Source organism: Brevibacillus halotolerans, assembly GCF_026891775.1.
GTDB lineage: Bacteria > Bacillota > Bacilli > Brevibacillales > Brevibacillaceae > Brevibacillus_B > Brevibacillus_B halotolerans.
Window position 1 is genome coordinate 1 of the sequence record NZ_JAPTNK010000013.1, and the last position, 57,671, is coordinate 57,671.

General features: G+C 41.3%; 54 protein-coding genes, 8 tRNA genes, 1 rRNA gene, 1 other RNA gene and 1 other annotated feature (1 of these 65 running past the window's edge). Of the genes, 47 read left to right on the forward strand and 17 right to left on the reverse strand.

Translation table 11 applies throughout. From position 1 onward, the window contains the following. The 9 genes from O0550_RS16020 to mnmL all read left to right on the forward strand — a co-directional run. Nucleotides 1-119 (forward strand): 23S ribosomal RNA (locus O0550_RS16020); the annotation flags it as partial. A 138-nt stretch (nucleotides 120-257) separates the two neighbouring features. Next, nucleotides 258-348, forward strand: a tRNA-Ser gene (locus tag O0550_RS16025). 21 nt (nucleotides 349-369) lie between these two features. Further along, a tRNA-Met gene (locus tag O0550_RS16030) sits at nucleotides 370-446 on the forward strand. A 1-nt stretch (nucleotide 447) separates the two neighbouring features. Further along, a tRNA-Trp gene (locus O0550_RS16035) sits at nucleotides 448-521 on the forward strand. Nucleotides 522-539: 18 nt separating this feature from the next. Beyond that, nucleotides 540-612 (forward strand) — tRNA-His (locus O0550_RS16040). A gap of 17 nt (nucleotides 613-629) precedes the next feature. Continuing rightward, nucleotides 630-704, forward strand: a tRNA-Cys gene (locus O0550_RS16045). Nucleotides 705-710: 6 nt separating this feature from the next. Next, nucleotides 711-787, forward strand: a tRNA-Arg gene (locus O0550_RS16050). Nucleotides 788-1,470: 683 nt separating this feature from the next. Continuing rightward, the gene (locus O0550_RS16055; RefSeq protein WP_003343716.1) at nucleotides 1,471-2,715 is read left to right on the forward strand and encodes a glycosyltransferase family 2 protein; all 1,245 of its coding nucleotides are present in this window, start codon (nucleotides 1,471-1,473) and stop codon (nucleotides 2,713-2,715) included. Between the two features lie 226 nt (nucleotides 2,716-2,941). Then, on the forward strand, nucleotides 2,942-3,931 hold the full coding sequence (gene mnmL / locus O0550_RS16060) for a tRNA modification radical SAM protein MnmL/YtqA (RefSeq protein WP_003338167.1): 990 nt from the start codon (nucleotides 2,942-2,944) through the stop codon (nucleotides 3,929-3,931). 87 nt (nucleotides 3,932-4,018) lie between these two features. Here the strand turns inward: mnmL and O0550_RS16065 are convergent, their stop codons facing one another. Together O0550_RS16065 and O0550_RS16070 are read right to left on the reverse strand one after the other, a co-directional pair. Beyond that, nucleotides 4,019-4,657 (reverse strand): CBS domain-containing protein, encoded by a 639-nt coding sequence (locus tag O0550_RS16065; RefSeq protein ID WP_003338166.1) that lies wholly within the window; start codon nucleotides 4,655-4,657, stop codon nucleotides 4,019-4,021. Between the two features lie 71 nt (nucleotides 4,658-4,728). Continuing rightward, nucleotides 4,729-5,457, reverse strand: a complete 729-nt coding sequence (locus O0550_RS16070; RefSeq protein ID WP_003338164.1) for a glycerophosphodiester phosphodiesterase — start codon at nucleotides 5,455-5,457, stop codon at nucleotides 4,729-4,731. A gap of 172 nt (nucleotides 5,458-5,629) precedes the next feature. Between O0550_RS16070 and ablB the strand changes: the two genes are divergently transcribed. Then, nucleotides 5,630-6,475 (forward strand): putative beta-lysine N-acetyltransferase, encoded by an 846-nt coding sequence (gene ablB, locus O0550_RS16075; protein WP_258426813.1) that lies wholly within the window; start codon nucleotides 5,630-5,632, stop codon nucleotides 6,473-6,475. A gap of 18 nt (nucleotides 6,476-6,493) precedes the next feature. Here the strand turns inward: ablB and O0550_RS16080 are convergent, their stop codons facing one another. Beyond that, nucleotides 6,494-8,125, reverse strand: coding sequence for a PucR family transcriptional regulator (locus O0550_RS16080; protein WP_258426814.1), 1,632 nt, complete (start codon nucleotides 8,123-8,125; stop codon nucleotides 6,494-6,496). A gap of 185 nt (nucleotides 8,126-8,310) precedes the next feature. Between O0550_RS16080 and O0550_RS16085 the strand changes: the two genes are divergently transcribed. From O0550_RS16085 to O0550_RS16105, 5 genes are all read left to right on the forward strand, one after another. Next, the gene (locus O0550_RS16085) at nucleotides 8,311-9,675 is read left to right on the forward strand and encodes an aspartate aminotransferase family protein (protein WP_003343725.1); all 1,365 of its coding nucleotides are present in this window, start codon (nucleotides 8,311-8,313) and stop codon (nucleotides 9,673-9,675) included. Between the two features lie 15 nt (nucleotides 9,676-9,690). Then, on the forward strand, nucleotides 9,691-10,389 hold the full coding sequence (locus O0550_RS16090; protein WP_035318856.1) for a 3-oxoacid CoA-transferase subunit A: 699 nt from the start codon (nucleotides 9,691-9,693) through the stop codon (nucleotides 10,387-10,389). After that, a complete protein-coding gene (locus O0550_RS16095) occupies nucleotides 10,371-11,057 on the forward strand; it encodes a 3-oxoacid CoA-transferase subunit B (RefSeq protein ID WP_035318861.1) in 687 nt (228 codons plus the stop codon). Before O0550_RS16090 ends, O0550_RS16095 begins: the two co-directional genes overlap by 19 nt. 13 nt (nucleotides 11,058-11,070) lie before the next feature. Beyond that, a complete protein-coding gene (locus tag O0550_RS16100) occupies nucleotides 11,071-12,378 on the forward strand; it encodes a peptidase (RefSeq protein WP_258426815.1) in 1,308 nt (435 codons plus the stop codon). A gap of 70 nt (nucleotides 12,379-12,448) precedes the next feature. Further along, nucleotides 12,449-12,537 (forward strand) — tRNA-Ser (locus O0550_RS16105). Nucleotides 12,538-12,750: 213 nt separating this feature from the next. Here the strand turns inward: O0550_RS16105 and O0550_RS16110 are convergent. Then, nucleotides 12,751-13,200, reverse strand: coding sequence for a hypothetical protein (locus O0550_RS16110; RefSeq protein WP_003338157.1), 450 nt, complete (start codon nucleotides 13,198-13,200; stop codon nucleotides 12,751-12,753). A gap of 241 nt (nucleotides 13,201-13,441) precedes the next feature. Here O0550_RS16110 and O0550_RS16115 point away from each other — a divergent pair. The 5 genes from O0550_RS16115 (at nucleotide 13,442) to O0550_RS16135 (ending at nucleotide 17,381) form a co-directional block, all read left to right on the forward strand. Continuing rightward, nucleotides 13,442-13,530, forward strand: a tRNA-Ser gene (locus O0550_RS16115). A 294-nt stretch (nucleotides 13,531-13,824) separates the two neighbouring features. Further along, on the forward strand, nucleotides 13,825-14,400 hold the full coding sequence (locus tag O0550_RS16120; RefSeq protein ID WP_003338155.1) for a TetR/AcrR family transcriptional regulator: 576 nt from the start codon (nucleotides 13,825-13,827) through the stop codon (nucleotides 14,398-14,400). Between the two features lie 23 nt (nucleotides 14,401-14,423). Continuing rightward, nucleotides 14,424-15,620 (forward strand): HlyD family secretion protein, encoded by a 1,197-nt coding sequence (locus tag O0550_RS16125; RefSeq protein WP_003343734.1) that lies wholly within the window; start codon nucleotides 14,424-14,426, stop codon nucleotides 15,618-15,620. Continuing rightward, on the forward strand, nucleotides 15,613-16,794 hold the full coding sequence (locus tag O0550_RS16130) for an ABC transporter permease (RefSeq protein WP_003343736.1): 1,182 nt from the start codon (nucleotides 15,613-15,615) through the stop codon (nucleotides 16,792-16,794). Before O0550_RS16125 ends, O0550_RS16130 begins: the two co-directional genes overlap by 8 nt. 83 nt (nucleotides 16,795-16,877) lie before the next feature. Beyond that, complete coding sequence (locus O0550_RS16135) at nucleotides 16,878-17,381, forward strand: DUF3907 family protein (RefSeq protein WP_003338152.1); 504 nt, start codon at nucleotides 16,878-16,880, stop codon at nucleotides 17,379-17,381. A gap of 320 nt (nucleotides 17,382-17,701) precedes the next feature. Here the strand turns inward: O0550_RS16135 and O0550_RS16140 are convergent, their stop codons facing one another. Continuing rightward, complete coding sequence (locus O0550_RS16140; protein WP_003343738.1) at nucleotides 17,702-18,304, reverse strand: NAD(P)H-dependent oxidoreductase; 603 nt, start codon at nucleotides 18,302-18,304, stop codon at nucleotides 17,702-17,704. Nucleotides 18,305-18,331: 27 nt separating this feature from the next. Further along, complete coding sequence (locus O0550_RS16145; RefSeq protein ID WP_003338150.1) at nucleotides 18,332-19,819, reverse strand: S8 family peptidase; 1,488 nt, start codon at nucleotides 19,817-19,819, stop codon at nucleotides 18,332-18,334. Nucleotides 19,820-19,967: 148 nt separating this feature from the next. On the opposite strand from O0550_RS16145, the gene O0550_RS16150 reads away from it, so the two are divergent. From O0550_RS16150 to splB, 6 genes are all read left to right on the forward strand, one after another. Then, the gene (locus tag O0550_RS16150) at nucleotides 19,968-20,183 is read left to right on the forward strand and encodes a YozQ family protein (protein WP_003343740.1); all 216 of its coding nucleotides are present in this window, start codon (nucleotides 19,968-19,970) and stop codon (nucleotides 20,181-20,183) included. 468 nt (nucleotides 20,184-20,651) lie between these two features. After that, on the forward strand, nucleotides 20,652-22,367 hold the full coding sequence (acsA, locus tag O0550_RS16155) for an acetate--CoA ligase (protein WP_031309214.1): 1,716 nt from the start codon (nucleotides 20,652-20,654) through the stop codon (nucleotides 22,365-22,367). A gap of 161 nt (nucleotides 22,368-22,528) precedes the next feature. Next, nucleotides 22,529-23,284 carry a hypothetical protein gene (locus O0550_RS16160; RefSeq protein ID WP_258426816.1) on the forward strand — a complete coding sequence of 252 codons (756 nt, stop codon included), beginning with the start codon at nucleotides 22,529-22,531 and terminating at the stop codon, nucleotides 23,282-23,284. Between the two features lie 84 nt (nucleotides 23,285-23,368). Then, complete coding sequence (thiD, locus tag O0550_RS16165; RefSeq protein ID WP_003343748.1) at nucleotides 23,369-24,166, forward strand: bifunctional hydroxymethylpyrimidine kinase/phosphomethylpyrimidine kinase; 798 nt, start codon at nucleotides 23,369-23,371, stop codon at nucleotides 24,164-24,166. A gap of 199 nt (nucleotides 24,167-24,365) precedes the next feature. Then, on the forward strand, nucleotides 24,366-24,578 hold the full coding sequence (locus O0550_RS16170) for an SPOR domain-containing protein (protein ID WP_003338143.1): 213 nt from the start codon (nucleotides 24,366-24,368) through the stop codon (nucleotides 24,576-24,578). A gap of 67 nt (nucleotides 24,579-24,645) precedes the next feature. Then, the gene (gene splB / locus O0550_RS16175; RefSeq protein ID WP_258426817.1) at nucleotides 24,646-25,755 is read left to right on the forward strand and encodes a spore photoproduct lyase; all 1,110 of its coding nucleotides are present in this window, start codon (nucleotides 24,646-24,648) and stop codon (nucleotides 25,753-25,755) included. An 84-nt stretch (nucleotides 25,756-25,839) separates the two neighbouring features. Here the strand turns inward: splB and cysK are convergent, their stop codons facing one another. Then, on the reverse strand, nucleotides 25,840-26,766 hold the full coding sequence (gene cysK / locus O0550_RS16180; RefSeq protein ID WP_258426818.1) for a cysteine synthase A: 927 nt from the start codon (nucleotides 26,764-26,766) through the stop codon (nucleotides 25,840-25,842). Nucleotides 26,767-26,946: 180 nt separating this feature from the next. On the opposite strand from cysK, the gene O0550_RS16185 reads away from it, so the two are divergent. The 9 genes from O0550_RS16185 (at nucleotide 26,947) to O0550_RS16225 (ending at nucleotide 32,841) form a co-directional block, all read left to right on the forward strand. Further along, complete coding sequence (locus O0550_RS16185; RefSeq protein WP_258426819.1) at nucleotides 26,947-27,585, forward strand: deoxynucleoside kinase; 639 nt, start codon at nucleotides 26,947-26,949, stop codon at nucleotides 27,583-27,585. Nucleotides 27,586-27,595: 10 nt separating this feature from the next. Beyond that, complete coding sequence (locus O0550_RS16190; protein WP_003338139.1) at nucleotides 27,596-28,282, forward strand: deoxynucleoside kinase; 687 nt, start codon at nucleotides 27,596-27,598, stop codon at nucleotides 28,280-28,282. 239 nt (nucleotides 28,283-28,521) lie between these two features. Next, complete coding sequence (locus O0550_RS16195; protein ID WP_003343759.1) at nucleotides 28,522-29,259, forward strand: class I SAM-dependent methyltransferase; 738 nt, start codon at nucleotides 28,522-28,524, stop codon at nucleotides 29,257-29,259. Nucleotides 29,260-29,368: 109 nt separating this feature from the next. Then, nucleotides 29,369-29,689, forward strand: coding sequence for a hypothetical protein (locus O0550_RS16200; protein ID WP_258426820.1), 321 nt, complete (start codon nucleotides 29,369-29,371; stop codon nucleotides 29,687-29,689). Beyond that, nucleotides 29,686-30,441 (forward strand): DUF3109 family protein, encoded by a 756-nt coding sequence (locus O0550_RS16205; RefSeq protein ID WP_258426821.1) that lies wholly within the window; start codon nucleotides 29,686-29,688, stop codon nucleotides 30,439-30,441. Before O0550_RS16200 ends, O0550_RS16205 begins: the two co-directional genes overlap by 4 nt. A gap of 16 nt (nucleotides 30,442-30,457) precedes the next feature. Further along, nucleotides 30,458-30,979 (forward strand): acyl-CoA thioesterase, encoded by a 522-nt coding sequence (locus O0550_RS16210; protein ID WP_003338135.1) that lies wholly within the window; start codon nucleotides 30,458-30,460, stop codon nucleotides 30,977-30,979. Between the two features lie 220 nt (nucleotides 30,980-31,199). Further along, entirely contained in the window at nucleotides 31,200-32,417 is a 1,218-nt protein-coding gene (locus O0550_RS16215) for a hypothetical protein (RefSeq protein ID WP_258426822.1), read from the forward strand. Next, nucleotides 32,395-32,595 (forward strand): hypothetical protein, encoded by a 201-nt coding sequence (locus O0550_RS16220; RefSeq protein ID WP_003338132.1) that lies wholly within the window; start codon nucleotides 32,395-32,397, stop codon nucleotides 32,593-32,595. Before O0550_RS16215 ends, O0550_RS16220 begins: the two co-directional genes overlap by 23 nt. An 81-nt stretch (nucleotides 32,596-32,676) precedes the next feature. Next, the gene (locus tag O0550_RS16225) at nucleotides 32,677-32,841 is read left to right on the forward strand and encodes a hypothetical protein (protein WP_258426823.1); all 165 of its coding nucleotides are present in this window, start codon (nucleotides 32,677-32,679) and stop codon (nucleotides 32,839-32,841) included. An 83-nt stretch (nucleotides 32,842-32,924) separates the two neighbouring features. Here O0550_RS16225 and hutH read toward each other — a convergent pair whose 3' ends face one another. Next, entirely contained in the window at nucleotides 32,925-34,430 is a 1,506-nt protein-coding gene (hutH, locus tag O0550_RS16230; protein WP_258426824.1) for a histidine ammonia-lyase, read from the reverse strand. 919 nt (nucleotides 34,431-35,349) lie between these two features. Continuing rightward, nucleotides 35,350-36,276 (reverse strand): UV DNA damage repair endonuclease UvsE, encoded by a 927-nt coding sequence (uvsE, locus tag O0550_RS16235; RefSeq protein ID WP_258426825.1) that lies wholly within the window; start codon nucleotides 36,274-36,276, stop codon nucleotides 35,350-35,352. Between the two features lie 129 nt (nucleotides 36,277-36,405). On the opposite strand from uvsE, the gene O0550_RS16240 reads away from it, so the two are divergent. Beyond that, on the forward strand, nucleotides 36,406-36,750 hold the full coding sequence (locus O0550_RS16240; RefSeq protein ID WP_003338127.1) for a carboxymuconolactone decarboxylase family protein: 345 nt from the start codon (nucleotides 36,406-36,408) through the stop codon (nucleotides 36,748-36,750). Between the two features lie 586 nt (nucleotides 36,751-37,336). Further along, the gene (locus tag O0550_RS16245) at nucleotides 37,337-38,053 is read left to right on the forward strand and encodes an MBL fold metallo-hydrolase (RefSeq protein ID WP_003338124.1); all 717 of its coding nucleotides are present in this window, start codon (nucleotides 37,337-37,339) and stop codon (nucleotides 38,051-38,053) included. 558 nt (nucleotides 38,054-38,611) lie between these two features. Here the strand turns inward: O0550_RS16245 and O0550_RS16250 are convergent. Together O0550_RS16250 and O0550_RS16255 are read right to left on the reverse strand one after the other, a co-directional pair. After that, the gene (locus tag O0550_RS16250; protein WP_258426826.1) at nucleotides 38,612-39,625 is read right to left on the reverse strand and encodes an ETX/MTX2 family pore-forming toxin; all 1,014 of its coding nucleotides are present in this window, start codon (nucleotides 39,623-39,625) and stop codon (nucleotides 38,612-38,614) included. A gap of 261 nt (nucleotides 39,626-39,886) precedes the next feature. Further along, nucleotides 39,887-40,576 (reverse strand): tetratricopeptide repeat protein, encoded by a 690-nt coding sequence (locus tag O0550_RS16255; RefSeq protein ID WP_258426827.1) that lies wholly within the window; start codon nucleotides 40,574-40,576, stop codon nucleotides 39,887-39,889. 208 nt (nucleotides 40,577-40,784) lie between these two features. Between O0550_RS16255 and O0550_RS16260 the strand changes: the two genes are divergently transcribed. From O0550_RS16260 to O0550_RS16275, 4 genes are all read left to right on the forward strand, one after another. Then, the gene (locus O0550_RS16260; RefSeq protein ID WP_258426828.1) at nucleotides 40,785-42,314 is read left to right on the forward strand and encodes a fumarate hydratase; all 1,530 of its coding nucleotides are present in this window, start codon (nucleotides 40,785-40,787) and stop codon (nucleotides 42,312-42,314) included. 352 nt (nucleotides 42,315-42,666) lie between these two features. Then, on the forward strand, nucleotides 42,667-42,942 hold the full coding sequence (locus tag O0550_RS16265; protein WP_003343787.1) for a LysM peptidoglycan-binding domain-containing protein: 276 nt from the start codon (nucleotides 42,667-42,669) through the stop codon (nucleotides 42,940-42,942). A 116-nt stretch (nucleotides 42,943-43,058) separates the two neighbouring features. Then, complete coding sequence (locus O0550_RS16270; protein WP_096887243.1) at nucleotides 43,059-43,856, forward strand: carbon-nitrogen family hydrolase; 798 nt, start codon at nucleotides 43,059-43,061, stop codon at nucleotides 43,854-43,856. 114 nt (nucleotides 43,857-43,970) lie between these two features. After that, complete coding sequence (locus tag O0550_RS16275) at nucleotides 43,971-44,165, forward strand: hypothetical protein (protein WP_003338117.1); 195 nt, start codon at nucleotides 43,971-43,973, stop codon at nucleotides 44,163-44,165. Between the two features lie 99 nt (nucleotides 44,166-44,264). On the opposite strand, the gene yfkAB is transcribed toward O0550_RS16275, so the two are convergent. Further along, on the reverse strand, nucleotides 44,265-45,380 hold the full coding sequence (gene yfkAB / locus O0550_RS16280) for a radical SAM/CxCxxxxC motif protein YfkAB (protein ID WP_003343789.1): 1,116 nt from the start codon (nucleotides 45,378-45,380) through the stop codon (nucleotides 44,265-44,267). A gap of 110 nt (nucleotides 45,381-45,490) precedes the next feature. Here yfkAB and O0550_RS16285 point away from each other — a divergent pair, with 110 nt between their 5' ends. Beyond that, on the forward strand, nucleotides 45,491-46,162 hold the full coding sequence (locus tag O0550_RS16285) for a DUF1385 domain-containing protein (RefSeq protein ID WP_258426829.1): 672 nt from the start codon (nucleotides 45,491-45,493) through the stop codon (nucleotides 46,160-46,162). A 138-nt stretch (nucleotides 46,163-46,300) separates the two neighbouring features. Next, nucleotides 46,301-47,455 (forward strand): S-layer homology domain-containing protein, encoded by a 1,155-nt coding sequence (locus O0550_RS16290; RefSeq protein WP_258426830.1) that lies wholly within the window; start codon nucleotides 46,301-46,303, stop codon nucleotides 47,453-47,455. Nucleotides 47,456-47,504: 49 nt separating this feature from the next. Here O0550_RS16290 and O0550_RS16295 read toward each other — a convergent pair whose 3' ends face one another. Beyond that, on the reverse strand, nucleotides 47,505-48,035 hold the full coding sequence (locus O0550_RS16295) for a gamma carbonic anhydrase (protein WP_022584959.1): 531 nt from the start codon (nucleotides 48,033-48,035) through the stop codon (nucleotides 47,505-47,507). Between the two features lie 138 nt (nucleotides 48,036-48,173). Continuing rightward, nucleotides 48,174-48,800 carry a GNAT family N-acetyltransferase gene (locus tag O0550_RS16300; protein ID WP_258426831.1) on the reverse strand — a complete coding sequence of 209 codons (627 nt, stop codon included), beginning with the start codon at nucleotides 48,798-48,800 and terminating at the stop codon, nucleotides 48,174-48,176. Nucleotides 48,801-48,928: 128 nt separating this feature from the next. Between O0550_RS16300 and rnpB the strand changes: the two genes are divergently transcribed. Next, an RNA gene (gene rnpB / locus O0550_RS16305) (RNase P RNA component class B) lies at nucleotides 48,929-49,318 on the forward strand. 119 nt (nucleotides 49,319-49,437) lie between these two features. Here rnpB and asnB read toward each other — a convergent pair. Beyond that, nucleotides 49,438-51,282 (reverse strand): asparagine synthase (glutamine-hydrolyzing), encoded by a 1,845-nt coding sequence (asnB, locus tag O0550_RS16310; protein WP_258426832.1) that lies wholly within the window; start codon nucleotides 51,280-51,282, stop codon nucleotides 49,438-49,440. A gap of 216 nt (nucleotides 51,283-51,498) precedes the next feature. On the opposite strand from asnB, the gene O0550_RS16315 reads away from it, so the two are divergent. The 3 genes from O0550_RS16315 to O0550_RS16325 are packed head-to-tail and all read left to right on the forward strand — an operon-like array spanning nucleotide 51,499 to nucleotide 55,067. After that, nucleotides 51,499-53,694 carry a PAS domain S-box protein gene (locus O0550_RS16315; RefSeq protein ID WP_003343798.1) on the forward strand — a complete coding sequence of 732 codons (2,196 nt, stop codon included), beginning with the start codon at nucleotides 51,499-51,501 and terminating at the stop codon, nucleotides 53,692-53,694. Nucleotides 53,695-53,745: 51 nt separating this feature from the next. Further along, on the forward strand, nucleotides 53,746-54,591 hold the full coding sequence (locus O0550_RS16320) for a deoxyribonuclease IV (RefSeq protein ID WP_258426833.1): 846 nt from the start codon (nucleotides 53,746-53,748) through the stop codon (nucleotides 54,589-54,591). 56 nt (nucleotides 54,592-54,647) lie between these two features. Beyond that, nucleotides 54,648-55,067, forward strand: a complete 420-nt coding sequence (locus O0550_RS16325; protein ID WP_003338106.1) for a hypothetical protein — start codon at nucleotides 54,648-54,650, stop codon at nucleotides 55,065-55,067. 137 nt (nucleotides 55,068-55,204) lie between these two features. Here the strand turns inward: O0550_RS16325 and argS are convergent, their stop codons facing one another. Further along, nucleotides 55,205-56,917, reverse strand: a complete 1,713-nt coding sequence (gene argS, locus O0550_RS16330; protein ID WP_258426834.1) for an arginine--tRNA ligase — start codon at nucleotides 56,915-56,917, stop codon at nucleotides 55,205-55,207. 203 nt (nucleotides 56,918-57,120) lie between these two features. Next, nucleotides 57,121-57,385, reverse strand: a binding site (T-box leader). 54 nt (nucleotides 57,386-57,439) lie between these two features. After that, nucleotides 57,440-57,671, reverse strand: the 3' portion of a protein-coding gene (locus O0550_RS16335; RefSeq protein ID WP_258426835.1) for a hypothetical protein. Its footprint extends 26 nt past the window's final position; the window shows 232 of its 258 coding nt (coding positions 27-258); its start codon lies beyond the right edge, outside the window; it ends in the stop codon at nucleotides 57,440-57,442.

The following is a 57,671-nucleotide window of genomic DNA, read 5'->3' on the forward strand; positions in this document are numbered from 1 at the left end:
AGACTTCCCATAGCGCAAGCTAGTAAGACCCCTTATAGACGATGAGGTTGATAGGTTCGGTGTGGAAGTGCAGTAATGCATGGAGCTGACGAATACTAATCGGTCGAGGACTTATCCACATTGCCTTATGCTAACTTTCATTATTCAGTTTTCAGGGAATAAAGGTATGTGTTTGGTATAATTATTCCTTAGGTATATTAAATAAGAATAATGTAGTAGATTGAATCATATAGATTTATTCTGAGGAGTTATTATACGGAGAGTTACCCAAGAGGCCGAAGGGGACGGTTTGCTAAACCGTTAGTATGCGTAAGCGTAGCGAGGGTTCGAATCCCTCACTCTCCGCCATATTGTTTTATATCGTTTTTTGGCGGTGTAGCTCAGCTGGCTAGAGCGTTCGGTTCATACCCGAAAGGTCGGGGGTTCGATCCCCTCCGCCGCTACCATAGGGGCATAGTTTAGTGGTAGAACAAAAGTCTCCAAAACTTTTGGTGTGGGTTCGATTCCTACTGCCCCTGCCAACTTTTACTTACATAATGGCGGTCGTGGCGAAGTGGTTAACGCATCGGATTGTGGCTCCGACACTCGTGGGTTCGATTCCCATCGATCGCCCCTTTTTAATTTCATAAGGGAGTATAGCCAAGTGGTAAGGCACAGGTCTGCAAAACCTTTATTCCCCGGTTCAAATCCGGGTACTCCCTCCAAAATGCGTCTCAGTAGCTCAGCTGGATAGAGCAACCGCCTTCTAAGCGGTCGGTCGGGAGTTCGAGTCTCTCCTGAGACGCCATTTTTATGTATTTGTAAAAATTGAATGCCAACCTTCAAAAAAGGAAATCACATAAGACTCTGCTCGGCCAAAGGGTTCGTATCGCTGAGTTTTTATTTGTTTTTATAGTTGTAAAGAAAAGTAAGAAGTGAGAAATTTATTAAAAATATTCCATAAAAATTCATATTTTGTCATTTTATACAAAAAATTTGCTGATGAAATAGGATTTTTTATAAGAGACAGAGAATAGGTAAATGATTACATTTAATGCCAATTAGTTCTTTTGTCCTTGGGATAAAAAACATCACTATAGAAATTTTACTAGGAATATCGGCTGACCTTTAGTTATAGAGGCCAGATTTTTGCATCTTCTGGATTCAAGCCTATTTGAAAAGGGTAGACCTTTTTATAGCAGGCTTTTTTTTCTGTAGTAAATTTTGAGGTTGCAGAATAAGAGTAGGATGAAGAGGGAAACGTGATAGGGACAAGTGTTTCTCAAAAACTGCTTGCAAGATGAAGCGAATCACTGAGCTTTTGCGTCATATTAAGCAACAAATAGATATAGAGAGAAGTAAACATTGATTTTTCCCACTTTTGAACGATTGCAGGCTAGTTGTGAATCGTGTAAACTCGCAAATAGGGTTTGAAGGAGATATAACACTACCTGTATGCATATAAGCATACCAGGTCGAGGAGAAGAAAAGATGGTTGACTTAAAAGATATAATTGAGGGGCTTTTCATCGGTTTTACCACCACAATGGGGTTAGTCAGCATCTATCAAACAGCAATTTCAGTAGGGGGAGGCATTTTACTTCATAAGAAAAAGCCTGTGACCCACAAGCCAGAGAAAACATTTGCTGTATTGATAGCTGCACACAATGAATCAGCGGTTGTTGCACCATTGATCGAGAATTTGAAAAAAATGGACTATCCGCGTGAGATGTACGACATTTTTGTTATCTGTGACAATTGTACAGATAACACCGCGGAGATTGTTCGGAAGCATGGCGCCTATGCTTGCGAACGATTTGACACTTCAAAGCGTGGCAAGGGCTACGGTATTGAGTGGATGCTAGAAAATTTATGGTCACGAGAAAAGCAGTACGATGCTGTCGTAATGTTTGATGCAGATAACTTGGTAGAGAAAAACTTCCTAACTGTCATGAACGATCGTCTATGCAAAGGACAACAAGTTATCCAAGGTTACCTTGACTCCAAAAACCCGTTTGACTCTTGGATTACTCTTTCGTACGCTTGTACGTACTGGTTCACCAACCGTATGTGGCAATTGGCTCGCCATAACCTAGGGCTGCCAAACACATTAGGTGGTACAGGACTTTGTATTGAGAGTAAGCTGTTAAAAGATATGGGTTGGGGGGCAACCAGCTTAACGGAAGACTTAGAGTTTGCAACGAGATGTATCGAACGTGGCATCTATCCTTGCTGGGCTCATGAAACAAAGGTTTTTGACGAAAAACCAATCGACCTAAAATCTTCAATGAAGCAGAGACTTCGTTGGATGCAAGGTCATTATGATGTAGCTGGACGTTACATTGGTTCAGTTGTAAAAAATGGCTTAAAAGCAAGAAGACTAGGAATGCTTGACGCAGCTTTTTACCTCTTTCAACCCATGTATGTGTTGATTGTTACATTTATGTCGATATTGTTTATGGCCAGATTGTTGAGCTTTAACACGTTCCTACCTACAACAGGCTTCTTGCCTGATTGGTTGATTTACGTGACAACAGGTATTTTCTATTTGTTACCTGTACTCGCATTGTACTTAGAGAAAGTCCCACTAAAAGCTTATTTGGGACTCATCCTGTTGCCAATTTTCTTCCTGACATGGTTACCTATCTTTATTTACGCGTTCTTTACCAAGAACAATCAAGAGTGGAGCCATACTGCACATACACGTGCAATTCAGATAGAAGAAATGCAACAGTAATGTAAACGTAATAAAGTGGGAAATATAATGATGATGAACCGCGGGAAAGAACTGCGGTTCTTTTTTTCTAGTAAAAACTTCGAAATGTTATTGATGTTGATATAAAAGCAACAATTGACGGAAGCATGAGATGTGCAAAAATGTGTGGTGTAATATTTTTCACTATTAAAAAGCTCTACAGAAACTGGTATACTGTAGAAATGCATGGACAGAAGGGAGTATAAAGATGTCAACGGAGGATATACAAAAGAGCTGTCAGCCTCTGCTATGGGGTGATAAGCGTTATCATACATGGAACTATCATTTGCGTAGTATGTTTCAACACAAGGTATTTAAAGTACCGCTAGATGGAGGATTTTCCTGCCCCAATCGAGATGGCAATGTTGCAGTAGGTGGCTGTACATTTTGTAGTGCACGCGGATCGGGGGACTTTGCAGGCGATCGTCGTATGACGTTAGAGAAGCAGTTTCATGATGTTAAGGATCGTATGCATGAAAAATGGCCTACAGCGAAGTATTTAGGTTTTTTTCAAGCATTTAGCAATACCTATGCGCCTGTAGAAGAGCTTCGCGATATGTACGAAACGATTTTACGACAAGATGATGTTGTGGGTCTTTCTATAGCAACCAGACCTGACTGTTTAGAAGATGATGTAGTAGAGTACTTAGCAGAATTAAATGAACGTACCTATCTATGGGTAGAATTGGGGTTGCAAACAGTACATGAACGTACACAGCTACTGATTAATCGTGCCCATGATTATCAATGCTATCTTGATGGACTAGAGAAGCTTCGTAAACATAACATTCGTGTCTGCTCCCACATTATTTATGGATTACCTGGAGAGACTGCCGAAGATATGATGATGACTGCGCAGGCCGCTGCTCATTTGGACGTACAAGGTATTAAAATACATTTGCTACATCTGTTAAAGAAAACGCCAATGGTGAAGCAGTACAATGCTGGTTTATTGGAATTCTTGACTCAAGAGGAGTATACGAAATTAGTTGTCGACACTCTGGAAATTCTACCACCAGAAATGATTGTGCATCGTATTACTGGTGATGGGCCTCCTGATATTTTGATTGGGCCGATGTGGAGTCGTAAAAAATGGGAAGTGCTCAATGGCATTGAGGCAGAGATGAAACGTCGTAATACATGGCAAGGAAAGTTCTTTGATCCAAATTGGGTACCGCCTCTGGACCTTGGAAAATAATCGAATCGGAATGTAAAAAAGGAACGCAAGCAATTAGCGTTCCTTTTTTTATTATAAATTCTTGCTTCGTTACTACATGCTGGGAAGTTAGCTTTCATGAACAGAGGTGACAGCAAAGCCATGATTCTCCAGTTCCTGAATAATATCAATCAGATTATCTTCCGTTTTAAATTTAACTAAAATACGTCTGACACCAGAGTGTTTAGAATCAAAGGATACACAGGAGATCACATTTGACTTGTGTTCGGTCAAAATACTAGAGATTTCTCGTAACACACCTTTTCCTTCGAAACGGGTTAGGGTTATTCTAGTCCCTTTCACACCCATTCCAAAAACAGATTCTAATACTAGCTCCATATCTTTACGTTTAATGATACCAAGAAAACGATTATTCTCGTCTACAATCGGTACAAATGGATAACGCACAATAATAGGGAGGGCGTCTTCATAAAGATGTTCAGTCGTAAGTGGCTTTAAATTCTGATCAACACCATCGGCAAGAGGAAGTTGAGTGAATTCTGTAAAAGTTTTGTCCGCATGATCTTGTTCGAATTTTTCAAACAAACTGCGTTTGCTCAGCGTACCAAAATAAGTACCATCTTCATTAATCACAGGCATGCTAAGCAATTTTCCCTTTTTCATTTCCTCCAGAGCATGGGCAATGGTGTCGGTTGGCTTTACCACTGTGAGAGAATGTAGTGGTGATAGACAGTCGGTAATGAACATGCAATAACCCCCTTATATCCTGATCTCTTCTTTAGTATAGAAATATCCTGTAGGGCTTGTAAACAATCCTTTTACTTCTTATTCAAATATTTTCGTGCTACATTAGGATAATTTGTAATTATGCCATCAATTTGTAATGAAAAGAGCTCCTGCATGCGTTCCGGAGTGTTCACTGTCCATGCAAGCAGTGATAAATGGTGCTGACGAGCAGCTTGCAGTAGTGCTTTATTTACCTGTTCCTCGGGGGCATGGAGTTCGTCAGCACGAAATTGTTTGGCAATCTCCCAGGGTTTATGTAGTTGTCCGAAATAAAGCATACCGGTGCGAATTTGTGGGTCTAGCTCCTTAACATGCAACAGACTGTGATAATTAAAAGAGGAAATGACCACCTGTTTATGTAAACGAAGATCATGGATGAGACGAATTACATGCTCTTCCAATTGAGGCTGAGGGACGATAAAGTTCTTTAGTTCAATGATAAGTCGAAGCCCAGTTGTTTTGACGAACAATAAGACATCTGATAGCTCTGGAACCTTTGTAGGGGGATAATATTTTCTGCTTTTGGCTGCCGCATTTAGACGATAGATCTGTTCATAGGTGAGATGCCGTACTTCGCCCACCCCGTCAGTTGTATGCTCTACGTTGGTATCGTGCATGACAATAAGCTGTTCATCGGCTGTTACTTGAACGTCGATTTCCATACCGTTAGAGCCTTGTAGATAGGCAGCATGAAAAGCTGGAAATGTATTTTCGGGATACATGCCAGAGGCACCCCTGTGAGCATAAATAAGGGTATGCATGGGTGGAATCCTCCTTTTTTCCTGTCTCTTCTTGATACCTATGCGCAAAGGCTATGGTTTAGATATGAAAGAAGCGAATTGTGTCAAAGAGGTACTTTGGACAACTTGTCGAATGACTAGCAATGCAAGGGGTTTTATAATAGTAAGAAATAACGCAATGAGGTGTAAAGACATGACGATGGAACCGATTGAAAATCTTTCACAAATAATTGTGGATATACATAACCAACGTATCAAGGTAATGGAGTACGACTCTGATCAAATTGACGAGATTGCAAGGTCTTGCAAAGAACAGGCTGACAAATTGGGTATGACTAAGCTAATTGTCTATGCCCGACATGAGGATTTGTCAGCCTGGGGGAAACATGGATTTGTACGTGAAGGGATTCTAGAAGGCTGTATGAATGGCCAGAATGCTCACATGCTTCGTTATTTTGTTACATCAGAGCGAGGAACTCCTAAAAATGAGCCACTTGCAGACGAAATTCTACAAATAAGCTTGGCCAAACAAGCAACCAATAGTGTATGCAAGGAGCTACCAGACGATTGTCGTGTCCGCTGGGCTAAGCTTGAAGATGCTGAAGAACTGGCTAAGCTGTATCAAGTTGTTTTTGAGACCTATCCAACCCCCATGCATGATCCCGAGTATGTGCGAACTACGATACAAGCAGACACCTATTACGCTGTTGTAGAAGCAGAGGGCAAGATTGTTTGCGCTGCTTCTGCTGAAGTGACTCCGAATTGGGGATCAGCAGAAATGACGGATTGTGCCACACACCCTAAATGGTTAGGAAAGGGATTGCTTCAGCACCTGTTTGTAGCTTTGGAGCAACATATGCAAGAAATAGGTATTTCCTATCTATATACACTTACACGTGCCCATTCCGCTGCGATGAATGTGACAGCCGCTAAAATGGGCTATCGATATACTGGCAGGCTAATTAACAATTGTGTGATTTCAACCGGCTTTGAAGATATGAATATCTGGGTTAAGCCGTTGAAAGCTGTATGGGACTGATAGCTCCGTAAGCTTACTCTAGGGAATGCCTGACATGTCTGGGTAGAAAATTTGTTGTAAATGATAAGCCATGATGGCTAGCTGTAACTGCCAACGGTGAGATGCGTCTTGAAGTGATCCAGCGGTTTTTTGCTCGATCTGCTGTAAACGGTATTTAAGCGTGTGCCGGTGAATAAATAGACGTTGTGATGTTTTTTGCCCATTCAGACACTCTTCAAAATATACTTGGATAGTCTCTAACAATTGTTGTCCATGCTTCTGATCATAGTGAAGCAATGTGGCTAAGAGTGGCTTCCAGAGCTCCTGTAAGGCCTCAGGCTGCGCGTGATAGGGAAACAGGAACTGATAGCCGGCTAGTCGGTCAAAATGAGATACAGACTGTATTTGGAGTGCTGGGAGGAGAGCTGATTGGCATTTCATGGCATAGATCGCTTCTTGAACGGCTATTGACAAGGTATCGAAGGAAGCACGGGGGTTGCTAATCCCGATTGCCAACGGATGCTGAGGATACAAATCAAGCCACTTTTTTGCCATTTTTTGAATAAAAACTTCACTAGCCTTATCCTCAGGCATTAGTAATAAGATTTCGGTTGCCCGTTCCTTACTGAGATAAGTAGGCTGATAAACCTCTGCTACCCGCTTTAATAAGGTGGGTAGCTTTTGTAGCATGGCAAAATTATATTCCTTTGCAGAAGGAGTAGCGGGTATGGCTAGCGCAACAACAAGGTGACGGGCATGATGATGTAGAGGGTAGCCTAACATACGGCTACGTGCCTCCGATTCTGCATTACGTTCAAAGGTTCCGCTTAGTAACTCATCTAAAAAATCGCCTTTTAGACGCCATTCTGCTTGGGCTATCTCCCTGTCCTTACTGCAAGCTAAGGCAGCCAATGTTGAGGCATGCTGCAAAGCGATCATATCCCATTCCTGCCGGCATGTTTGCTGTTTGCGTAAGGTGATAGCGCCAAAGGTAAAACGAGCGGCTTCGATTGGATGGGTTAATTCGATAGAGGAGATGGATTCACAGCTTTGATCAGAGCGGACTTGACGGGAATCTTCCGGTGAGAGCATGTCAACAGTAGCAGGCCGACATGCCTGTGGGGACGTACGAACTAATTCATAGCCAAGTACGTCTGTTATAATTACTTCTCCTTGGGTAACGGCGGATAATTCGTCTGCAATGGCAGAAAGACCCTCACCTAGCAAAGCTACATTTAACAATCGCTGATGAATTTGTTCTGAATAGCGAATCAACTCAAATTGACGATTCACAATCGGCTGAAGAATGGCTTTTGTGATGGTAGAGAAATTAAGCTCTGTGGGAATCTCAATTAAAGGGAGTCCAAACTGATTCGCTTGTTGAACAAAAAGCGCTGGAATTTCACGTAAATAAAATCCGGTATGAATCGCAACTCCACTCAATCCTCGAGCTGCCAGTGAAGGTATGAACTGATCGTATTTATCCGTGTTCATCTCCAAACCAAAACCAGTGGTAATAAGAAATTCCCCTGCTTGTAAACGCTCCAAATCCTCTACAATTTCTACGATTGTGACCCATTGAATAGAATGATGTAATCCAGATTCCCCTGCTACCAATCTGGTTTGCACCATATCAGGTAACTGCATGGCTTCACGGATCGTTATAGACATGGGCTTCCCCACCTCTCTATTACTTTGAAAAACTCTACTCTTTACATAAACTAGCATTATACAAAATGTACAAAAAATTCTGTTTTTTATCCAGCGTTTTTTGGCCAAGAAGTAGAATGTCAGGAGGTTCTAGATTCGATACGATGAGTAATAAAGTGGCAGTGAAAACGGAAGGAGCGAAGGGCATGGATAGCAAAACCGAACGAAAAAGCTATGTAATTAAACCAGAATGGGGCAAACAATATCCACGAATTTCTCACGGAAAAGGAATTTACTTATATGAAGAGAGCGGAAAGCGTTATATGGATGCTTGTTCAGGGGCTGTAACTGTGAGTATCGGGCATGCGATGGATGAAGTGGTCGATGCTATGAGACAGCAAGCTGAAAAGGTATCCTTTGCTTATCGCTCACACTTCAGTAGTGAAGCAGTAGAGGAGTTAGCGGATATTCTGGCTGCTTGGGCACCTGGTAATGTGAATTGGAGCTTTTTTGTCAGCAGTGGATCAGAGGCAACGGAGACAGCTCAAAAAATTGCAATTCAGTACTGGCAAGAACAAGGACGCATGACCAAAAATCGGATTTTATCACGCTGGATGAGCTATCACGGAATTACGATGGGGGCTTTATCCATGTCAGGACATGTGCTAAGACGCAAGCGTTTCGTACCGTTATTGGCAGATTACCCCTGTATATCGGCACCCTATCCCTATCGAAATCAGCAGGGACTTGATAGTGATGCATATGCACGTCAGGCTGCGGATGAGTTAGAAGCGGCCATTATCAGAACAGGAGCGGAAAATGTTGCGGCCTTTATCGCAGAGCCAATTATTGGCGCTTCTGGAGGCGCTGTAGTACCCCCAGACGGCTATTTTGCTCGTATCCGTGAAATTTGTACGAAGCATCACATTTTATTTATAGCCGACGAAGTTATGACAGGTGTGGGGCGTACTGGTAAAAACTTTGGAATTGATCATTGGCAGGTAACGCCTGATGTAATGACGTTGGGGAAAGGAATGAGTTCAGGATATACACCGATGGCAGCCACTATGGTGAGTGATTCCATCATGCAGACGATTGCAGAAGGCTCTGGCTCTATCATGGCAGGTCATACCTACAGCGCTAACCCTCAATCAGCAGCGATCTGTGTGTCTGTGATACGTTACATGCAACAACATCAGCTAGTGCAAAAAGCTGAACAAAATGGAAAGTATTTATTACAACACTTAAAACAAATAGAACAGGAATTTGACATTGTGGGAGAGGCACGTGGGAAAGGATTACTGTGTGGACTAGAATTTGTAAAGAACAAGCTGACGAAAGAGCCATTCGCACTCTCACATCAAGTAACCAATCGAATTATCCAGAGAGCGTTTGCTAAAGGATTGATGATTTACCCAGCTATTGGAGGTTTAGATGGAATAGCAGGCGATGCGGTCATTATTTCGCCTCCGCTTATCATTGAACAGGATGAAATTGATGAATTGATCCATTTACTGCGTCAGACTTTACAGGAAGCCCAAGCAGAGTTCACGAAAGAGGGAATTTGGTAGAAAGGAGGAGCGCATATGATATCACAATCAACCTGGAATAAAGAGATTTCATTAGAAGAAGCATTGGAGCATTTTCATGATGGGATGACATTGATGGTTGGTGGCTTTGGTGGAGTCGGTAACCCTCCTACCCTAATACAGGGACTATTGGAAAAACAAATCAAAGGACTAACACTGATTAGTAACGATACAGCTTTTCCTGATATTGGAATCGGACGATTAATTACACAGCGCCGAGTAAAGAAGGTCATTGCTTCTCACATTGGCTCTAATCCGAATGCTGGTGCCCAAATGACGGCAGGGGAGCTGGAGGTGGAATTTTGTCCACAAGGCATTTTGGCAGAAAGAGTTCGAGCAGGTGGAGTAGGTCTAGGAGGAATTTTATCTGACATCGGAATCGGTACAATTGCGGAAGAAGGGAAGCAGCAGGTGATAGTGGATGGAAAAACATTTTTAATTGAGACACCGTTAACTGCCCAAGTGGCTATCGTATCTGCTAAAAAGGCAGATCGATTTGGCAATCTTGTTTTTGATACAAGTGCGCGTAATTTTAACCCCTTGGTGGCCATGGCTGGAGATATCACGATCGTGGAAGCAGAAGAAATTGTTGAGATTGGAGAGCTTGATCCTGAAGAAATCGTGACACCAGGCGTGTTTGTAACCTATATCGTGCAAAGTGAAGGGGTGAATTGGCGATGGGCATGGGAGAAGTAACAAAAGAAGGTACGACGGAGAGCTATCGGGAGCGAATTGCTAGGCGTGCTGCTTTGGAGGTAAAAAGCGGTATGCTGATTAATCTAGGGATCGGGATCCCTACGCTTGTAGCAGATTTTATACCAGAAGAAAAATATGTTTTGTTTCATGCTGAAAATGGCATTGTAGGTACAGGTCCCACTCCCCAGAAAGGAGAAGAAAATCCGAATTTGTGCAACGCGGGAGGCTTTCCTGTTACTTTGATGCCCGGCGCTTCCTTTTTTGATAGTGCCACTGCTTTTGCGGTCATTCGCAGAGGGTTGCTAGATATGACGATTCTTGGGGTGTTAGAGGTAAGTCAGCGTGGTGATATTGCCAATTGGATTGTTCCCGGAAAACGGGTTCCTGGGATGGGCGGTGCGATGGAATTAGCACAAAAGGCAAAGAAGGTTCTAGTCCTTACTACACATTTGGACAAAAATGGTCGCTCCAAGATTGTCCGTGAGTGCAAGCTACCTCTGACCGCAAAAGGAAGTGCCGATATGATAATCACTGATATGGCAGTGATGGAGGTAAAAACGGATGGATTGCATTTATTGGAGGTTATGCATCCATACACCGTAGCAGATGTGATTGGTGCGACAGAAGCAGAGCTGTTATTTAGCGGAGAAGTAACCACTTTTATCTAAGGGGGAGACTACCATGAGCGTAAGCCAGACACTAACATGGCAGGAACGAATTCGTGAGCAGCTACAGAAGGATCGAGCAGGTGCCATAGGCTTGTTGCAGGAATGGGTGCGTGAGGCTAGCGTACAAGGGCAGGAAGCGGGGATTCAGCAGAAAATAGCCAATCACTTGGTAGAGATGGGACTTGAAGTCGATGTGTGGGAGATGACAGGTGACGAGCTTGAAAAGCTGGAGAAACATGCCTATTTTGTTTCGCCGCGTACTGAATTTTCAGGTAGTCCGAACGTAGTAGGGGTATGGAAGGGTACGGGAGGAGGACGTTCTCTTATTCTCAATGGCCATGTTGATGTTGTGCCAGAAGGAGAGCGAAAACAATGGACACAGGAGCCGTTTAGTGGAGAAATTGTGGATGGAAAATTGTATGGCCGCGGGGTAACGGACATGAAAGGTGGCAATCTCGCGTCTCTCTTAGCTATTCAAACCCTCCAACAGCTTGGTGTACGTTTGAAGGGCGATGTTATCTTTCAAAGTGTTGTAGAAGAAGAAAGCGGTGGGGCTGGGACCTTATCCACCATTTTACGTGGGTATAGAGCGGACGCTGCTTTAATACCTGAGCCAACAAATCTGAAAATTTTTCCCAAGCAACAAGGCTCCATGTGGTTCCGCTTGTTCATACGAGGCAGATCGGCACATGGAGGTACACGCTATGAAGGAGTTAGTGCCATCGAAAAAAGCATGACCGTAATCAGACAAATTCAGCGCTTAGAGCAAGAGAGAAATCAACGAATGTCAGACCCTTTATACGCGAAATTGCCTATACCGATCCCTATTAATCTAGGTGTAATACAAGGGGGAAAATGGCCATCATCTGTTTCGGATTTGGTTACAATAGAAGGACGAATGGGTGTAGCACCTGGAGAAGAAATGGAGATGGCCAAAATTGAAATGCAGGCTGCGTTACAAAAGCTTACGGAGGAAGATGAATGGTTTGTAGATCATCCTGTGGAGCTGGAATGGTACGGTGCCAGATGGGTGCCAGGAGAGGTAGAAATGGATCATCCATTGCTTGCACGATTGCAGGAGCTATATCCGTCTGTTTTTGGAGAGGCAGCGATCATAGAAGCATCGCCATGGGGGACTGATGGAGGTCTATTAACGAAGCTGGCCGATACTCCTTCTATCATTATAGGACCAGGGGTAACCCAAGTTGCACATTATCCCGATGAGTATATCGTCCTCGATGATATTTTTGCGTGTGCTGAGTTATTTGCACTGACTCTCATCGAGTGGTGTGAGCTAGCTGTTGAAAAGAAAAACTATTAAACCCATAAATTTTTTAAAAAAGGTGTTGCTATTTGATTTTTTATATGCTATATTTTTTATGTAGCAACGCGGAGGGATACCGAAGTGGTCATAACGGGGCGGTCTTGAAAACCGTTAGGCGGCAACGTCACGGGGGTTCGAATCCCTCTCCCTCCGCCATACATAAAGAATAGCAAACCGATGAGCTGAAAGGTTCCTCGGTTTTTTTGTATGCTTATATAGTGGACGTGTCTAATAGCAAGAGTACATTGTAAATCACTACACAAAATGGATATAAACATACCTATATGAAAAATCCCGGCTCGTAGCCTTAGCAGGCGTGAACCGGGATTCTTACTTAGCAAGTAAAGTTAATAGACGAATATATTGGTGTTACGGTGTTGATTTACCATCAGCAGCCTTCTGGATGTGTTGCTGAGCTAATTCACCTAGATCTTTAATATTAATGGAGAAATTAAAATTCTTATAGTAGACAGTGGCTTTCGGATCGCCCTTTTTCCCCTCAATACGGATATTCGTCGTCTTGATTTCATAGCTTCCATCTTCACGGAAATTGTAAGTGGCGTCCTTAATTTCAGAATCAATTAAAGGTCTTACAGTAGATGTGAATACTTCATCGACACCATTTACCACCTGACGTCCTATGTTCACCACTTCAGTTGGTGTATAATTGAAACCAAAGACCAGAATAGCCCCGACCACCAGACTAAATAAAACAATTTTGTACAAGGCTTTTAGAAAAAAATTAAGCACAAACACTGCCAATAAGACTAGGATAAGAATTACCCAATAATCTTTAGCAAATGTAATGAGTTGGTCCATTGCTACAAAGTCACTCCTTCATGAAAGGGTAAGAACCGTAAGGATTATGTAGGAACTTACCAAATTACGTATTTAGTCTATCATACACAATCTGGTGAACGGATACAAACGTTGCAATCATTTTAGAAAAAAATAATAAAAAAATACTTGTCTTTTTACATATGCTCTAGTATAATAATCCTTGCTGATGTATTTCGCAGGACGAAATTATTTCATACATAATGATTATCAGCTATTATATGGAGGGATACCGAAGTGGTCATAACGGGGCGGTCTTGAAAACCGTTAGGCGGCAACGTCACGGGGGTTCGAATCCCTCTCCCTCCGCCATATTGCTTACATGGGAAGCCGATGACTTGTTCATCGGCTTTTTTACTTTCATAAAAACAATTGGCTACGACTAGAAACAAGTTGCTAGGGGATGGATAATCGGTCTTAGGCTGCAATCGTTTGAAGCAGTAAGATTACGGGTATCAATAATGTAAATAGAGTACATAACGAAGATCACACCAATGAAATATGAATGAGTAATCACTTTTTTCCAAAAATACCTTGACGGTCATCAAAAAGCAGAGTACACTAATCTCTGTACTGACTGGTCAGTTTATATGGGGGTACATATTAATGAGTAAAAAGAAGGATTTAATTTATGAAAGTGCCCTGCAAGCTTTTGCCCAATATGGGTATACGGATACAACGATGGATACGATTGCAGAATTTGCCCAGGTAGCTAAGGGTACGTTGTATTATCACTTTAAGACAAAGGAGGAGTTATTCTATTATGTAAATCAAAAGGGAGTGGAAATGCTGATGGAGTCCGTCAAAGGGGCGACGGAAGATAGCAGCTTAACGCCACAGGAACGTCTTTTACACGTACTAGATGAGCATTTGCGCTTCTTTTCGGATAACAGTGAGTTTTGTTTATTGCTGTTAAGTTTCTCCTCAGGAGATATAACACGGGATAATATGGTTCGAACATTATTAGGCAATTATTTTTCTTTAATGGAGAAATACCTGGCAAACATGCAGGAACAAGGCTTTATCAAAAGCGATATGGAAACGCAGACAGTGGTATCCGCTTTGTTTGGGAGTATTGGATTTGTGGTTCTTCGCAAGATGTTCCGCAATGAGCCAGTTTATACGCTAGAGACCAGAGATACATTACTCATTTTATTTAAAGGAGCTCTGGGACTCGCTTAAATTGCGAATTGGAGTGGAAGGTTATGAGAGAGAATAAAAAGATGATGGTTGGTTTGGTTGGGTTCTTAGCAGCTATCGTACTTTTAGGTGGATACTTACTTTTTTCTGAAAAAAATAGTTATGCCGGAGGTTCCGCGAAACAAGTAACTGCTGTTGTAGAAGGGACCGAAGTAGATTTAGCCTTCAAGGTTCCAGGAACCATTGACAAGATTGATGTTAAAGAGGGCGACAAAGTAGTTGAAGGTCAACTCTTAGCTGTGCTGGGAAGCGCTGAGATTGCAGCAAAACGCGATCAGGCAGCAGCAGCGTACCAATTAGCTCAAGCGAAATTGGAGCAGGCTAAAAAAGGAGTTTCCGTTACCAGCGGATCAAGCGATGCTACGGTAAAGCAGGCTCAGGCAGCTTTGCAAGCAGCTCAAGCTAATTTGCAAGCTAACAAAAACGGGGCTCGTCCAGAAGAGATTGCGCAGCTAAAAGGAAAGCTTCAGGCAACCAAAACAGCTCGCAACTTGGCTCAGACGAACATGAAACGCATGGAGGATTTATTAAAAGAAGGGGCTATTCCAAAAATTAAATTGGAAGAATCTCAGGCTGAATTTGAAAAATACTCCGCTGAATATACGGCAACACAAGAGCAATTAAACATGGCGCAAAAAGGTGCTCGACCAGAACAGATTGAAGCACTTACAGCTCAAGTAAACCAAGCGAATGCAGCATACCAGAATGCAATTGCCGGGCTTGGTCAGGTAGGATTGCGCGAATCTGATGTAAAATCAGCAGAAGCAGGCGTAAAACAAGCAAAAGGTGCTTTGGATGAAGCAGAGGCATACTTGCGCAATACACAAATGATTGCACCTGTTAGCGGTATTGTAAAATCTATTTCCTCACAAAAAGGGGAACTTGTAGCACAAGGCTCTTCCATCATGACAATTCAAGTAGAGAACGATAAATTTGTAAAAATGTATGTGGATGAAAACCAGCTTGGCAACATAAAAGTAGGCGAGAAAACTACATTGTTTGTCCCAAGCTTAAATAAGGAAGTAAATGCGACTGTACAAATGGTGGCACCAGCAGCAGATTTTGCAACGAAGAAAGCAACACAGGAGCTAAACTCCCGTGATTTGCGAGCATTCCAAGTGAAATTGCAAGTGGAGGATATTGATGTACGCCCTGGCTTTACTGTCGAATGGCACCTAAAAGGGGCTGGCGCTCGTGAATAGCTTTTTGCAATTAGTTGCTGACGAATGGCGATCCATTTATACGAATAAAACGATACGTAATATTGTGTTTCTTGTTCCGTGTGTCTATATGCTCATGTTTGGATATTTGTATCAGGAAAAACGCGTGATGGAAATACCGACAGTGGTAGCAGACCTGGACCAAACAGAATTAACAAGAGAATTGATTAGAGCGATTGATAATGATCAAACGTTTTCAGTAACAAATATAGTTACAACAGAAGAAGAGTTACAACATCTGATGACTTATGAAGAGGCGCAGGTTGGATTTATTATTCCCAAGGGCTTGACCGTCAATGCCAAATTGGGTAAGCCAACAGAGATTTTAAATCTGATTGATGGAAGTAACATGATGGTTTCCAATACCTCTGTTCGCGCTGCGAGCTCTCTAGTGAAAACGATCTCTGGTGGAGTGACGTTAAAAAAGTTAGAGGCGAAAGGTGAATGGGGCAGTGCGGCAACAAACTTTGCGACAGGGATTGACTATCGCTATCGTATTCTGCATAACCCAACCTTTAACTATCTGGCATTTATGATCTTTGGGTTGGCCGGAACTGTTTTGCAGCAGGTAGCTTTCTTGAGTGTTTCTTTAAGCGTAACTCGCCAAAAAGAAGAAGGAACTTGGATGGATACCTTAAACGGAAATGGGTTTGTCAAAATTGCGTTAAGTAAAATAACGACTCATATGATCCTTGCCATGTTTAACTTTTTGCTAACCTATGTACTGATCTTTAAATTTTTTGCTGTTACGTACTATGGAAGCTTGAGCTTACTTTTCCTTAGCGGATTTATTTTCAATCTAGCAGTCGTGTCTATTGGATTTGCTATCTCGTTTTTCTCTTCCAATATGCTACAAGCGACACAAACAGCTATGCTAATCGCAGTACCATCATTTATGCTATCTGGATGGACTTGGCCAATTACTTCTATGCCAACAGCGATTGCGATCATAGCAAAATCCTTGCCGCTCACATATTTCCTACATTCCGTACGAGAAATTATCAGTAAAGGACACGGCTGGGAATTTGTTAGCACCGATAATCTTATATTGCTCTTTATGGTTGTCGTGGCGCTATTTGTGGCATTTGTTACGTACATGTATCAAAAGAAATATACTAGAAAAAACTATCAATCTAATTCAGAAACTGTGTTATAAAATAAAAACTTCTTGTAACTCCGGGGCAGTTTTTTTACAATAAACGTAAATCTTAATATCTGTTGCCCTAAGGAGGATTCTCTATGTCAGACGCTCATGTAAAACAGTTATGCGAAGATACCTTTATGCGGTTGAAGAAGGTTAGCATAGAAGTGGAGAGATTCCTAAATCAAACTACTTTAGCAGATTTGATTGAAAGATCTGGAGATGCTGAGGAGTATGAAGCTTACTATGGTAGCTATCTTTCTGATTTACGTCGCTTGTTGGTTTATGCAGAGAATGCCTATGAGAAGTTGGGAATCTGTCTTCGACGTGCTCGCTTTAACGAGGAGTTTGCCGAAGAAGCCCTCTATCAGGTGTACCACACCTGTGTAATTAATTTTTACTATCCCAAAGGCGAGGTTTACGATGAGGATGGCAGGTACTCGTACACAGGGCAAGACTGCATTATTTTCCGCAAAGAGGTTACTCCTGAACTAGAGAGCCTAACATTAGGATTATCTCGAATTTTTGAGCCTCTACGTGATGAATTGCAGTACTACGAAACAGATTACATTACGAAAAAGCGGATGCAACCGAGCAATTAACAGGAGAATGGGTTTACAAGTATTTATTTTATAACGGCATTATATCTGAGTGGAGACCTTTCATTTTGAAGGGTCTCTTTTTTCTCTGCTAATATGTTGTATGCTTTCTTTTTCTATTATACGAATAAATCAGAAAATTAAAAGGGAGTATATGAACGAAAAGTGTCAAATTTTTTGACTTTTTTGTGACCTGTTACAAAAATTCACAAAATGAATTGATTTTTCCTTATAAAAAATAGGCTTTCCAAAAATTTTAATGGAACTGTAGCATGTAAGACAACATCTAGTCCATTTGAGGAAAGCCTATTTTTACATAGGGTCTACATCAGTACGGGAAGTTTTAACGAAGCAATCGCTTGACCTACCTGTTGTAGATAGGTTTCTCGAATAGCTTCCTCCACATATGGTACTTCTGCAAAATTATGATAGATAACTGGTTCAAATCCTGAGAATCGTAAAATACCATCTACGACCTGTTTTTTAACAACCTCGTCTAGACCGCTTGCCTGCATTTCCTGCTGTGATTCTCGCGTAGTTGTAAAAACTAGGGCTTGTTTCCCCGTTAACAAACCAACAGGTCCATTTTTTTCATATTTAAAAGCAAACCCGTCTGAAAAGATACGATCAATGTAGCCTTTCAAAATGGCTGGCTGTGACCACCACCAAACAGGATAAATCATAATCAATAGATCAGATTCCGATAAAATGGTTTGTTCCTCTTCGATGGCTTTTGGCACTTGCTCTGATTCCAATGCCTGCATATCAGCGGGAGAAAAAATGGGTGAAAATTTTTGTTCATACAAATTACGTAAGGTTGGGGTGATACCATGCTTATGCAGGCTCTCTGTCACTTGCTGTAAGATAGCGTGATTAAAGCTATTCGTTCCAGGATGAGCAAACAAAATGACGGCTTTCAATAACATCGTCCTCCTTTTATATGGGGATATACCTTATTGCTGGTGGGTACGAAATGATTGTAGATAGCGACCCAGCAGTAACTCTAAAAAACGCTGAAAGCCAGAAACTGGAGCCTGTTCAGTGGAAGGCGTAGCCGCGGGAGAAATTAGAGGTGCTGTTTCTTGTCCCACTTGACTTTCCTGTAGCGCTTTTTTTACATTGATATATCCGTACCCATATAAGGAATCCCGACCTGGTGCGCCTAAGTCTGTTGCTGTCTTTTCTAGAATTTGTCTGACCTGTTTATTGCTAAGAGAAGGATTAACAGAACGAATTAAACTAGCCACCGCTGCGACATGAGGGCAAGCCATCGACGTGCCTGAGAGTGCCGCATAGTCTTTGTAGATATAGGTACTAGGAATATCTACTCCTGGGGCAACGACACTAACCGTTTTTCCATAATTAGAGAAGTCTGCTAGATTCTCATCCTGATCGACGGCTGAAACCCCAATTACCTCTGGAAAAGCAGCTGGAAAGCTTGGTTGCTCGCTTGCATCGTTTCCAGTGGCAGCTACAAGTACTACATCATTTTGAAAGGCATACGTACATGCTGCCTTTAAGGCTGCGGAGGACACATAATTTCCCACACTTAAATTAATAATTGAAGCTCCATGGTCAACAGCCCACTCGATTCCCTGAGCAATGTCGATAGCACTACCACTACCGTCTGCTCCAATTGCTTTAATAGGCATAATCTTACTTTTCCAAGAGATACCGGCGATCCCATCCTTATTATTGGTACGGGCGGCGATAATTCCCGCTACGTGCGTTCCATGACCATTATCGTCTTGTGGACGCTTATTCGTGTTTAATACATTGTATCCATTCACCAATTTCCCTTTGAACTCAGGATGGGTCAAATCAACCCCTGTATCTACCACGGCTACAATGACCTGACTGGAGCCTTCAGTAATTTCCCAGCTTTGTTCCATACCTAGCTGGTTAAGATTCCATTGATAGCGTTTGTAGTAGGTATCATTAGGTTGTTTATTTGGCAGCAGTAAATAATTGGGTTCAGCATACACAGAATCTGGATGTTCAGCAAAATACCTCATCAGCTGTTCAGTAGATAGCGTGCGGGATTTGATAATCATCGCCTTTTTAAAGTCACGTTTTACATATCCGTCAACCTTGCGTAGCATTTTTTGTAAATCTTGATTGGAAGGACGGGGAGTGAAGTGAACGACTACCTCTCGGTCAACATAATGGCTCTTATCCTTTTTGTTGTGATGAATGGTCTTGATATGTTGTCGACGCTCCATATCTCGGCGCATGTCCCGGACTTGCTCAACATAGTTAATTTTGGGAACCCGCACTTTATCTTGGGTTACAGCAGGCGGTTCTTTTTTGTTTTCTAAAGTTCGTGAGGTAGGGGATTTCACTGCTTGCGGCATTTGTTTTCCCGGAGTGAGCCAGTGACTTCCCGTAAACAAAACACCTGCTAAAAGGCCAACAAATAATAGTGTAAAGATGGTTTTCACGTAAACTCCTCCCCACATTAGATTATCTTTAGCCTGTACGTTTCCCCGTTCTTTATGACGGAAAATCTTAGTGGAGCAAATGGTTAAAAATAAAAGGGACAAAGCAAAATAGAAGAGGAACGGTAAATGATATAAGGAGGTATGGAAGGTGGAAAAGCAAAACAATAAGAGTAACAATAAGCAGGCTTCAAGTGATCAGTACGCTACAAAATCATATGATATCAATGATTACCAAAGTAATGACATACAAAGTAAAGGGTTAGCCGTGACGCATGAGCAGGTAAGTGATTCCTATGCGCTGGGGACTGTTGACGGGACAAACATCCGTGAAGAGGATAGTGAGGCAAGCGTCCGAACAGAGTAAAAAATACAGGCATCTCCTAATCGTTCCATGATTTTTAGGGGATGCCTATCCTACCTATTGGCAAATTATAGCTAAAGCCACCACTGCGAAAGATACTGCTTACATACCCATAGATAGGAGTATTTCGTTTAGCTGCTATTGATCCGTTTAGGGATTGATAAAATGGATTGGTCTTGAGCTTGATCCATATGTTCTACCTTTCCAAAGCCAAAATTCATGGTAGGAGGACATTTTGGCTCCTTCTCACCTAAATAAAGTGAGGTGTGTAACCTAATCATTACAGGGGAATGAGGTAAAAAACTAGAACTTCCTGTCATGACAATTGGTGCTTTAATCATGGGTAGCGCTGATTTATCTAAAATGTTAGAATAATCAAAAGGTTAAGAGGAATTGATTCGTACTTGGAGAAATATGTATGTCGGAAAGTCTTCTCAGTACATGAACCTAGAGAATCGGAGAGTGAAGAATATGAAAGTTGAAAGCATTCCAGCAACCCATGAAAATAGTAACCTTAAAGATTACGATCGCACTTATGAAGCCTTTCAATGGGAAGATGTAGAGAAACAATTCAGTTGGTACGAGACAGGCAAGGTTAACATGGCCTATGAGGCTATTGATCGTCATGCTCATTCAGAAAAGAAAGATAAAGTAGCGCTTGTCTATAGTGATTCTACACGAGAAGAAAGCTATACCTATGCTGAATTAAGCAGGCTTTCCAACCGTTTTGCTAATGTTCTTCATGATTTGGGAGTAAATAAAGGAGATCGTGTATTTATTTTCATGCCACGTACTCCAGAGCTTTATGTAAGCTTATTGGGGATTTTAAAGAATGGGGCTATTGTAGGCCCGTTATTTGAAGCCTTTATGGAGGCGGCTGTTCGAGATCGACTAGCAGATAGTGAAGCAGTAGCTATTGTGACAACTCCTACCTTACTACCGCGTATTCCAGTTAAGGAGCTACCTCATCTCAAGCATGTTATTGTAGTGGGAGCGAAGGGAGAGGTATCTGACGGACAAGTAAGCTACGAGAAACAAATGGAACAAGCTTCCGATGAATTCGATATGGTTTGGCTAGATCGAGAAGACGGAATGATTTTACACTATACATCAGGTTCTACTGGAAAACCAAAGGGCGTATTGCATGTGCATAATGCAATGATTCAGCATTACCAAACAGGAAAATGGGTACTGGATTTAAAAGATGATGATGTATACTGGTGTACCGCCGACCCAGGCTGGGTGACTGGGACATCTTATGGTATCTTTTCGCCTTGGCTCAATGGTGTAACCAATGTTGTTCGCGGTGGCCGCTTCACACCAGATGACTGGTATAAAACGCTGGAAAAAAATAAAATTACCGTCTGGTATAGTGCACCAACTGCTTTTCGTATGCTGATGGGAGCGGGGGATGAATTAGTTCAAAAATACGATCTTACCTCTTTACGTCATATCTTGAGTGTAGGCGAGCCGCTTAATCCTGAGGTTGTGTATTGGGGTATGAAGGTTTTTGAAAAACGTATCCATGATAACTGGTGGATGACGGAAACAGGTGGGCAATTAATATCCAATTATCCAAGTATGTCGATTAAGCCAGGTTCCATGGGTAAACCAGTACCGGGCGTCTATGCGACCATTCTGGATAATCAAGGAAATGAACTACCGCCCAATCGCATGGGAAATTTGGCTATTAAAGCAGGCTGGCCGTCTATGATGCGAGCTATCTGGAAAAATCCCGCCAAGTATGAAGAGTATTTTTTTATACCTGGATGGTATATTTCAGGCGATTCTGCTTATAAGGATGAGGAAGGCTATTTCTGGTTCCAGGGGCGTATTGACGATGTAATCAATACTTCTGGTGAACGCGTTGGCCCATTTGAAGTCGAAAGTAAATTGGTTGAACACCCTGCTGTTGCTGAAGCTGGAGTTATTGGGAAACCTGATCCTGTGCGTGGAGAAGTAATTAAGGCCTTTATTGCTCTGCGTGACGGGTATGAGGCCAGTGATGAGCTGATGGATGACATTAAGCGATTTGTCAAAGAAGGATTAGCAGCACATGCAGCACCTCGTGAGATTGAGTTCCGTGATAAGCTTCCAAAAACCCGTTCTGGTAAAATCATGCGTCGAGTGCTTAAAGCGTGGGAGCTGGGGCTACCGACCGGAGATTTATCTACAATGGAAGACTAAAGGCAAATGCCAACAAGCGGTCGAATGAAATCGGCTGCTTGTTTATTTTCAGATATAAATGAAAATTCAGGTTTCTGGAGAAAAATTACTTGCAAAATAGAGCTATCTTCGCCTACTTTTATTATAAATAATTATCATATAAAGAGAGTAGGTAAATCCGTGTGAAAGTAAACCTCATCAAGCAGAGCCTGCCCCCTGAAACAGACAAAAAACAGACTAAACCAGAGAGTCATCCCGTTATTGCTATACCATTTGTTCATTCGAGAGCGATGTACACGGCTATTTTATTGCTCCATATCTTTGTTATTTGGTTTACATTGCAACTAGACCCTGTTCATCCTAGAGGAGTTACCTATCCTTTGATTGCCTTGCATTTTATTACGATTGTTATGGGAATCTGGATTTCTATTCAACCATATGAGCATCGAAGGCAGGTTTTAAGCCTACTGTTCCATGCCTATTATGGTTTTCTGACATCATTTGATTTATTATTTATTTCCGGCAAGCTTATACATATCTTTTTTCATGTTAAAGAGTGGTGGATGTACGCCATGCTTGGCGTTATTTATATAGGAGCTGGTCTGGAAATAGCTACGGCTGGCAAGTGGCGCTTACTCCTATCCGTTCAGCAACGCGAATGTTCTTACAAGAAAAAAATAACAGCAGAAGAAGCAAGGAAAAGAGAAAAACATTTTACAAATGCGGCGCTTATTATTTTGTCTCCATTAGCTGTCTTATTTGTTTTACCTTTCGCAACAACAAGACAGATTAGCATGGTATTGCTTCTGTTTGTCACAGCGTTATTATTTTTATTATTTGTACGCCAGTTGTCTCTTTATAAAATGGCTCGCAAGCATCCGGCTTGGATCGTGTACCAAATTAAGAGAAAGCAGCGACGAAAATCAGTAGGCGGCTAAACCTGACAGTTGGGTTGTATAGCTTTCTTCTGTTATACTAAATGGGAATAGACAGAAGATTGATACATAGAGCGGGGGATCGGAGTGAAGAAACCATCTATAGCTATGACAATTGCAGGTTCCGATAGTGGCGGTGGAGCTGGAATACAGGCTGATCTTAAAACCTTCCATCAAAGAGGAGTTTATGGCACCAGTGCTCTTACTGCTATTACCGCTCAAAATACACAGGGTGTTCACGGTGTTCATGTAATGACCCCAGAGTTTGTTGCTGATCAAATCAGAGTCGTATTAGATGATTTGCCTGCTGATGCTGTTAAGACAGGCATGCTAGCTACTGCTCCAATTATTCAAGCGGTAGGGGAACAACTTCGCAAGCATCAGGCAACTAAATTGGTAATTGATCCGGTTATGGTGGCTAAAGGCGGTGCCAAGTTACTTCAGGATGAAGCGATTCAAGCGCTTTTGACTCAGCTTCTCCCCCAAGCTCATATGATTACTCCTAATTTACCGGAAGCTGAGGTTTTAGTAGGGAGAACGATTCAAAATGTAGCTGATATGAAGGAAGCAGCAAAATATCTCCACGAATATGGAGTAGCTCACGTAGTAATGAAAGGTGGTCATATGCTTGATCACCAACTGACTGATCTATTATTTGATGGTCAATATTTTCATGAAGTTGAGCATGAACGAATTAACACTCGACATACTCATGGAACAGGTTGTACATTCTCAGCATGCCTTACAGCCGAATTAGCTAAAGGAGCTGATGCTGTAACCGCTTTTCATACCGCACAGCAATTTATCGTAATGGCTATTCAAACGGCACCAAATCTTGGCTCTGGTCATGGGCCAACAAACCACTGGGTTCAGCTCCCACTCTAAGTTACCTCTTATGGAAAACCTCTCTCGTTAGCTGATCGCGATTTCACAAAATCATGTAGATAATTTTTAACGGGAGAGGTGCTTTATTAGACAGGACGCATATGATAGTAGAATAACTATTCTGGTTTTTTACCTTCTCCTGAATAGCAATATCTATAGATGTAAGCGTTTTCGTTAATTAAGGAAGGAGTAATGCTTCATGTGGGTTAAATGGGTAAGTATACACCAGTCGTATGGTTTACCGAGAGCAGCTGAGGATTATCGGCAGAGATTAAAACTGGCTCATATCCGAAGTAGAATTACGTCCAAAAAGAGCGGAGCCACCTTCATTTATAATCTCCAGGTTCCTATTGGAGAAAAAGACAGAGCATTGCAGGTGCTTCATACTATGAAAAAAGAGATGCAATTATAATACCCAATATTCCCCTTGCTACTGATGCATGTAACACGGAAATGCTAGTAGTAAGAGGAGGGATAGTATGACTACTCAGGTGCTGGAAAGACCATCCACTGCAAAGCAGGTCTTTGGAAATCAGACAGGGGGGAATGGCCCAACAGGCCCAACTCGATACTTTGAGCCTGATTTGGTTTATTTTGAACCAGATGCGCTTTCCTTTCCACTTGGGAAACAATTGTATGAGAAATACCAGAAATCCGATATTCCTATTAAAATGACCACAAGCCACAATCAGGTGCGTGGAATTCCGGGGGATACGGAACTGCAACAATACCGCAATGCCAAACGTACTTTGGTGGTTGGCGTCAAAAAAACGCTTAAATTCGAACAGTCAAAGCCGTCTGCTGAATATGCGCTTCCTCTGGCGACGGGGTGTGCTGCACATTGTCATTATTGCTATCTAAATACAAATGTAGGTACAAAGCCATATGTTCGTGTCTATGTTAATACAGACGAAATTTTAGCAAAGGCCGAAGCATATATTCAGGAGCGAGTACCAGAGATAACTCGATTTGAAGCGGCTTGTACATCAGATCCGATCAATATTGAGCATCTAACAGGAAATCTAAAAAAAGCGATTGAATTTATGGGAAAGCAGCCATTGGGGCGCTTGCGCTTCGTGACTAAGTTCCATCAGGTTGACTCCTTACTCGATGCAAAGCATAACAAGCATACTCGTTTTCGGTTTAGCATGAATGCAGATTATGTCATACGAAATTTTGAACCGGGAACCTCTTCCTTTGAACAGCGAATTGAGGCAGCGGGAAAGGTCTCTATGGCTGGTTATCCGCTCGGTTTTATTATTGCACCACTGTACTGGTTTGCTGGCTGGGAAGCAGGATATACAGATTTATTGGAACGTCTCAGCTCACGACTAGATGATGAAGCAAAAAAGGATATCACTTTTGAATTGATACAGCACCGATTTACGAAAATAGCTAAAGGCCTCATTCTAAAGAGATACCCAAAAACAAAATTAATCATGAATGAGGAAGAACGAAAATACAAATGGGGAAAGTATGGGAAAGGTAAGTATGTCTATCCTGATATTCAAGCCAATGCATTAAAGACACATATGCAAAAAGAGATTGCACGGCTCTTTCCGGATGCTAAGATTGAATATTTTACCTGACTTTTTAGTAACAAAAAAGATCGTGCGGATATCGTCTCGCATGATCTTTTTGTATGTACAGTGACATGTTTATATAACCTAAATTTATGGTAGGAATGAAAATAAATTACTAGACAGATAGCGTTCTCCACTGTCTGCACAAATAGCAAGTACTTTTTTTTCGGGGCCTAATTGTTTGGCTACCTGCAAGGCTGCATAAACTGCTGCACCGGAAGAGGGTCCGACTAGGATTGCCTCCTGTGAAGCAAGCTTGCGTGTTGTTTCAATAGCTTGCTCATCGGTTATATGAATGATTTCATCGTATACTTGCTGATTCAGAATGGGAGGAATAAAGCCTGGACTTGTGCCTACAATTTGATGGGGACCTGGCTTTCCACCTGCTAATACTGGTGATCCAGATGGTTCTACTACAGCTATGTGCAGATCTTTGTAATGCTGACGTAATACCTCACCGCATCCAGTAATGGTTCCGCCTGTACCTGCCGTTGCCACAAATCCATCAAGTGAGCTTCCCATCTGTTCGATTATTTCTAAAGCAGTGGTATGCCGATGAATATCTGGATTTGAGGCATTCTCGAACTGCATAGGCATAAAGCAGTTTGAAATACTAGCGGCTAATTCCGTAGCTTTGCGAATGGCACCCGGCATTTTTTCGTCGCCAGGGGTGAGAATGACCTCAGCTCCATATGCACGTAACAGTTGAATGCGTTCGCGGGTCATTGTATCTGGCATAACAATTATGCAACGGTATCCTTTAGCGGCACATGCCATTGCTAAACCGATGCCTGTATTGCCGCTGGTTGGTTCAATGACGGTAGAACCGACTAAAAGCTTGCCTGCCTTTTCTGCTTGTACAAGCATATGGTAGGCCGCTCGGTCTTTAACACTGCCGCTCGGGTTGTATTTTTCTAATTTTACAAAGACCTGTGCCATGTCTTGACTTATCAATCGTTGCAGCTGGACTATCGGAGTGTGACCGATTAAATCAGCCATGGTTTGAGCAACACGCATGTACGATTCCTCCCTGTGGCTTTATTTTCATTGTTTCTTGTTAATTACATCATAACATATCGGAATTGTGTGTATAATAATTGGCTGCCTACTTCAGTATGTTTTTCCTTTCGACAAATGATCGTTCCACATGGTAAAATGATATTCGTTTTGGTCTTACTGGGAGGGGTACAGATACGCATGAAATCCATTTTTATTACAGTGGAAGGCCCGATTGGGGTAGGGAAAACCTCTTTGTCAAAGGCGATTAGCAAGCAGTGGGGCTTGGAGCTTTTGGAAGAGATTGTGTACGAGAATCCATTTTTGGACAAGTTCTACGAGAATATTTCGGAATGGAGCTTCCAGACTGAGATGTTCTTTCTTTGCAATCGCTATAAACAATTACAAGATATAGCAAAACGGCTACATAATGGGTACTCTGTTGTGGCTGATTATAATATTTTTAAGAATACAATATTTGCTAAACGGACATTGAGTGAAGATAATTTGCCAAAGTACCAGCAAATTTATGGCATCCTGACTAGTGATATTCCTCAAGCTAATTTAGTTATTTATTTAAAAGCTTCTGTCGAAACGGCGATGCAACGGATTGCAATACGTGGTCGAGGGATGGAACAAATGATTGAACGGTCTTATATGGAGAATTTGATCTCGGATTATGAGGAATTTATGCACCAATTTCAATTGATGCATCCAACAATCCCTGTATTGACTATCGAATGTGATCAATTAGATTATGTACACCACCCAGAAGATTTGGACTATGTTATAAAGCGTGTCGCACAATTTTTACCTAACAATCTAACTAAACAGCGATAAGGAGTATATCATGTCGGTTTTTCAAACAAATGAATTGCGTGAAAAGTATCAAATTCCAAGTGATGCGGTTATTACCATTGCTGGAATGGTGGGTGTAGGCAAATCAACGTTTACGAAAGCGCTAGCTGGTTTGCTTGGATTCCGTGTTTCTTATGAAAAAGTAGACAATAATCCTTATTTGGATCGATTTTATGATGATTTATCGCGGTGGGGCTTTCATTTACAAATCTTTTTCCTTGCTGAACGCTTTAAGGAACAAAAACGTATCTTTGACTACGGTGGTGGATTTGTGCAGGACCGTTCTATTTATGAAGATACAGGCATCTTTGCTAAGATGCTGCATGATCAGGGAAATATGACAGATGAGGATTATCAGACGTATACTCAATTATTTGAAGCAATGGTGATGACACCTTATTTTCCGCATCCAGATGTGCTGATTTCTTTAGAGGGTAGCTTTGAGGATATCATTGATCGCATTCAGGAACGCGGTCGACCAATGGAACAACAAACTCCGCTTAGTTACTGGAAGGATCTGTATGCTAGGTATGACGAGTGGATTACTAATTTTACATCTTGTCCGGTATTGCGTGTTAATATCAATGAATACGACGTGATGGATGATATCAACTCTGTAGAGGTTGTATTAGCACGTTTGTCTGATAAAATTAATACAGCTCGTCATTACCGACGCTAGTTGTTCCGACGGCTTTGCTGAACATAATAAGCAAAGCCGTCGTTTTGCTATATTGATTTAGATTGATCCTGCTTTAGGCTTCGATCATCTAGGAGTAAGGGGTTACTTGCAATGGAAGAACGTAAACCTAAAGTTTTCTGCAAACCGGTAAATGTAAAATCTACGAACCGGGGTATGATATAATAACCGAAGTAGTTACAAATGTAACAGACGAAATGAGAATCAAAGGGGTAGAGAGCATGGGAGACGCTTGGTTTGAAAAAAGCTTCCGAGAAGACTATCTGCTGGTATATCAGCATCGAGACGAGGCTTCTGCGGATCAAGAAATACATAATCTATTGGAACGTTTACCTATTAAGAGTGAGGGAAGAGTTCTAGACTTGTGCTGTGGAAGCGGTCGACACTCGCGAGCTATTGCTAAACGTGGTTATGAGGTAGTGGGAGTTGATTTATCTTCTGTGCTGTTAGAGCAGGCAGAGCTACTTAATGACCAAAAGCAGGTTACGTATTATCAATATGATATGAGAGATATTCCGTTTGAGTCGGAATTTGATATTGTTGTTAATTTATTTACAAGCTTTGGATATTTCTCTGATGATCAAGAGAGTGCTAAGGTTATTAAAAATATGGCGAAAGCTTTACGCTCGGGTGGAGAAGTTGTGATTGATTACCTTAACCCAAGCTATGTAAAAGCACATCTGGTTCCAGAATCTGAACGAGAAGCAAATGGCTTATTGATTACAGAACGTCGTCGTCTTGAAGATGGTTTTGTAAAAAAAGAGATTACAATCCACGACGTTGAAGCGAGAGAGCCGCGAATCTATCAGGAACAGGTAAGATTATTTGAATTAGAACAGATGATGGGAATGCTAGAGGACGCTGGATTTATCCAGATTCAGGTCTTTGGTGACTATGCCTTTAAACCTTACGACAAGGGAAGCTCTCCGCGTATGATTTTTCACGCGGTAAAAAAGTAAAGTCGAAAAAAGGAAACGTTTACAAATAAAAAAGGCTTTTCAAAAGAGTGCTATAGCGGGTAAGCTAACAGATAAAGTGCTACTCTCTCAGATTAATAAGGAGGTAACTATGGATATTCATAACCATGCTGCCCTAATGGAAATACTAGAAAAAGCATATGTAAATCAACAAGTGCTGATAACATATACAGACTGGGAAGGCGACGAGCAAGAAGACGAGGTAGTAACTACCTTTCGTGGGACTTTGCTAGGGGTGAGTTTAGTCGATAATGAGTTCGAGGAAAAAGATTTGGCCCTTCGCTTCTTAGAAGATGACGATGAGGTAGAGCTTTTAATGGAAATCCCAGCGGACGAACAAGATCTTGGTGTGAGTGAAGAACAACTAGTACGTATTTTCGGTACAGAGGCGGAGCTTGTTCTAGCAAAATGAGAAATGTTGAAACCTACGGATATTACGGTACGACTGAGCGGATGTCTCAGAAAGAATCGTACCATTTGCATAAATATGTAAAGAGGAAGAAAAACCGCCTTGTGCAAAAAGGGCATTTCTACATTGATGTAGATGCCCTGCAAAGGCCGTGTCACCTAGATTGCTTCAATTGTCATATTGTTCATCGTGAAACGTGTTGTGAGAATGGACAACCGTATGCTGTACAGGACTGGCAGCTTTCCATTATTGAAGCAGAAAGTCGCTCTGTTGCTGTCGCCTATCTGAACGGTCGATCACAACAAAGGGTTATGGAGCATGGTTGCTTTGAATCGGCTGAACCAGGAGTTGTACGTATGGAAAAAGGCTCCTGTCTATTCTACGGACAAGTAGATGGACAGCGCTGCTGTTTGCTGCATGCTCATGGGCTGCGCGAGCAAAAGGATGTGCATTCCATCAAACCGTTTAGCTGTCAGCTATACCCGATTGATTTAGTGATGATGGACAATGAACACATCCTAATAACTGCTTTAACGGAAGAGACAGCAGCCTTTTCACGCTGGGGACATGAATATTTGGACATATTCTACTGTGCTAACAAGGAAAAACGTAAACAAGCAACGCACATTGAAGAACACCTTTTTTCATTAGAAGGATATCAGCCTGCTTATATCTGGGGCCGAGAGCTTATCGAACGCTCTTTTGGTGAAGAAGCTTATCAGGCGGTTATCGAAGCCATATATCAGTACAGCTAGAGAGGGAGAAACTGCTATGGACATGGAGTTAAAAGGAAAGACGGTCAAAGAATCACGTACGGTGAAAGCATCGCTTATCTTACCTTCAGATACCAATCATCATGGTACCATTTTTGGCGGGACAATTATGTCTTATGTTGATGAAGTGAGCGCGATTGCGGCAATGCGCCATTCTCGCAAGCCAGTTGTAACAGCTTCGATTGATTCGGTTGACTTTATCGTACCCGCAAAGCTGGGCTTCTCAGTATGTGTGGACGCATTCGTTACTTCGACGGGGCGTACGTCCATTGAAGTCTTTGTTAAAATCATCAGCGAGAATTTGCAAACTGGGGAACGTCAATTAACCGCTACTTCGTTTGTCACTTTTGTCGCTTTAGATGAAGATGGAAAACCAACTCCTGTACCACCAATCATTCCAGAGACGGAAGAAGAAATTTATCTCTACCAGACGGCACCACAGCGAATAAAAATGCGTAGGGAACGTCGGAATGCAACTCAACAGTTTTACGATTCATTAGATATTACGAAGGATATCTAGCAACAAAGAGAAGCCTAATCCCTGAAGCGAACACTGCTAGGGATTGGGTTTTTTTTTGTATGAGACTTAAAAAATAAAATAAATACCAAAAAATACTAGGGAAAAGGGAAAAGAAGCAGAATAAGTAAAATAGCTAACGTGAAGAAATAGCACCTATGGGATAGTACGCAACAAATATTCCACCCATAGGAGGTGAGTCAGCCATTGCAGGCTGAGAAAAATGGGTATCAAACAAACAATAGGTACCAATTATCATAATTCACTCATCAGACTATCTGAAAATTTCGATCCCGTTATGCATAGGTTCCGTAAAAGCTATGAGGATACTCAGAACCAAGGCTGGATGATACCACTGGTATTAAAGCTTGTTCCAGATGTTAGAAGAATGATGGAAGCCGTGAAGAATTTGGACTCGGAAGGAATTGTTAAATCGCTAAGCTCAGTAATACCGAGTGTTGGTATTATTGGAATTCCTTTTGCAGTTCCCTATTGGGGAGTGTCATCTGTAGTAGGCTTTGGAATATCAGGGCTAATTTTATTTGTTTCATTAAGTAGATACCTTTGGTTAATGACGCAGCTAGATAGTACTCATTTTCATATAGGAGCGTATCGGTTTTTAAAAAGAAGAGAGTATGATCTTTTTACAGGGAGCTTTTTGTTTTCGGATTTCTCCTTTAAAGGCTTGTTATATGTTGTCAATCATTCTCTAAATGGAGAAGAAGAATTAAACAAAACGTTTGAAAGACTAAAAAACGAATTTGATAGCTTTACATTTGCTCATCAAGCAAGGTATGAGGAAAAAGAATCCCATCTTTTAAAACAAAACAATGAGCTAGAAGCAGAATTATTACGGCAAAAAGAGGTTATAAACTCGATTATTACCAAAGCAGATCAATCTCTTCATCAGCTATATGATGAACTAAGAGAGGCAAACTTATCCTCTGAATACATGGCGGATTTACTTGACCGGCTAATCACTATTTTATACCGATATCGAAATGGCCGGTTTTCCGTTTCTGACTTGAAATTAATTGCAGACTTTACGATTTATAAGGTAGAAGGAGGACACCTAATAAAAATTGCTGATGAGGGCACAAGTGGTCATAGTCTAGGGATGATCAGCATGGACTCCAAGGAACATGCTACGTGGGCGGCTGTGCAGGTTGTTAAAACCAAATCTATTGACCCTCTTTTCAACGAACCTCGGAAAAACTATTATATTGCTTCTTATCTGATGAGAATGGGGAATAATGAGCTGTGGGTGTATAATCTTCATTTTCATCGAGACCGGAACAAAAAAGCGGTAGACTTGACAATTCATGATATAATTGATAATAAATTACTGTTCAGATTGATACATGTTCTATGTCTTTTACTGCAAAGCACTGGATTTCCTAAGAAGGAGGAGAGCTCAGATGACCACCTCTTATCAAGATGACACAGACCTACGAAGAATCGTATCCTTAACCCAAAATGAAATCAATCAAAAACGACAAAAGACTGCTAAAGATATCATTCAGGGCTTTAATCTTATGGCATCCCGTGTTGTAGAAGAAAATAATATACAAATTGCCGCGACACTTAGTGGATCAAAGCATACAGATAGAAAGTCCTAAGCGATAGGGCTTTTTTATTTTGGCCTTGTAACGTTTACATTTTGTTGGTTCTCCATATACTGATAAAAAGGAGGAGAAGGGATGAAGGCTGGTCCTAAGCAAAATATTTTTGTTCTGAAATGCTACCCCCAAAGAATTCCGAATGAATCCATGAAACAAATCATTAAAAATCGCACAGAAAATGCAAATCGAATCCTTGCTCATTGGAATCAATATACAGAGCGAATTCGTTTTCTTATGAAATAAGATACAGCTATAACGATAAATGCAGGAAGGCACAGAGGATGTTCCTGACATCTGTGCCTTTTTTGAGTGCGTTATTTTACAATTTAGTTGGTAGATATGATATCTTCTTGGAGGATTTGTTCTGCTAAAGCTAAATCTATATGCAGTTCTCGATCCTCCTCAAGCTTTGGTATTACACGACGCAGACGTTGATAGGCTCTTGATGTTCCTTCTCCCAGTTTTCCAGTTGAGAATTCAATTGCTTGGCCAGCACAAATATATTCAATAGCTAAAACTTTACGTACATTGGCTAAAACGGTACGAAGCTTACGCGCTGCGGTCGTTCCCATACTGACATGATCCTCCTGATTGGCAGAGGACGGGATAGAATCAACAGAAGCAGGGTGACATAGTACCTTGTTCTCAGAAACGATCGAAGCAGCTACATATTGGGCGATCATAAATCCAGAATGTAAGCCGCCATTAGGTGTTAGAAATGCTGGTAGGTTACTGAGCTGAGGGTTAACGAGACGCTCTGTCCGGCGCTCCGAAATATTAGCTAACTCAGACATAGCAATGGCTAAAAAATCGGCTACCAACGCCATCGGTTGACCATGGAAATTACCTCCTGAAATGACATCTCCCGTTTCAGAAAATAGGATTGGATTATCTGTGACACTGTTGCATTCACGTGTTACTGTTTGCCAAACATACTCCAGTGTATCACGAGTAGCCCCATGTACTTGCGGGATACAACGCAGACTGTAGGCATCCTGTACCCGAATTTCTCCTTGTTCGGTTGTGCGTTCACTATTTGCTAGATGTTGTAACATCCGTCGCGCAGACTCTTGCTGACCTGGATGAGGCCGTACAGCATGCAATTGAGCATCGTATGCTTTGGGAATTCCGTGAAGTGCTTCCACTGTTAACGAAGCAATAACTTCAGCATTTTCCATAAGAGAACGTGCATCATAAAGAGCAAGACATAAGAGAGCGGTCATTGCCTGTGTCCCATTTATTAATGCTAATCCCTCTTTGGCTCCTAGACGAACGGGAGTCAGATTAGCTTTTTGCAAAGCATCCTTTCCTGACATCCGTTTTCCTTGATATTCGGCTTCTCCCTTACCTAGCATCACCAATACCATGTGTGCTAAGGGAGCCAAATCACCACTAGCGCCTAAAGAGCCCTGCTGAGGAATAATGGGATGAACACCACGATTGCACATCTCTACTAACAATTGAAGGGTCTTTAAATGAATGCCTGAAAAACCTTGGGATAAAGCATTGATTCTAAGGATCATCATGGCACGAACCACCTCGGTAGGATAAGGCTCTCCCATTCCGCAAGCATGACTCATAATTAAATTTTCCTGTAAATGGCTAACATCTTCCTGAGAGATCATAACGTCTGAAAATTTACCAAACCCTGTAGTGATTCCATATACGACATTTTCTTCACGGATTATTTCTTCTACCATTTCACGAGAGTGGAGTACTTTGGCCACAGCATCAGAAGAAAGAGAAATAGGATGATGCTTACGAGCTACCATAACAACCTGTTCAATTGAAAGAGAAGTACCGTCTAATGCTAGTGCGTGTTGAATGGACATGATAATTTTCCTCCTTTAGCAGAGCAGAGAGCGAAAATAAAAGGGGCTAGGAACGAATTCCTAACCCCTTGTTACCCTGATATATAGTTGACATGTCACATGTATATTGGCATGTTACCCTCATTCGCTATTCCTCGCTTTTCGTAATATCGTTATTATGTCAAATGGATAGCTTGAGTGTCAATAAGAGTGTTTGTATAAATAGGTTTGGGCGCGGTTCTTCACCCAAATTGGGCATTGGTCAGGGGTGCATATACTGGTTATTTATCATACCATGCTATATGTCATGTAATAATGAAAGGATGGGGTTAATCGAATGGAAAGTAGTAGCATATATATGCCTGCCAGGGAAAAATATCCGTCTAGGGAAATGATGCCAGTAAAGCCAGCACCAAAAAAGGAGTATCGCAGAATGCCTGCAAGGCCTATGAAACCAATGCACCCAATGCCCAGACCGCCTAGACAAAGACCTACTGCCCCCATGGTACAGCCCAAAATAGAGATCTATATCTTTAAGTATCATTTCCATTATGAAAAAATGATGGGCTATGAGGATAAATGCATGCGCCATAGAAGATCTCCAAGGCACTACCACAAATATTATCAAATGTATAAGCATCACAAGAAAAAAATGAATTATTACTACCAAAAATGTTATGCCTGCAACTATCATCCAAGTGATTCATGTAGCTCACATTCTGCCTCTCATTCTTTCTCCGAATCCAGTTGTTCAGCTTCTAGTCCTTCCCATTATGTAGAGCCTTACAAAGATAGCGGATGTAAATGCGGAGGTAAATGTGGCGGCGCATGCAGCGGTAAGTGTGGTCGGTGGCAAAAATAGTCGCTAACAAGCATAAACGTTTCATACTAGTTAGGTCCCACTATCCCCGTGATTGTGGGCTTATTTTTGTACATAGGTTTATAGATAAATGGATTCTTGAGTCTGATTATTGGCTAGCATTTCATTACGCAGTTTCAAAAGAGCTTCATCCTTATTTTTACATTCAAGCATAATATCCACATTATAGTTCTCTAATAGAGGGAGATATGACATAAAGTCCTCATACAAAATATCATCTGCGTGACTGCGATACTCTTTATCAGATTTAGGTGTAGAAAAGTGCATTTTAACAGTCCGAGCTCCCCAAGTTTTGATGATACGCGGTAAGTATTCAGCTAAATCCTCCCCATTATGAAGACAGCGATGATGATGGATATCGAGTACCATAGGTATCTTAATACGCTCACATAAATGTAAGACTTCGCGCATAGTAAAAGAGGTATCGTCATTTTCTACGACGAGGCGCTTTTTTATTTTCTCCGGTAGCTGTAAAAAATTCTCTTCAAACCGATTAAGTGAGCTTTCTTTATCATCATAAACGCCCCCTACATGCGTGACTAACACGGAGTTTTTATCGAGGCCCATTAAATCAAAGACAGAGGCATGATAATAAAAATCCTTAATGGTGCTCTCCAGAACTTTTTTAGACGGTGTATTTAAAATGCTGTAATGACCTGGATGGGCGGTCATTCGTATGCCATGCGCACGAATATATTCTCCTACCTTATTAAAATCCCAAGTAAATTCCTTTGCCCAATCCCATTGCTCTGCAACAGAATGTGTAGCAAAAGGCACAAATTCAGAAGGTAATCGGTATAGAAATATGCCATGCTCCACGTTGTATTTCAACAGATCTAAGAGATTAAAAAAATTAGTTTGCATGATTTTTCGTAGTTTTTTTAACTGGTCAGGAGGAGAAAGCTTAGCCAGTTGTCCCAATGTAGTTTTTTTATTTGGATTGTTCTTGGTTGCCATACTGATGCAGGCATAGCCCAGACGGATCAATCATGCTCATTCCTTTCTCCTAATGGTTGGTTAGGAGTAGTATTACCCGATTCATGAAAAAAAGAATACATGAATGTAAGAAGAAGGTGGAAACATAAGCATGATCTGGATGATAGAGGAGGCGTTAACATGGCAGAACATTTATTAGCAGAACAATATCGGGATGGCCTACAGACATTTGGACAAATGATGCCAAATGTATTGCAAGCCTACAATCAATTTACGAGCGCTTGTTTTGCTTCCGGTGCGATGGATAGCAAACAGAAGCACTTAATGGCCCTTGGAATTTCTTTATATGCAGGTAATGAGCACTGTATTGTCTATCATATGGAGGCTGCCTTAGCTGAGGGTGCTAGCCAGCAGGAGATTGCAGAAACAGTAGGCGTCTCTGGAGCGTATGGAGGCGGAACAACTTTTTCGCATGGTGTTATTTTAGTTACCGAGGTTATGAAAGCAAAAAATCAAATTCAATAAAAGAATATGATAAAAAAGATGGTGGCCAGAGAATGGCTCAACCATCTTTTTTACAGTTAGCTCGGGGCAATATGTAATGCATTTTTGACTACATTAAACGCAAGTGTTAGCAAGAGTAGGAGCGACTTTCTCCATTTTTTTAGCTTGGATTTTCATAAGGAAGTACCTCCTTTCTGTTGTCAATTTGATTAATAAGGCAGTTTATGAAAATGAACTAGTCTTACATTAAACGCAAGTGTTAGCAAGGGTAGGAGCGACTTTCTCCATTTTTTTAGCCTGAATTTTCATAAGTAGTACCTCCTTTATGTTTTGTTTTTGTAAGACATGCTCAGTATAAAGTATATTCTGAATATTTACAATATTTTTTTGATAAACTATTTTTATAAATATTGAAATAACCCTTGTTGATTTCTGACAACATTTTTACAGATGTCCGGAATTTGGAAGAAAAACGATTGTAATCATGCTTTTTCGCAATCTTTTCGTGAAAAATGTTGTATAATAGGAATATAAGAAGGAAATAACGGAGGATATCGTATTTACGATAGATGTTACATAACGGTTCACGGAGAGGAGAGATGGGAATTTGACCAATGTCACCTGCCAAATTGCTCCCGGTGTTTGGACGATTATCACTTATGAAGACTCATGGAAAAGTTACATCAATAATTATGTAGTGGAACGAAATGGACGGTTTTATTTAATTGATACAAATCTTAAAAAGCATCGTTCGTATTTTCAGCAAGCACTTGAGGATATTGGTGCCACTTCAGATAAAGTGGAAGATGTGCTATGTACCCATCGTTTGCCTGATCATATTGGAAATGTGGAGTTGTTTGCCACCAGCCAAAATTGGATTCACCTGCATGATTTTTTTGAACTAGATGATTTTTCGCAAACGTTATTCGGTCATTCCTTTACAGGAGAAAAAGGGCAGATTGGGCTGTTTTCATTTGTGAACTTACCAACTTATACAGAGGGCTCAGTAGCTTTTTTTGATTCCGAAACAAATATTTGTTTTATTGGCGATCACCTTCATTTTTTTGGTATGGACATTGAGCAGGTGATCGGTTATCAGGAGAAATGTCGAAAAGAACTTATTTTTTATTTCGTGGCCTGGTTACAACGTTGTCCTGATATCGATCAGGTTATGGGATTTCTAGAAGCAACCAAGTCATTACTACAGTGGCCCATTGAAATATTGGCGACAGGGCATGGTCCGATTCTACAAGGTAATATTCCGCAATTCCTCCAGGAAATCGTGGAGATATTGTCTCAATACACGGAGCAGCGCTTGGCTTGAATTCATGAAGAGATGACCTAGTAACAAAGAAAGCTCTTAGCTATAGGGCTGTAAAAATAATAGATGACGAATGCATAGTAGGAAAACAAAAACCCTTGTCCACAGTCTGACCCGATTCTTCAAGTGAATCGGGTTTTATAGGCTGAGAAAATGACGCGAACGGGCATTTTTTCATGTTTTAAAGTTTCAGTCGTTGCCAAGTACTCTTATTTTGACGAGGAAAGGGAGAAAGACTAATACGCGAATTAGGAGGGGCTGAAAGCGAGGCTACTGGCCATTTAAAGAGCAGAAGATTGAATGACCGGCGATCCCGGATGAACTGCCCCGAACCATGCTTAGCGTATGATAAAACGCGCTTAGCAGGTCATGATTGGGCTTAGCGTATATTTTCGTTAAAATGCTGGCAGACCTCCATTCATAAATAGACTGTTAACAAAATAAAAACCAATTATATCAAGTAAGGCTCATGATACAACTGGTTTTTTATATGATTAACATTTTCTTACTTTATATCTAAAGATGAATGTACATTTATACTCAATGAAGAGGCGGGTTTTACTAGAATACTTGCACTAATCTATAAGCATTATTTGTAACATCATATACACTCACTTGTAATTTACTTCCAAAAATACCCTCTATTTTTGCTTTACCATTAAGTGTTAAATTCTTCTTATTATCAAAGGAGATTCCAGTAATTTGATTTCGTTGATCATTCGTTAAATCTTTTAACATGTCTGCTGTCGCATAGGTGAAGGAGTACTCTTTATCCAGTCGAGGGAATCCAGGGCCAACATATGATGCATTTACTCTTAATTTTGAATTTACATTGGTTGCTTTACCAGTGAAGTCTATATCTCCAGTGAAGCTTTTCTTGTATAGATTTACTACCACCTTATAGGTTTTACCTGCTGGTACCTTGATGTTTTGAGGAGATGCTGTAAGCGTCTTCGTATCTGTAGTTGTGTTCGTTGTACTCGTAGCGGAATTGAATTCTGCACTCAGCTTTATTCCATCTTTTAATAAAATAGGAATTTTGAAAATAGTATCTCCACTACCTCCGATTTTAAATCCATTTGTAACAGTAGAACTTACAGTGTTTGTAACTGAATGAGAATAGGATGCTGTCGTAAATGTTTGATCCTGATCGGTTGTATTTTTAAATTCGTTTTCACCTATATATTCTGGTTGTAAGTCATTATATGTTACGTTATTTATATCAGAGGCGTTAAGATCTAAGGACATAGTAGTCTTTTTTTCTTTTAATCGGTTTGCAATAAAGTAAGTAGAGATTTCTTTCCATGCAAGTTTATTTTGATAATAAAAATCAGAAATTTTGTCCATCTGTTCGTCAACGTTAGTAACGTTGGAAGAGTAGGCAGATTTGACAGAGGATTTATGAGCATTTCCTAGTAAATCATTTCTTATCATATTGCTTTTTTCTTCCGCTATTTTCTTATTGTCAGTCTTTTGTTCTGTGTTGCTGACTGCATAAGATGTTACTGGATAGACCGCGAGCTGGGATAAGACGGCTGAAATTGTAAGACATTTGCAGATTCTTTTTAGTTTCATACAATTCACTCCTCTTAATTGTTTTCGAAGAGACAATCGGAATGTACCCGATTCTTTCTTCTTTTCACTTGCAAATTCATTATACAAAAAATAGAAGATTATGTTGTGAAATTATTCACATTTAATACCAAGTTTTTTTAATAAATATCTTTAAAAATCTTATCGGAGAAGTGTCCAATTTTTTCCTTAACAAAAAAATATAAAAAAACTTGTGAGCTGAAGGGTAATGGCTCCTAGCCCACAAGTAAAAACCTCACCGGATCATCCTGCATGAGAAGCTGCTTTTGTCCATTCTTGTAGACGCAAGTCAAGTTCTTCTTTACGGAGAAACAGTGTTTGAGAATATGCGTAGTTCCTGATTTTTTCAATATGCTCGACTGCATGTGTATAACGTCCTGCTGCGGCTTCTATTTCAGCTAAACAAAAATACTGCAAAGCAGGGCGGATTCGTCTTCGCTGTAATAATGATAAGGCGTGCTTAGCAGCTGGAAGGTCCCCCATTCGAGCTTGACAGCAAATAATGACGCCCAGAGCACTGTGCATGCGCGGATCTCTCTTATATAGATGTATGCCAATTTGCAGAGCATCCCGATATCGTCCCCGATAATAGCAGGCAACAGCCAAATTGTAAAAAAGATGCTGTAAGAGAGCACGATGAAATAATGTGGGTGATTCTTTACACAAGATAATAGCCTGCGTAACATATGATTCAGCTGTATCGTACTTCCCTTGCAGTAGCTGTTGACTTGATTTGTCGAATAGCGCTACTGAGCGCTTTTTGTTTTTTAGATAAGAAGCCTCCAGGATCGTTTGCATACGCTCGGGGTTTCGCTTGCATAACAACGTTCTGTAATAGTAGCGAAAAGGCCACTGCAAACGGAGTAAGCCAACGAATAAAACTACTGCCAATCCGGTCAGTGTAGCAGGCAACGTCATCTGAAAATAATGCATATCAACCCTACTCCTCTTCCGTTTTTTCCGTCAAAAAAGTATCTTCATGATATCACAGCTAAGATGACAGGTATAGGGAGGGCTGTATCTGAGTCGGCTGAGAAAAAACGCACAATTGGAAGTGTCGCACCTATTTTTTTGCTATGCTATAATTATGATCGTTGTGTAGAGTATTTATTCTTTTTTGAAAAGAGAGGCGACTTCCATCATGGATAAGTTCAAAGATAGCATGTTGCAGTTGATTGTGGAGACCTCCACTAACTTGCCGCCAGATGTTCGTCATGCCATTAACGCTGCGAAAAAAAGAGAGGATGCTGGCACGCGTGCTGCTTTATCGCTCACTACCATTGCGCAAAACATTAAGATGGCTGAAGAAAATGTTTCCCCAATTTGTCAGGATACAGGAATGCCTACATTTGAAATTAAGACACCGGTAGGAGTTAATCAGATCGCGATGAAGAAAGCGATTCTGGAAGCGATTGCAGAAGCGACACGTACTGGTAAATTACGTACGAACTCTGTAGACTCGTTAACGGGTGCCAACTCTGGAGATAATATTGGACCTGGCACACCTGTTGTTCATTTTGAACAATGGGAAGAGGATTACGCCGAAGTGAAGTTAATTCTTAAAGGTGGCGGCTGTGAAAATAAAAACATACAATATTCTCTTCCCTGTGAGCTTCCCCACTTAGGAAAAGCTGGTCGTGACCTGGATGGCATCCGCAAATGCATCCTGCATGCTGTCTATCAGGCACAAGGTCAAGGCTGTAGCGCTGGCTTTATCGGGGTAGGTATTGGCGGAGACCGTACAAGTGGCTACTCACTTGCCAAGCATCAATTGTTCCGCAGCGCAGATGATTCCAATCCGATTCCTGCGTTAGCTGAATTGGAAGACTATATTATGCAAACGGCAAATGAACTGGGGATCGGAACCATGGGTTTCGGCGGAAATACAACCCTACTTGGCTGTAAAATTGGTGTAGAAAATCGCTTGCCAGCTAGCTTTTTCGTCTCTGTAGCTTATAACTGCTGGGCATTCCGACGTCAAGGGGTGCATATTAACCCAGAAACTGGAGAAATCATCCGTTATTTATACACAGAAGAAAATCATGTGGAAATGGACATGACTTCCGCAAGCAAGGAACAAACAGAGCGTCGTGAGGTTGTATTGGAGGCACCAATAACAGAAGAACAGATTCGCAGTCTTAAAGTGGGTGATGTGGTCACTATTAATGGTATGATGCATACCGGCCGCGATGCCTTGCATAAATACTTAATCGATCATGATTGTCCAATTGACTTAAATGGTGGCATTATCTATCACTGTGGTCCAGTTATGCTAAAAGATGAAGAAGGGAACTATCATGTCAAAGCAGCAGGGCCTACCACTAGTATTCGTGAGGAGCCATATCAAGGCGACATCATGAAAAAATTCGGAATTCGAGCGGTAATGGGAAAAGGTGGTATGGGTCCTAAAACATTGAAAGCCTTACAAGAGCATGGTGGCGTATACTTAAATGCCATTGGTGGAGCTGCGCAATACTACGCGGATTGTATCGAGCAGGTAGAAGGCGTGGACTACTTGGAATTTGGTATTCCAGAAGCAATGTGGCATTTACGTGTTAAAGGCTTTGCAGCTATAGTCACAATGGATTCACACGGCAACAGCCTACATGCTGATGTAGATAAGGATTCTGCTGAGAAGCTCGCGAAGTATGCAGATCCCGTTTTTAAATAAGAAAAAATTAGTATTCTAAATCAATATGTAGTATTTGAGCGCATAGAAACGGAAAAGACCTTGCAACGCTACCAGTAGCGAACGCAAGGTCTTTTTGTGCATCGATTTAGAAGACAAGTAAGGACAGGGTCAGCATCAGAAGAAAAGGAGAGGATGCCCGTTCCGAGAGAGGTACAAAAGAGGAGTAAGGGTTGCGATACAATGAAGAAATAAAGGAGCTTTTACCTTCCATTCTTGTCAGGTCATAGGTTGATGCCTACCTTTTAAAAAATGGGTATTCGTTTATCTCCTCTCAACCAAAACGGGCATACGGTACTAATAGAAGGTAACTTTCTTTAGGGAGCTGGTACGTATGAATTATACTGTTCAACTTGGGGATAGACTATATGCTATTGCTCAACGATTTGGAGTGCCTATCGATGTACTTATTCGTGTGAATCGTCTACATCCACCATATGAGCTGTACGTCGGTCAAACTCTTTTCATTCCTAATCAAGGGCCTCCATTACCTAATGTGGATGAGGAACGCAGAATCGCACGTTTAGAGCGTGAGGTACGGAGACTAAATGAAAGGTATAGAGATTTAAATCGTCGGGTCAGAGCTTTAGAACAACATCGCCGTACTTAGTAACTACTAGTATGCTATGCATGAAAGGGAGGAGCTGTATCCGCTCCTCTTTCTTTTTTGACAAAATTCCACTACTATAATGGTGATAAAGATGCGGGGGATGGGAGGAATACGTAATGAGTAACAAGTGGAGAATAGCTTTAATCCAAATGGATGTCGTGCTAGGAAATCCAGAGGCAAACAGAGAAAAGGTAAACAAAATGACCGAAAATTTACGCGAATCAGGCAAAGGGATTGATGCATTATTGCTACCCGAATTATGGGATACTGCCTATGATTTGGAGCGCCTAGACGAGATTGCGGATGAGCAAGGGAAGAATGCCCAGATGTTTTTAAAGGAACTTGCTCGATCACTACATAGCTATGTATATGGTGGCTCTATTGCTGAACATAAGGAAAATGGGGTCTATAATACCTCCTATGTGTTTGATAAGCAGGGAAATTTGGTTGGCTCTTATTCAAAAGCCCATTTATTCAAGCTAATGAATGAACACCAGTTCCTGCAATCAGGTGATCAACTGGGCTTGTATCAAATGGACGATCAGAAGGTGGGAGCGGTTATTTGCTATGATATTCGTTTCCCGGAATGGATTCGTCTGCATGCAGTTAAGGGAGCAAAGGTCTTGTTCGTATGTGCTCAGTGGCCAAACCCGAGACTGGCTCATTGGCGCGCCCTATTGATTGCCCGAGCGATTGAAAATCAAATGTATGTCGTTGCTTGCAATCGAGTAGGAAGCGATTCTGCGAGTAGCTTCTTCGGTCACTCTATGGTGATTGATCCATGGGGAGAAGTGATTGCTGAAGCTGGTGAAGAAGAAATGATTCTAACTGCTGAGATCGATTTGGATATTGTCGATCAGGTTCGTTCTAAGATTCCGGTATTTACTGATCGCCGTCCTGATATTTACAACTAAGAAGGCATGGTTGAGTGTAGCCTGGAGAAAATGGTCGGTATCTATGCTTCTGCCTACAGCGTTTGCCCCTTTTTTACATAGCCTATAGTAAGGAATGTTAGGAGGTGGGGAACAATGGCTGGACTTAATAGCAAAGGGATGATGCACCATTTTTTAGGGATTCGTACAAAAGTTGTTCAAATCCGAGAGTTAGTGGAGACAGTGGACACCTTATTTACTTCATTCGATCGAATGGGTGAATTAGGGAAAGCTGTTAACCCTTTTAAGGCTAAAAAAACAAAAGAGAACATTCCTCACGATATGGATTAATATGGGAAATGCACGCTGAAAAGGTTGCCTTGAGAAGGGCAACCTTTCAACGTGTTGGAAGATCATTTTTATTTTCGCCGTACATATTGAGAATGATCTTTATATAAGTGCCTTACGTTCTTTAAAATCAGTATTCAGGTAATAGCTATGATATACGAGCAGATTTGGGCCTGCACATTCCGCATTTGGGCAAAAACAATTAATGGATTGATTGAGAGAGTGACTTTGCCAACGAGCGAACATAGTCTCTAGGGTATCTGTTTGAATATTTCCTAGAATGCCTACATCCCCGAAGTCAGTTACGGTTACATCTCCGGTAAATATGTTGATATTTAAGCGACAACGTCCATCAGGGTCGTTACGTACAGTAACATTCTTGGATTGACGCAGACGCAGAATAAGCTCCTGATCATCAGGGTCTTGGCTACATGCGAAAAATGGCAGGGTACCGAACAGCATCCACATCTCTTCATCGCGTACATCTAAAAGGGTGTGAATAGATTCACGTAATTGAGGCAAGCTCAGCACTGGTAAATTTTTGGCGAAATCGCTTTGATACATAGGGTGCACCTCGTGGCGAACACAACCCATTTCTTTAATTAGTTGATGAATCTTCGGGAGCTTTTGCCACGTCCGAGTATTCAGCATGCTTTCGGCAGAGACGATTACACCTGCGTGTGCTAATTTTTTTGCATTGTCCATTGTCAATTGGTACAGTTTCTCTGCTTGGGTGAGCGAAACCTTTTGCGGACTATTTACGTATACCACTTCATGAAAATCCTCAGGTTTACTATAGTTCCACGACATATGCATGACATCAATGTAGGGCAAAACAGCCTCGTAACGAGAAAATGGCAGAGATAAGTTGGAGTTAATCTGTGTGCGCAAGCCCCGATCTGTCGCATACTGTAAAATTGGTGCAATTACATTATTTACTGTCCGTATACTATACATTGGTTCCCCACCCGTAATGCTAAGGGTTAACAAATCCTTGGCTTCATCTAGACGCTGTAGGATAAGTTCTATTGGCAAGTGTGGATCGTCTTTTATCCGTAATGTTTCACCAACAGCGCAATGTTCACAGCGCAGATTGCATAGATTGGTCACAGTAAACTCGATACTGGTCAATTTGTAGGAAGGTGGTGTAGCATTATATAAAGGCTCCCATGGGTCCTTTTGAGGTGTAATGGGTGTAGTTGGAACAAAGCGTTTCAATGGTGAAACCTCCTTAGTAGAAACATAACGTGGCCTCAATAGCTTTAGATGAGGCTATATGAACAAACACCATTATAACCATAAATGGAGAGGGTGAGAATACCAACACCATGATTGCAGGCATTTCATTTGGCAACGGAGTCTTTTATCACAACAAAAATGTCATTGCATGTGCCGAGGTAAAGAACGGTGTCATCCACACATGGGCCGAGAAAATGGGGATGAGAACGCTCTGTAAAATGTGGTGGCGGATTGTCAGCTCATTGCCTTGGTACTATCATATCCTACATTTGTTGATGCTTTTGTATGTTTTTTTTCCGGTTTTAGGAGAATTTGATCCATTGTGGTTGGTAGTTTATGGAGCAGGCTTTCATTTTATTTTTCCAAAACGATTAAAACAGTTTCATGGAGCTGAGCATAAGGTTTTTAGCTACTATGGGGAAGTTAAACCAGAGAATTGGGAAACAATACAGCAGGCTTCCATTATCAATCGAGGCTGTTCAACGAATATGGTTACTTTTTTCTTTGTTTTTTTTCTTCCAACCATTTGTTTTTTCCAACTGTGGATAGCTATTGTGATTGGACTTGTTGGAATAGGAATATGTAATCTATTATCCAAATATGCACCAAGGCTAATTGAGCCATTGTATCGTGTATCGGGCTTCTTGCAATATTATCTTACAACAAAGGAACCGGAGCGCATACATATGGATACAGCGATTCGGTCTTATGCGTTGTTTATTTATTTTCGGAATATGGAAGAGGCAAACGATTCATTATAGGACTTTGGTTGGTATCTATCTTATGAATAAAGTATGATAGATTCCCATTTTTTTGTCTGGTAATATTTCTTTCAGACACATTATTTGTGAAAGAAATATGAAAGATTGAGATAAAAGAAAGAGAGTGGGAACAGATCCATGAAGGTTAGAAAAGAAATCGTAGCAGGTATCACAACAATGTTTGCAATCATTGCGGCTTTTTGTATGCCGGCCGAGATACAAGCGGAAAATCCACATACCCCTAGCACTGTACAAGCGAGTACCTTCACTGATATAGATGAACATTGGGCGAAATCTTACATTCAATTTCTTGCCGAGCGTGGCATTGTAAAAGGAAAATATATTCCGTTTCGCCCGAACGCTCCGATTTCTAGGGGAGAGGCAATTGCTTTGTTGAATCGGGTAACGCAGTATTCCTACGGAGTTGTAGCTCCTCCTGTTGAAGCAGCTAAAGTAGATAAACGATATCCGCTCGTTCAAGAAGTCAAGCAGGCTGTAGGTACTATGAATGCTATGCTGTATGCGGATCAGAAGGCATATACACGTTTTAATCCAGGGGATAATGCCTTGTACTTGCTTCACCTCAGTGCAGGTAAAAAGCCAATGAAAATGGGAGCTATCTTAGAAAGCGATTGGTGGTTATCCGCTGAGCATTTACAAGCACCATTAAATCGAGAAGAAGCTAGCATGCTGTTGTTTCATACGATTCTGCCGAATATTCGACATGATTTACATATAGAGCCGGCTAAAATTCAGGAGGGTTTAAACGGCTATTATCAGGCGACGCTTTCGAATGCGTACCAGGATACAAAATCGTTGTATGCTACCGGAATTAAAGGCTATCAATTATTGGAAGATAGCACCGGTTTTTTTCAGCCAACCAAGACTATGACTCGGGCCCAATTCGCGGTTATTTTACAGCGGCTAGTGATCGCCAATGAGCAGCAAAAAGAAAAACAATGGAACGGCTCAGTGCAACAGCAAACACGCATCAGCAATCTGATGCTAACAGCGGCCACCCATGCTTATCTAAGGCAGAACGAGCAAGGGATGACGTCCTACTTCGGGAAAGAGGCATTACAGACGATAGAGAAGCTACGCCCGCTACCTTTGCATGATGTTTTGGGTAGCTATCAGGTGATGGATAGTAATGAAAGTACCATGAAGGCTAAAGGCGCTTATTTTTCCACAATGACTGGTAATTATGAAGTGGAATATGAAATGGTTAAAAGCGACCAGAGTAGCAATCCGTACGGCTGGATTATTACGAAAATTACTCATATCCAAAAATAAAGAAACGACCGTATCCTTGTTAGAAGAGGGTACGATCGTTTTTTTGTTTTTACCTGGTAAGTGGATTTTCTTCCAGCTTTCGATACATTTTTCCTTTATCCACATAAGACTGACGAACACGGCGTAAATCCTTAAAATCGTCTTCGTTTAATTCGCGCTTTACCTTAGCGGGAGAGCCTACGACCAATGTCCGAGGGGGGACTTTCATGCCGGGTGGAACCAAAGCACCCGCTGCAACCATAGCCTCTTCCCCGATCTCGGCGCCATCTAGCACAATAGAACCCATACCGATCAAAGCACCTTGGCGTACGGTGCAGCTATGTAACACGGCGTTATGGCCAATTGTGACATCATCCTCAATAAGGAGTGGACAAAGAGGACTTTGGTGGAGAGTGCTATTATCTTGAACACTGACTCGTTTCCCAATAATAGTAGGAGAGACATCGCCTCGTATGACCGAATTGTACCAGATCGATGTCTCTTCCCCGATAATAACGTCACCCGTGACAACAGCACCTTTGGCGATAAACACGCTAGGATGAATCTGTGGCTCTTTACCTTCAAAAGGGAGTAGTAGCATGAAAAATAAGCCTCCTGTTCGATGATGGATATTTTATTCTTGAGTGAAATGTAGAGTTGCAATACTCTTTTTATAATTCTAACACACAACGATCCACCAAGCTTTGCTAAGGCATTTCTGTGAGTAATCGCTTTGTCTTTAGTCTTTTATAGCAATCGTCTCAGCTCTTTCTTCATAGATAACAGGATAAGGAGCGTTTTGATAAAGTTCATCAAACCTTTCTTTGGTCAGAGCATAAAATAAATGATCTTCCCATTTACCGTTGATTTTAAGATAATTGGCACCGAACCCCTCTTTGACGAATCCTGCTTTTTCCAAAACCCGTTGAGACGCTCGATTATGTGGCATGATATTGGCTTGCAAACGATGCAAAAGAAGTCTATTGAAGGAAAACGACATCATGAGATGGAGAGCTTCAGTCATATAGCCTTGGCTTTGACAGGAATGGTCTAGATCATAACCGATAAAAGCATTTTGAAAAGGACCGCGAAATACTTGGGATAGTGTTATTTTTCCAACAAGGCGTTCATTAGCTTGCTCAAAGATACCAAAAGAATATCGTTGATCCTGTTCAACCTCTGTCCATTGAGTTGTTTGGATTATGGCATTTTCGAGTGTGAAATAACTCTCGTCACGCAAAGGGACATACGGCGCATGAAATGGTTGATTTGCAAGTAAATAAGTAAGAAAAAATTCTGCATGTGCAGGGGTTAGTAATTGTAAAAAAATCAGCCTACCCTTTATTCGCAGGTTAAATACATTCATTTTCAGACCTCCTAAAAATAAAGTAAATAAGAATAAACATGATATTTTACATCTTTTAGTAGCGTTTCCAGAATGTCAAGGTTGAATTGTACCCCTATATATGATAGATTAATCCTTAGTAAGGCAAGGATTGTGGGTAGTCGCTGTTGTCACCAGCTTGTCTGGGAGACGATAGAGGAAAGTCCAGGCTCGCCCGGGCTGCGATGCCCGGAGTGTTCGTACCTAGTGCAAACTAGGGCAGTGAGGTTCGCCTCATTGACGGCGCAGAAAGGGTTCTCCCTGAGACCCAAGTACGCTGAAAGTGCCACAGAAACGTAGCTTCTCTGGCGACAGAGAAGATGGAACGAGGTAAACCCTGCGAGCGAGAAACCCAAATTAGGTAGGGGAACCGTCTGGACGGAATTGAACGAAAAGGACGGATGGCAAAAGAAATTTTGCCATAGATAGATGACTACAGCTCTTCGTGCGAGGGGAAGGTCCGTTTGCAGCACGAGAGATACAGAACCTGGCTTATAGCATTCCTTGCTTATTCAATATTTTTTAAGTATAAATGTAAATGAAATGATAAAGCAACAAACAAATATGATCGTATATAAAGGAAAAACCGGTGCAGTAACGCGCCGGTTTTTTTGTTTCTTTACATGATGCGTACTTTGTATGTTTTCATCCAGAAGTCTACTTGTGCTAAAAAAGCAAACATCTGAGGAGTGCTCATTAATTGACCAAAAAAAGGAATTTCAATCGCAGATGCATCTGTTTGTAGGAGAGTACGGAGGTAAGGAACATCTAATAGAGTATGAAGGGGAGATCTGTTATCATCTAAAACATCGTTAAGCCACTGCCTTGTTGCTAGGGAATATGTGGGATTATGTGTTTTGGGATAAGGACTTTTTTTACGATATAACACATCAGAGGGCAAGATTCCTTCCAAAGCTTTGCGCAAAATGCCTTTTTCCCTGGAATCGTACATTTTCATCTCCCAAGGTACATTCCACATGTATTCTACAAGTCGATGATCGCAAAAGGGTACACGGGCTTCTAGGCTAGCCATCATACTCATGCGATCCTTTCGATCCAGTAACGTATTCATAAACCAGACATGATTTAAGTAAAACATCTCGCGCCGTTTTTCATCTATACGAAACTCCCCCTCCAAGCGGGGAACCTCTGCTAGTGTATCACGAAAACGTCCTTTTACATACGAATCTGGTTGTAACCAAGCCTTCATTTCATTCGAGAGCCATTTGTATCGCTGCTCACTTTTTCGCGCCCACGGAAAAGTATCTGCATAAAGAGCTTCTTCTTGATGAAACCAAGGATAGCCCCCAAATATTTCGTCAGCGCATTCACCTGAAAGTACGACTGTTGTTTCCTTTTTCATTTCCGCGCAAAAAAGATACAGCGAAGCGTCAATATCTGCCATACCAGGCAAGTCGCGAGCATAAACAGCGGTTTGGAGGGCTTGCACCAACTCGGGGGTATCAAACTCAATATAATGGTGCTGGGTTCCTATATGATCGCTAACCCGTTTAATCCATTGAGAATCTGAATCAGGTTGATAGGCATGGGCAGTGAAAAAGTGGTCATTATCTTTATAATCAATGGAGTAGGTGTGAATCGTTCCTTCTCCTTGATGTTGATAATATCTTGCCGCAATAGCGGTGATGGCGCTGGAATCAAGGCCTCCTGAAAGCAGCATCGAGACAGGAACATCAGCAACGAGTTGACGTTCGATTGCATTTATGACTAAATCACGAATGGTATCGACGGTTGTCTCAAAATTGTCGAGATGCTCACGACTTTTCAAGCACCAATACGATTCTGTAGTAAAGCCATTTTGAGAGTATATCCCATAGTAGCCAGGGCGTAACTCATGCATTCCTTTGAATACACCGTGTCCAGGCGTGCGAGCGGGTGAAATAAGTAGTACCTCGGCTAAGCCTTCCCGATCAACAATAGGCTCAACTTCGGGGTGGGCAAGAATAGCTTTTATTTCTGAACCGAATAGAAACTGCCCATCTTTTTCTAGATAAAAGAACGGCTTCACACCCATTCGATCACGTGCGACAAATAAGAGCTGCTCTTTGTCATTCCAGATAGCAAATGCAAAAATACCGTTCAGTCGCTCCAGGCATTTTTCTCCCCATTCTACATAAGCCGTGAGTAATACCTCCGTATCTGAGTGGGAAGAGAAGCGGTGACCACGGTCTAGCAATTCCTTGCGTAAATCTTCTGTATTGTACAATTCGCCGTTATACACAAGTGTGTAGCTTATATCCCCATATCTTTTGGTCATGGGCTGAGTTCCGCCTTCAGGATCTACAACAATAAGACGACGATGTCCAAATACAACCCGATCATGAAAAAAATACCCCATACTATCTGGACCTCTGTGTTGAAGTGTCTTAGTCATTGCTTCTATAGTCTCTTGTTCATCTTTTACATTCCGCATAAAACTAGCCCAGCCTGCAATTCCACACATGATTTCTCACCCTTTCTCATCTGTGCTTTTTCATGTAAACGTTACTAAGCAAAACCGGTCATCTAGGCTCATCGTATGCAAAGCAGGCTAACATGGTACCCTGTCTCTTTTTTTAAAACAAACAATAAAAAAGTTCTTTTTCCTTTACAATGGCTGATCTTTGATGCGAATATGAAATATACATACATTTTTATCCTTATTTTGGAGGTGCGGTTTGTGCGAGAGGTCATCTCGTGGTCAGAAACAGATGGATTTGTATCTTTTGTTCAAAATTGTCCAGATGCAGTCTTCATTTTTTCTTCAGACGGTACTGTTTTGTATGCCAATCAGTCCTGGTACCAATTGGCAGGTAATTGTTTTTCTGATGAATTCGAAGTAGCCATTGATGTATATCTACTTCGATGTAAACAAGGGATAGTGAGCATAGAGCCAAGTGTCATACAACCATTGTGTACCAATCATGATCCTTACATCATTCAAATTCCTCATAAGGAAGGGGGGATGATGGACGTTTCATTTACGCTTTTTCCGATGAAATGGTATAAAGGAAAAGCGGCTGTGGGGGCTCTTGTACGAGATGTAACAGAGCAAAAGCTAAGACAGAGGAAGCTGGAGGAAATGGAGAAGAGCCTCGATACTTTTATTACGTACACACGGGATGCGCTTTTTCTCATTTCACCCGATTTTCAAATATTGCGTATGAGCAATTCATTTCAGATCATGACTGGGTATTCTCCACAGGAGCTGTATGACAATCCTAGAATCTTACTTCCTGATGCTGTTGCGCTACAAGAACAGGAGCTGCATTTTGATTACGTTGTAAAAACAGGAAAACCTGTATTATTTCATACGAGACGACGTCATAAGAAGGGGCATCTACTTGAGATTTGTATGACTTATAAACCTATTTGCAAGAAAGATGCTGGCGTTATAGGTGTAATAGCGGTGATGCGCAATATTACTGAGCGTATTCAGGTTGAGACTGAATTACGAGATGCGAAAGAACTGTTGGAATCTTTCGTAAATAGCGCTTCTGATTGTATCGTGCTTATTGATTTAGATTGGAATATTTTAATGGTGAATCCTGCTTGTGAAAAAATGTATGGATACAGTTATGAAGAATTGCTTATGCATCAAGAAAATCTGCTAAAGCCAGTCATATTGCGAGGAATTATTGATAACACACAAAAGGCTATGAACGGAAAGATGGTTTTGGATGAGGAGAATTCATTTACTCATCGCAATGGACATCTTGTTCACACCCTATCCTCCTATATTCCGATTCGAAATACGGAAGGAAAGATTTTGGCGGTCGCTTTAATTACGAGGGATGTAACGGAACAGAGGAGGATTGCGCAGGCATTGGGTGACAGTGAGGCAAAATATAGATTGATTTCCGAAAATATGACGGATCTTATTGCTATTTTGGATCGGAGTGGACGCTATATTTATGTGTCTCCTTCGTTTAAGACCATTTTAGGATATACACCGGAAAGCTTATTGGGAATGGATTATCGTAAATGGGTACATACCGATGACAGAGAGTTTTTGAAACAGGGACGTAAACGATTAATCGCTGAAGGTAGCGTGATGCAAGTAGAGCTTCGCTATCGGTGTGCTTCAGGCGACTGGATGTATTTGGAGGCTAATGGTACGCCAGTCTTTAATGGGGAAAAAAATTTAGAGCACTTTGTTTTTGTAGCCAGAAATATTACCGATCGGAAACAAGCAGAGGCCTTATTGCGTAACTCAGATAAGCTATCCCTTATTGGAGAGATGGCGGCAGGAGTTGCTCATGAAATTCGCAATCCGCTAACTGCACTGCGAGGCTTTATTCAGTTATTACAAAATCAAACCAGTGAGCATGATTTTTATTTTGAAGTCATGATATCTGAATTAGATCGAATCAATTTTATTGTAAGCGAGTTATTAGTATTAGCGAAACCGCAAGTTCAGAATGTAAAGCAAAAAAATGTAGTCGATCTCGTTCGTAATGTAATGACGCTATTAGAGAGCCAAGCTTTGATGCATAATGTGATTTTTCAGCTTGAATGTAAAGAGAAGCCAATATTGATCACTTGTGAGGAAAATCAGATTAAACAAGTCTTTATAAATATCATGAAAAATGCAATGGAAGCAATGCCGAATGGTGGAATGATCTATATAACGGTAAAACAGAATGCTCAGATGGTGGATATATGTTTTCGCGATGAAGGATGCGGCATACCGGAAGATCGTGTTAGTAAACTTGGTGAGCCTTTTTATACTACAAAGGATAAAGGAACAGGGCTAGGCCTCATGGTTAGTAAAAAAATCATCAGGGACCATCAGGGCTCTATACTTATTGACAGTGTGATCAATCAAGGAACAACAGTGCATGTGAATGTACCTCTCTCAAGTCTGAAACAATAATAAATAATGTTGACAGCGTAGCAACGAGAAACAGGGAAGGGAGGCGACAAATTGCACATCGGTTGTCATGTAAGCGTACGTCAGGGATATACGGAAGCCGCCCGGATCGCGCAACGCTTGGGAGGGACTTGCTATCAGTATTTTCCTAAAAACCCGCGCAGTTTACAAATCAAATCATTCTCAAGACAGGATGCCCAACAATGTCGTGATTTTTGCAAGGAACACAGGATTATTTCGATTGCCCACACACCATATCCAACTAATTTGTGTACAGAGGGAAGAGAGGAACAAGCGGCAATGGTGGCTTCAGTACGCAATGATTTGGAGATTGCAGACGCGTGTGGCTCGATTGGCGTTGTTGTTCATTTCGGGCAATATAAAGGAAATCACCCTGATCCGTTATTTGGCTACCAATTGATGATTCGTTCATTAAATGAAATCTTAGAAGGCTGGACAGGTAATGCACTTATTTTACTTGAAAATAATGCTGGTCAGGGAAATAAGATGGGGATGACATTAGAAGAGCTTGTACAAGTACGTGCATTGATCAATAGACCCGAGCTTGTCGGATTTTGCTTCGATACCTGCCATGCCTTTGCAAGTGGATTATGGACAGGAGGGAATTGGGAAGAGGTGCAGAAGCGAGGCGAGGAATTAGGATATTTTACTAATTTGAAGGCTGTTCATCTCAATGATTCTCGCTATCCTACCGGCTCCCATCGTGATCGCCATGCTGATATTGGTTACGGAGAGATCGGTGCTGAAAGGATAGGCGAATTGATTAGAAGCAGGGTTGTTCGTGAGGTTCCCTTATTTTTGGAAACGCCAGCAGAACGACCGGGTGGGCATAAGTCAGAAATCGCTTTTGTCAAACAATTGTTTGCAAGTCCACAGTAGGATATGATTAGAGGGACCGTATTTCAGAACGGATTTTACGAGACAGAGGAGATATTATGACACGCACAATTAAAGTAACCATTCACAGCTTTGATAAAATCAAAGAAAATTTAGCTGACCTTAATGAACTAAAACTTTATGAAGAAGCAAATGGCAAGGTCTTAGAAGCAGAAATTGAATCAGATGGCTATGCAATTGTAGATATTACAGAAGAAGAATACATTGAATTAGCTCCAGATGAATATGAGCTAATGATTATGGAATGGAAAGTGGCTGGCAAAATCGACGAGCTGATTTTAGAAACAATGTCAGACCCTAATGATGATAAGGCAATGCTATATCGTGGTGTTGACCCTATTGGAACTGTAAAAATAGAGCCTGTTTCCCTACCGAAAAAGCTGGTTGAGCAATTAGCAAAGGCTTGGTTCTCGACACCAAAACCAGCTATTGAACCGAAAATAAACGAAAAAGAGTAAAAGGAACATAGATGAGAGGCATTTAGGTAAAGCAGGATTAAAAAGAGGAGGGGAAGCCCTCCTTTTTTGGATGAGTTGGATGAATTTTTGACCAAAAATAAAAAGGGCGCCCATTGTGTTAGGGGCCCTTATTTTTCTTACATTTCCTCAGGAGCTTCCAATCCCAATAGACGGAGTCCTTCTTTTAGTACAACAATAACTGCTGCAACCAATTGTAGGCGAGCTTGTTTTACTTGCTCATCCTCTGCGACAATGCGGACATGCGCGTAGAATTTGTTGAAGGTTTGAGCCAGATCAATTACGTATTTTCCAATCTGCGAAGGATCGAATTGATCGCGAGCCTTTTCCAGAATGCTTGGGAACTGCAAGAGAGTAGTAATGACTGCCCATGCTTCTGGGCCCTCTAAAGCATTGTCTACTACGGTTACAGCTTCTGGCTGGTACCCACCTTTTTTCAATAGAGAGCAAGCGCGGGCATGAGTGTATTGAACGTAAGGCCCTGTTTCGCCTTCAAAAGTAAGCATTTCTTCCCAGGAAAAGTTGACATCGTTTAAACGATAATTTTTCAAGTCATGGAAGATAACGGCACCTACACCAACTTGGCGAGCAACCTGTTCTTTATTTGCAAGAGAAGGATTTTTGTCTTGGATTACTTTTAATACATCTGCGATTGCTTGGGACAATACTTCTTCCAACAGAACGACTTTCCCTTTGCGAGTGGACATTTTTTTACCATCTTTTAACATCATGCCAAATGGAATGTGATGCATATTGTTAGCCCAGTCATAGCCCATTTTTAGCAAGACTTTAAATAGCTGTTGGAAATGCAGGCGTTGTTCTCCGCCAACCACATATAATGCTTTTCCAAAATCATATTGCTCATGGCGATACAAAGCAGCAGCTAGGTCGCGGGTTGCGTAAAGGGTAGCACCGTCACGTTTTTTTATTAAGCAAGGAGGCATGTCGTACTCATCCAGAGATACAACCATTGCGCCTTCGGATTCTGTTAACAATCCTTTTTCCTCTAATAAATCAACAACGCGATCCATTTGATTATTGTAGAATGCTTCTCCATTGAAGGAGTCAAAGGATACACCCATTAATTCATAGATCTTTTTAAATTCTTGTAAGGATTCGTCGCGGAACCATTGCCATAATTGCTGGGCTTCTTGATCGCCGTCCTCTAATTTCTTGAACCATTCACGGCCTTGATCTTCCAATGTTGGGTCGTTTTCTACTTCTTCATGGAAGTGTACATACAGCTTGAGCAATTCTTTAATAGGCTCAGCTTTTACTTTATCTTCATCGCCCCATTTTTTATAGGCAACAATCAGTTTACCAAATTGTGTACCCCAGTCCCCCAAGTGATTGATGCGAACTGGCTGATAGCCATGCTTTTCCATGATGTTTGCAAGTGCATTCCCGATAACGGTTGAGCGCAAATGCCCCATCGAGAAGGGTTTAGCAATGTTTGGAGAAGATAAGTCGATTGGTACCTTTTTACCAGCACCAGCAGTAGTCGCGCCATATGCAGACCCTTGCTCTAGAATCGTTTTAATACAAGCGGTTATAACGCTGGTTTGATCATAAAACAGATTGATATATGCATTTGTCACCTGTACATCCTGTAAGAAAGGCAGAGAAATCTTAGAAGCTAGCTCCGTTGCAATCATTGGTGGTGCTTTGCGTAGAGCTTTAGCTAATTGGAAGCAAGGGAAGGCTAAATCACCCATTTGTGGGTTAGGAGGAGTTTCGAGCATGCCAAGGACACGTTCGCAGGAAAAATCCTCTACGCCCATTTCAGTTAGAGCAGCAGAGATTTGTTCAGCTACTAGTTGTTTGTAATTCATGTTTATTTCATCCTTTCTTTTTAATCAACCTAAACTTTCAGGGAATATGTAATCATTCCGTGGAAAAGTGGGATACAACATAAATATAACCATAGGTATACAAGTACAGAGCGCTTTGATTAGACACAGCTTACGATGTTCAAAGCAACAACAGCAAAAAACCCCCCGTCTCTTTTGGATAGATATCAGTAAAAATCAATCCGTAAAGAGACGAGAGGTTATTTTATCATACTCCCGCGGTACCACTCTTCTTGTTCTTTTCAATTAGACCAATAAATGATCGTAATTGGAAAAAACCTGCTTGATAGCTGTAACGGGCAAACCCGGCAAGCTCTATACATTGTCAATAGACAAGATTCAAGCTGCGTCTCCGAGGTGCGCTTCATCATGGCCGTTCTATCAGGCTTCCACCAATCCTGACTCGCTAGTAGCACGAACCATCATTACTCTCCTCATCATCGAGTACATGGCTATATAGCGTCTAGTATACCCAACAAAAGACATTCTAGCAAGCAAGGTTTATCAGTGGCTCTTATTTTGCTGATCCCATTGTGCAAAATAAGATTTGGTAAGGGAATGATATGCTTCCCTACCAAATAAAAGACCCATGGCTTGACCGGTTGATAAAGGAAGATAGTATTCATAGGTTTCATGATTACCGCCTGTCATAAGATCATGGTGGTGAGTTTGGTCATGCAAATAGTGCTGTTCACTCTCATGGTGTTTTACGACAGTGTAGATTTCAAAGTCCGTC

What these genes read in the sequence shown, in the direction of transcription:
- O0550_RS16140 (WP_003343738.1), bottom strand. Translation starts at nt 18,304, where the DNA reads ATGTTATTGAAAGCCGTCATTTTGTTTGCTCATCCTGGAACGAATAGC.
- O0550_RS16220 (WP_003338132.1), top strand. Translation starts at nt 32,395, where the DNA reads ATGACCACCTCTTATCAAGATGACACAGACCTACGAAGAATCGTATCC.
- O0550_RS16255 (WP_258426827.1), bottom strand. Translation starts at nt 40,576, where the DNA reads ATGCATTATTTTCAGATGACGTTGCCTGCTACACTGACCGGATTGGCA.
- O0550_RS16210 (WP_003338135.1), top strand. Translation starts at nt 30,458, where the DNA reads ATGGACATGGAGTTAAAAGGAAAGACGGTCAAAGAATCACGTACGGTG.
- O0550_RS16065 (WP_003338166.1), bottom strand. Translation starts at nt 4,657, where the DNA reads ATGTTCATTACCGACTGTCTATCACCACTACATTCTCTCACAGTGGTA.
- O0550_RS16275 (WP_003338117.1), top strand. Translation starts at nt 43,971, where the DNA reads ATGGCTGGACTTAATAGCAAAGGGATGATGCACCATTTTTTAGGGATT.
- O0550_RS16260 (WP_258426828.1), top strand. Translation starts at nt 40,785, where the DNA reads ATGGATAAGTTCAAAGATAGCATGTTGCAGTTGATTGTGGAGACCTCC.
- O0550_RS16095 (WP_035318861.1), top strand. Translation starts at nt 10,371, where the DNA reads ATGGGCATGGGAGAAGTAACAAAAGAAGGTACGACGGAGAGCTATCGG.
- O0550_RS16055 (WP_003343716.1), top strand. Translation starts at nt 1,471, where the DNA reads ATGGTTGACTTAAAAGATATAATTGAGGGGCTTTTCATCGGTTTTACC.
- O0550_RS16090 (WP_035318856.1), top strand. Translation starts at nt 9,691, where the DNA reads ATGATATCACAATCAACCTGGAATAAAGAGATTTCATTAGAAGAAGCA.
- hutH (WP_258426824.1), bottom strand. Translation starts at nt 34,430, where the DNA reads ATGTCCATTCAACACGCACTAGCATTAGACGGTACTTCTCTTTCAATT.
- O0550_RS16295 (WP_022584959.1), bottom strand. Translation starts at nt 48,035, where the DNA reads ATGCTACTACTCCCTTTTGAAGGTAAAGAGCCACAGATTCATCCTAGC.
- O0550_RS16085 (WP_003343725.1), top strand. Translation starts at nt 8,311, where the DNA reads ATGGATAGCAAAACCGAACGAAAAAGCTATGTAATTAAACCAGAATGG.
- ablB (WP_258426813.1), top strand. Translation starts at nt 5,630, where the DNA reads ATGACGATGGAACCGATTGAAAATCTTTCACAAATAATTGTGGATATA.
- mnmL (WP_003338167.1), top strand. Translation starts at nt 2,942, where the DNA reads ATGTCAACGGAGGATATACAAAAGAGCTGTCAGCCTCTGCTATGGGGT.
- acsA (WP_031309214.1), top strand. Translation starts at nt 20,652, where the DNA reads ATGAAAGTTGAAAGCATTCCAGCAACCCATGAAAATAGTAACCTTAAA.
- O0550_RS16215 (WP_258426822.1), top strand. Translation starts at nt 31,200, where the DNA reads ATGGGTATCAAACAAACAATAGGTACCAATTATCATAATTCACTCATC.
- O0550_RS16185 (WP_258426819.1), top strand. Translation starts at nt 26,947, where the DNA reads ATGAAATCCATTTTTATTACAGTGGAAGGCCCGATTGGGGTAGGGAAA.
- O0550_RS16250 (WP_258426826.1), bottom strand. Translation starts at nt 39,625, where the DNA reads ATGAAACTAAAAAGAATCTGCAAATGTCTTACAATTTCAGCCGTCTTA.
- O0550_RS16190 (WP_003338139.1), top strand. Translation starts at nt 27,596, where the DNA reads ATGTCGGTTTTTCAAACAAATGAATTGCGTGAAAAGTATCAAATTCCA.
- O0550_RS16325 (WP_003338106.1), top strand. Translation starts at nt 54,648, where the DNA reads ATGACACGCACAATTAAAGTAACCATTCACAGCTTTGATAAAATCAAA.
- O0550_RS16270 (WP_096887243.1), top strand. Translation starts at nt 43,059, where the DNA reads ATGAGTAACAAGTGGAGAATAGCTTTAATCCAAATGGATGTCGTGCTA.
- O0550_RS16070 (WP_003338164.1), bottom strand. Translation starts at nt 5,457, where the DNA reads ATGCATACCCTTATTTATGCTCACAGGGGTGCCTCTGGCATGTATCCC.
- argS (WP_258426834.1), bottom strand. Translation starts at nt 56,917, where the DNA reads ATGAATTACAAACAACTAGTAGCTGAACAAATCTCTGCTGCTCTAACT.
- splB (WP_258426817.1), top strand. Translation starts at nt 24,646, where the DNA reads ATGACTACTCAGGTGCTGGAAAGACCATCCACTGCAAAGCAGGTCTTT.
- O0550_RS16120 (WP_003338155.1), top strand. Translation starts at nt 13,825, where the DNA reads ATGAGTAAAAAGAAGGATTTAATTTATGAAAGTGCCCTGCAAGCTTTT.
- O0550_RS16100 (WP_258426815.1), top strand. Translation starts at nt 11,071, where the DNA reads ATGAGCGTAAGCCAGACACTAACATGGCAGGAACGAATTCGTGAGCAG.
- O0550_RS16135 (WP_003338152.1), top strand. Translation starts at nt 16,878, where the DNA reads ATGTCAGACGCTCATGTAAAACAGTTATGCGAAGATACCTTTATGCGG.
- O0550_RS16195 (WP_003343759.1), top strand. Translation starts at nt 28,522, where the DNA reads ATGGGAGACGCTTGGTTTGAAAAAAGCTTCCGAGAAGACTATCTGCTG.
- asnB (WP_258426832.1), bottom strand. Translation starts at nt 51,282, where the DNA reads ATGTGTGGAATTGCAGGCTGGGCTAGTTTTATGCGGAATGTAAAAGAT.
- O0550_RS16285 (WP_258426829.1), top strand. Translation starts at nt 45,491, where the DNA reads ATGATTGCAGGCATTTCATTTGGCAACGGAGTCTTTTATCACAACAAA.
- O0550_RS16205 (WP_258426821.1), top strand. Translation starts at nt 29,686, where the DNA reads ATGAGAAATGTTGAAACCTACGGATATTACGGTACGACTGAGCGGATG.
- O0550_RS16200 (WP_258426820.1), top strand. Translation starts at nt 29,369, where the DNA reads ATGGATATTCATAACCATGCTGCCCTAATGGAAATACTAGAAAAAGCA.
- O0550_RS16225 (WP_258426823.1), top strand. Translation starts at nt 32,677, where the DNA reads ATGAAGGCTGGTCCTAAGCAAAATATTTTTGTTCTGAAATGCTACCCC.
- cysK (WP_258426818.1), bottom strand. Translation starts at nt 26,766, where the DNA reads ATGCGTGTTGCTCAAACCATGGCTGATTTAATCGGTCACACTCCGATA.
- O0550_RS16110 (WP_003338157.1), bottom strand. Translation starts at nt 13,200, where the DNA reads ATGGACCAACTCATTACATTTGCTAAAGATTATTGGGTAATTCTTATC.
- O0550_RS16240 (WP_003338127.1), top strand. Translation starts at nt 36,406, where the DNA reads ATGGCAGAACATTTATTAGCAGAACAATATCGGGATGGCCTACAGACA.
- O0550_RS16290 (WP_258426830.1), top strand. Translation starts at nt 46,301, where the DNA reads ATGAAGGTTAGAAAAGAAATCGTAGCAGGTATCACAACAATGTTTGCA.
- O0550_RS16170 (WP_003338143.1), top strand. Translation starts at nt 24,366, where the DNA reads ATGTGGGTTAAATGGGTAAGTATACACCAGTCGTATGGTTTACCGAGA.
- O0550_RS16265 (WP_003343787.1), top strand. Translation starts at nt 42,667, where the DNA reads ATGAATTATACTGTTCAACTTGGGGATAGACTATATGCTATTGCTCAA.
- O0550_RS16080 (WP_258426814.1), bottom strand. Translation starts at nt 8,125, where the DNA reads ATGTCTATAACGATCCGTGAAGCCATGCAGTTACCTGATATGGTGCAA.
- O0550_RS16125 (WP_003343734.1), top strand. Translation starts at nt 14,424, where the DNA reads ATGAGAGAGAATAAAAAGATGATGGTTGGTTTGGTTGGGTTCTTAGCA.
- O0550_RS16300 (WP_258426831.1), bottom strand. Translation starts at nt 48,800, where the DNA reads ATGAATGTATTTAACCTGCGAATAAAGGGTAGGCTGATTTTTTTACAA.